We start from the raw sequence: 55768 nt of genomic DNA, 5'->3' as shown, positions 1-55768 counted from the left end.
CATGGCGACGACGGCGTGGGCGCCCTCGTGCGCGATCGTCACCACGTGCCGGGCCACCCGCCAGACGGGACCCACCACCACGACGGCGAGCGCCACCAGGGCGACGGCGAGCACGACCGTCTGGTCCGGCGGGTCCACCGGGGTGGTGGCCGCGGTCCAGATCTGCCCGAGCACGTCACCGACGGTCGCGAAGAAGTCGTCCACGCCGCACATTGCACCATGCCCGTCTGGGAGCCCGTCGGGTCCCGGCCCAGGTGCCTGTGGGGTGTGTCATAGGGGAGTTCACCGTCCGGCGTGCCACAATGTCGTCGAGAGGGCGGCGCGATCCCGCGCGCCCCACGTCGTGGAGATCCCCCCGGATTGCGTGCGGCGGACCCCGACCCGGGCGTCGTCCGACGCCCCAGAGAGGCATCTTCCTTGACTTCCTTTGCCGATTTCGGCCTGCCGACCCCTGTCGTGAAGCACCTGACGGACGCCGGCATCACCACCCCCTTCCCCATCCAGGCGGCATCCCTGCCGGACACGCTCGCCGGCAAGGACGTGCTCGGCCGCGGCCGGACCGGTTCCGGCAAGACGCTCGCCTTCTCGCTGCCGGCCGTGACCGAGATCGCCCGGCAGAAGGCCGCGGCGAAGGCCGCCGGCCGCCGCGCCCTGCGCAGTGCCGCACCGATGGCGCTGGTGCTGTGCCCCACCCGTGAGCTCGCCAACCAGATCGACGCCGTGATGAAGCCGATCGCCGAGGCGCTCGGCCTGCGCACGACGACGATCTTCGGCGGTGTCGCCCAGTCGCGGCAGGTGACGGCACTCAACCAGGGGGTGGACATCGTCATCGCCTGCCCGGGTCGTCTCGAGGACCTGCTCAACCAGCGGCTCCTCACGCTCGACGACGTCGCGATCACGATCCTCGACGAGGCCGACCACATGGCCGACCTCGGGTTCCTGCCGGGCGTGAAGCGGATCATGGACCGCACCCCCCGCCAGGGTCAGCGGCTGCTGTTCTCGGCGACGCTGGACAACGGCGTGGACGTGCTCGTCAAGCGCTACCTGAAGAACCCGGTGACGCACTCGGTGGACGACGCCGCCGCCCCGCCGCCGCAGATGACGCACCACATCCTCGCCGTGGCCGACAAGGAGGCGAAGAAGCAGGTCGTGCACCAGCTCGCCCAGGGCACCGGCCGCCGGGTGCTGTTCATGCGGACCAAGCACCAGGCGAAGAAGCTCGCCAAGCAGCTCACGGCCGCCGGTGTGCCCGCGGTGGACCTGCACGGCAACCTCGGCCAGGGCGCGCGCGAGCGCAACCTCGCGGCCTTCTCCTCCGGCGACGTCCGGGTCATGGTCGCCACGGACATCGCGGCGCGCGGCATCCACGTCGACGAGGTCGAGCTCGTGGTGCACGTCGACCCGCCCGCCGAGCACAAGGCCTACCTGCACCGCTCCGGCCGCACGGCCCGCGCCGGTTCCGTGGGCGACGTCGTGACGGTCATGCTCCCCGAGGAGCGCGGCGACGTCCGTGACCTGACCCGCAAGGCCCGCATCACCGCCCGCCCGCAGCCGGTCGCCCCGGGCGACCCCGTCGTCGCGGCGCTCGTCGGCGAGGTGGCCGCGTACGTCAAGCCGGCCCCGCCGGTCGAGCAGCAGCAGCCTCGCAAGAAGCCGCAGGGGCAGGGCTCGGGCGGTCGCCAGGGCGGCGGTCGTGCCGGCCAGGGCGCCGGGTCCGCCGGATCCGCCGGGTCCTCTGGAGGCGGCCGCAGCCGTCGTCGCCGCCGCGGTGGCCAGGGCGGCGGCGGCCGCGCCGGTCAGGGCGTCGCGCAGGGCGCCGGCTCGGCCGGGTCGTCCGGTGGCCGTCCCCGCGGTCGCCGCTGAGGCGATCCCCGGACGGGAACACCGCTCGCGTGACCGTTGTTGACCGGGACATGACGTATGAGGTGTCCAAGAGCGAGGACGAGTGGCGCGTCGAGCTGTCGCCGCAGGAGTTCACGGTGCTGCGCCAGGCGGGCACCGAACGGGCCTGGACGGGTGAGCTGCTCGACGAGCAGCGCGAGGGTGTCTACCGGTGTCGCGCGTGCGACAACGAGCTGTTCCGCAGCGAGTCGAAGTTCGACTCGCACTGCGGGTGGCCGTCGTTCTACACGCCGCTGGCAGGGGACCGGGTCGAGCTGATCGAGGACCGGTCGCTCGGCATGGTGCGCACCGAGGTCCGGTGCGCCCGCTGCGGCTCGCACCTGGGCCACGTGTTCGACGACGCGCCCCAGACGCCGACCGGCGACCGGTTCTGCATGAACTCGGTCAGCCTGACCTTCGAGCCCGGCACGACCTGAGCACCCGGAGGTCACACCGGCAGGGGAGAGCCGGTCTCACGTCCTGAGGGCGGTGGGACCGGCTACCGTCGTGCCATGAGCGTCGAGACCACCGCCGTCCCCGACCGGCTCGTGAACGTGCGCGACGTCGGTGCCGCCTCGCCGCTGCTGCGCACCGCCGTGCTGCTGCGGTCGGACGCGCCACGCGCCGGTGACGTCGCGCCCGCCGACGTGGCGTGGCCACCACGCACCGTGCTCGACCTGCGGGACGTCGACGAGTCGTCCGAGACGCACCCGCTCCGCGGCGTCGCGGACGTCGTGGCCCTGCCCGTCCTGACCGGGGCGACCACCCGGGCCGGGAGCGGGACGCAGCCCGCCCCCTTCGAACTGGGCCGGCTGTACCTCGAGATGCTCGACGGCCCCGGGGCCGCGCACCTGGTCGCCGGGGTGCGGGCCGTCGCCGAGGACCCGTCCCCCGTGCTGGTGCACTGCACCGCGGGCAAGGACCGGACCGGCGTCCTGGTGGCGCTCGTCCTGGACCTCGTGGGTGTGGACCGGGCGAGCATCGTGGCGGACTACGTCCGGACCGACGCGAGCATGCCGCAGGTGCTGCTCCGCGCCCGGGCGACGGCCCGGGCGCCGCGTCGGGACACGCACGTGGTCGCGGCACTGCCGCCCGAGCTCCTCACGGCACCGGCGCACGCCGTCGAGGCGGTGCTCGACGTCCTGGCTGCCCACGACGACGGAGCCGTCGGATGGTTCACCGCGCACGGCGGCGACGTGGCGACGGTCAGTGCGCTGCGCGAGCGTCTGCGGCGCTGAGGTGAGCCGTGCCCTGCTGGCTGCCGAGCCAGGCCACGACGTCGGCGGAGTAGCTGTTCAGCAGCCGGGCGAGCTCGGCGACGTCGTCCTTCTCCCACCCCGACAGCGCTGACTCGAGCATCGTGAGGCGGGCGTCACGGGCGTGCCGGAAGCGGCGGGCCCCGTCGTCGGTCAGGGTGATCTGCTGCCCGCGCGTGTCCTCGGGGTCGGTCTCACGGTGGACGAGGCCGAGCTCGGCGAGCCGGCTGAGCTGCCGCGAGACGGTGGCGCGCCCGACGCCGAAGTGGGCGGCGAGGTCCGAGCCGCGGGTGCCGGGGTACATGGCGATGTGCGCGAGCAACGGGTAGGCCGACGCCTCCAGCTCGGGGTGGATCAGGCGAGCGGTCTGCGCCGAGGTGGACTGTGCCCGCCGGATCAGGACGCGCACCTCACGCTCGAGGGCGCCGAACGGGTCGGTCTGCGGCTCCGGCGGTGCGGTGAGAGGGGCGGCGTCGTGCATGGCCCCATCATGGCCCTCCCCGGAAGCGTCCGGGAGCCTCTGCGGGTCACGATTTGGTCAGAGGGCCCTCCCAGGCGGGTGAAATAGCCCCGTAGGCTCGGTCCATGACCGCGTCAGCGCTGCACCGTGTCCCTGAACCCGCCCCCGTCCCGGCCCCCGGCACGCCGGGCTGGACGCGTCCGCTCCCCGGGACGGGCCTGGCCGTCAGCGCGGTCTGCGCCGGCGGCAGCCCTCTCGGGTCGATGCCCGGGGTCTTCGGGTACGAGGTCGCCGCCGAGCGCGCCGTGGAGACCGTGCTCGCGGTGCTGGAGTCCCCGGTGCGGTTCCTCGACACGGCCAACGGGTACTCCGACGGCGAGAGCGAGCGGCGGATCGGCCGCGGTCTGGCCGCGTACCGCGAGCGCCACGGTGCGCTGCCCGACGACGTCGTGGTCGCGACCAAGGTGGACCCGCGCGACGGCGACTACTCGGCCGACCGGGTGCGCCGTTCGGTGGACGAGTCCCGCGAGCGGCTGGGCCTGGACCGCCTGCCGCTGGTTCACCTGCACGACCCGGAGAACTTCGACTTCGCGGACCTCACCGCTCGGGGTGGTGCGCTGGACGCGCTGCTCGCGCTGCGCGAGTCCGGGGAGGTCGGGTCCGTCGGGCTCGCCGGCGGGCCGGTCCCCGAGATGCGGCGGTACCTGGACCTCGGCGTCTTCGACGTGCTGCTGGTCCACAACCGGTGGACGCTCGTGGACCGTTCGGCAGGTTCGTTGATCGCCGCGGCGGCGGCGCGCGGCACGGGCGTGCTGAACGCCGCGGTCTACGGCGGCGGCATCCTGGCGCAGCAGACGCCGTCGGCGGACCGGCCGAGCGCGACGCGCTACGGCTACCGCGAGGCGCCGCCCGAGACCCTCGCCGCCGTCGACGGGCTGCGAGCGCTGTGCGCCCGACACGGGACCACGCTGGCGACGGCGGCGCTGCAGTTCTCGGCACGCGACCCGCGGGTGGTGTCGACGATCGTGGGCGTCTCCCGTCCGGACCGGGTCGCCCAGACGCTGGAGGCGTTCCGGCACGAGCTCCCCGCCTCGTTCTGGCAGGAGGCGGGCGAGCTCGTCCCGTCGGCTCAGGCCTGGCTCGACCCGACCGCCTGAGGGCGGGCGGTCCCGCCGTCGTCGCTGTCGCCGCGGCCGGTGTGGCCGGCGTCGTCGTCGGTGAGACCCAGGTCGCGGGCCTGCTCGATCCCGGAGCTCCGCCCGAGCGGCACCTCGCGGATGAAGAGCACGGCGACCAGCGAGACGACCGCCATCGGCACCGCGTAGAGGAAGATCTCGGTGATCCCGTTCGAGTACGCCTGCTCGACGACGGACCGCACCGCGTCGGGTGCCTGCGACAGGTCCGGGACGGCACCGGTGCTCTCGCCCACCGCGGAGGCCGGGACGCCGAGGTCCGCGAGACCGTCGGCCATGTCGGTGCGCACCCGCGCGGCCATGATCGCGCCGAGCACGGAGACGCCGATCGCCCCGCCGAGCGACCGGAAGAAGGCGACGCCGGAGGTGCCGGCGCCCATCTCGCGGACGTCCAGTGTGTTCTGCGTGGCGAGCACCAGGTTCTGCATGAGAGCACCGACGGACAGGCCGAGGCCGAACAGGTAGACGGAGATCACCACGAAGCTGGTGTCGACGGCGATCGTCGAGAGCCCGAACAGGGACAGCGAGAGCACCGACGCGCCACCCACCATGATGGCCTTGTAGCGGCCGGTGGCGGTGATGAGGCGGCCCAGGACGATGCCGGCGAGCATGGTGCCCACCACCATCGGGATGGTCAGCAGGCCCGACTCGGTCGGCGTCTTGCCGCGGGCGAGCTGGAAGTACTGGGCGAGGAACACCGCGGTGCCGAACATCGCCACGCCCACGGAGGCGGAGGCCACGACCGCCAGCACGAACGTCCGGTTGCGGAACAGGTGCAGCGGGAGGATGGGCTCCGGGACGGCACGCTCGACGAAGACGAGGGCGAGGAGCGCGAGGACGGCCCCGCCGACCATCGCGGTCGTCTGCCACGACGCCCAGTCGAACTGGTCGCCGGCGAAGGTCACCCACAGCAGCAGCAGGGCGACGGCGAGGGCGACGAGGGTCGCGCCCCAGTAGTCGATCCGCACGTCGCGGCGCTCGCGGCGCGGCAGGTGCAGGGTGCGCTGCAGGGTGACGAGCGCGGCGACGCCGAATGGCACGCCGACGAAGAAGGTCCAGCGCCAGGAGGCGGCGTCGGTGATGATGCCGCCGAGCAGGGGGCCGCCGATCTGCGCGACGGCCATGACCGCGCCCATCAGACCCATGTACTTGCCGCGTTCGCGGGGGCTGATGATGTCGGACATCAGGACGGTGGCGAGGGACATCACGCCACCGGCGCCGATGCCCTGGAACGCCCGGCAGGTGATGAGCCAGCCGATGTCCTGCGACAGCCCGGCCGCGGCGGCCGAGACCACGGTGATGACGAGCGCGATCTGCATGAGGACCTTGCGGTCGGTCAGGTCGGCGAGCTTGCCCCACAGCGGGGTGGAGATCGTCATCGTCAGCAGCATGGCCGTGACGACCCAGGTGTAGGAGTGCTGGGACCCGTCGAGGTCCGCGACGATGCGGGGCAGCGACGTGGAGACGATGGTCGTGGCCAGCAGCGAGACGAGGACGCCGAGCAGGATGCCGGAGAGCGCCTCGAGCGTCTCGCGCCGGTTCATGGCCGGGTTGCCGTCGGCCAGCGCGTCGACGAGCGGGGCGTCCGGCTCGTTCGCCGCGGTGGAGCGGGTGGTGTCTGTCATCGGGGCGGGGCCTCCTGGGAAACGGTGCTGATGGCGGCCGCGACGTTGCGGATCTGCGTGATGGCGTCGTCGAGGTCGTCGGCGGACCAGTCCGCGAAGGCCTCGTCGACGAAGGCGTCGAAGTAGCGGTCCGACTCGGCGGCGAACGCGAGCCCGGCGTCGGTGAGCCCGAGGGTCCGGGCCCTGCGGTCGGCGGTGTCGACCGTGCGTCGGACGTGTCCGGCGTCGACGAGCGCGCCGACCTGGCGGCTGGCGACGGAGGCGTCGACGCGCAGGATCTCCGCGACCTCGCAGAGCTGCATCTCGCCGCGGGCTCGCAGGATGCGCACGACGGCGAGGCCGGAGCGTGGCCAGTCGAGATCGCGCGCGACGCGTGCGGCGGCCTCGCGCTGGGCGCGCCCCAGCGACTCCAGGGCGGCGACGAGCGCGGTCGAGGAACCTGCGGTCACGGGGACTCCTTTCGTTGCCGCGAGAAACAATATGATGGATGCTTGCGTCAAGCAAGTAGTTCGCCCGATCATTCCCGCACGCGACGGCGGCCCGCCTCCGGGAAGGAAGCGGGCCGCCGTCGTGGTCGCGGGCTCAGACGCGCTGGCGCACGTCCTCGGTCATGTCCTCCAGCTCCTTGCCCTTGGTCTCGGAGACCTTGAACCAGATGAAGAAGAAGGACAGCACCGCGAAGAGCCCGTACATGCCGTACGGCACGGCCGGCCCGAAGGCCGAGAGCATCGGTGGGAACGTCAGCGTGATCGTGAAGTTCGCCAGCCAGTTCGCCGCCGCGCCGACGCCGAGCGCCGCGGCGCGGATCCGGTTGGGGAACATCTCACCGAGCATCACCCACATCAGCGGGCCCCACGTGGCGCCGAAGAAGACGACGAACGCGTTCGCCGCGACCAGCGCGATCGTCCCCCACGGGTCGCCCAGGGACAGCGTCGACTCGCCCGCGGCGTCGACCGTGGTCGTGCCCTGCGTGAAGACCGCGGCCATGGTCAGCAGCGACACCGCCATGCCCGCCGAACCGATGAGCAGCATCGGGCGGCGGCCCACCTTGTCGATGAGGGCGATCGCGATGAACGTCACGGCGATGTTCGTGATCGCGGTGATGGTCGAGACGAGGAACGCCTGCGACTCGTCGAACCCGACCGCCTGCCACAGCGTCGTCGAGTAGTAGAAGATGATGTTGATCCCCACGAACTGCTGGAAGATCGCCAGCAGGATGCCGACCCAGACGATCGACTTCAGCCCCAGGAAACCCTGGCCGCGCAGCGTGCTCCGCTCGGCGTTCTTCTCGTCGCCGGCGATCGAGCGCTTGATCTCGGAGATCCGGTCGTCGACGTCCTCGTCCGGCCCGAGGACCGAGGCGAGCACGCTGCGCGCCTCGCCCACGTCGCCCTTGGCGACCAGGTAGCGCGGCGACTCCGGCATGCGCAGCGCCAGCAACCCGTAGACGACGGCCGGGACCGCCTCGACGAAGAACATCCACCGCCAGGCCTCCCAGCCCAGCCACAGCTCCTCCGACGCGCCGCCCGCCGTGTTCGCGAGGATCTGGTCGCTGAGCAGCGCGCCGAAGATGCCCACCGTGATGGCGAGCTGCTGCAGCGACGCCAGGCTGCCGCGGATCGACGCCGGGGAGATCTCGGCGATGTACGCCGGCGCGATGACCGACGCGATGCCGATACCGATGCCCCCGAGGAACCGCCAGAGCGACAGGTCCAGCGCGGTCCACGCCAAGGCCGACATCACCGCGGAGAACAGGAACAGCGCGGAGCCCAGGAGCATCACCTTGACGCGACCGATGCGGTCCGCCAGGCGGCCCGCGCCCCAGGCGCCGAGCGCGCAGCCGAGCAGCGCGACCGCCACCACCAGCCCGGTCACCGTCGCCTCGAGCTCGAACTCTCCCTCGATCGCCGACACGGCGCCGTTGATGACGGACGAGTCGAAGCCGAACAGGAAGCCGCCGACGGCGGCGGCGACCGACAGGCCGATCGCCTTGCGGTGCGCCGAGCGCGCTCCGTCGCTGGTCGGTGCAGATGAGGTCATCGCAGGTCTCCTCCCGGGTCCCGGTCCTGGGGCCGTCCCTGGTGATGCTAAGAGCGATGGCGTGAGCGGGCACGGCGAACGGCGCGCCGCACCTGCGAGACTGGGCGGGTGACCGACCGACCCAGGTTCCGCCGCCCCGCGATGCTCGACCCGCGCGACGCCGACGCCCTGCCCGGAGCTCTCGACCCGGCCCGGCGTGACGAGGTCGCGCACACCACCGCCCGCGCCGTCGTCCACCAGGCACGCGCCGCCGAGGACCCCGAGGTGGTCGCCCGCCTCGTCCGGCTCGTCGAGCGTGAGGGGCTGGACGTCGTCGCCGAGCTCTGGTCCGACGCGGCGCCCGCCACCCTCCCCGGTGCCCTGTGGCGGCTGTACGCCCTGCGCGAGTGGGTCCGCCGCGACCCGAGGACCGTCGGGCTGCGCTACCGGCTCGGCGTGGACGCCGCGCCCGTGCGCGAGGTCGTCGCCGGCGTCCCGCGCCCGCCCACGCCGTCGGACCTGCGCGAGCTCGCGGACACCGTGCTGTCCGGGGTCTACGCAGGAGACCTCGCCGTCGCCCTCGAACGGGCCGCGGCGTTCTGCCACATCCTGGCGACCGGAGCGGCCTACGACGCGGACGCCCGGGAGGTCGCCGACCCCGACGCGGCCGCCCGCATGACGAGGGGCGCCGCCGACCTGGTGGGCACCGCCGGGGAGCTCGAGCACGCGGCGGCGCTCTGGCGTGCAGGTTCGCTCGACTGAGGGTGAGGCCCTTACGATGGACGGGCGGCGTCGGGCCGCGGTAGCCCCGGGCTCCATCTTCAGCCGCTACGAGCGGCCACGCGCCGAGAGGCGCTCCCGGTCCGGCGTCGCACTCTTCTCCCGTCACGGTGCCGTGCCACTCCGCAGACGGATTTAGCCCGGCCGCGAGGCGGGATCTACTCTGTGACTGACCGAGCGTCCTTCCTCACCGGGAGCCCCCCGTGCGCCTGCGCCTCACCCCGCGCGACACCACCTTCTTCGACCTGCTGGCCGTGCTCGCCGGCCACACCGTCACCGGTGCCACGCTGCTCGCCGAGCTCCTCGGTGCGTCCCGCACCGAGCGCGAGGCGATCGTCGAACGCCTCACCGAGGCGGAGCACGAGGCCGACGAGGCGACGCACTCGATCATGCGGCGGCTCAACAAGACGTTCGTGACCCCGTTCGGCCGTGACGAGATCTACAGCCTCGCCTCCGCGCTGGACGACTGCATGGACGCCATGGACGAGGCCGGGCACCTCATCGTCCTGTACAAGATCGACGAGCTGCCGATGGCGGTCTCCGAGCAGATCCAGGTGCTGCTGCGCTGCGCCGAGCTCACGGCCGACGCGATGCCGCGCCTGCGCAAGCTCGACCAGCTCCCCGAGTACTGGGTCGAGATCAACCGGCTCGAGAACCAGGGTGACAAGCTGCACCGCACGCTGCTCGCCCACCTGTTCGACCGGGTGACCGACCCGATCCTGCTGATCAAGCTCAAGGAGGTCGTCGACATCCTGGAGGAGGCCACCGACGCCTTCGAGAGGGTGGCGAACCTGGTCGAGACGATCGTGCTCAAGGAGTCGTGAGCGTGGAGCTCGCCCTCGTCGTCGTCGTGATCGTCGTCGCCCTCGGCTTCGCGTACACGAACGGGTTCCTCGACGCGGCGAACTCCGTGGCGACCTCCATCTCCACCCGGGCGCTGACCCCGCGGATCGCCGTCGCGATGGCCGCCGCGATGAACTTCGTCGGAGCCCTGCTGGGCACCGCGGTCGCCGAGACCATCGCGACCTCGATCGTGGACCTCGACGGCGCCACGCCGGTCGACGCGCTCGTCGTGCTGCTCAGCGCCCTGCTCGGGGCGGTGGCGTGGAACCTCGTGGCCTGGTGGTTCGGGATGCCGACCTCGTCGACGCACGCGCTGGTGGGAGGTCTCCTGGGCGCCGGGCTCGCCGGCGGGATGGTGGTCCACGCCGAGCAGGTGCTCGACCGGATCGTCCTGCCTCTGCTGGTCTCCCCGGTGGTCGGGTTCGTCGGGGCGTTCGGCCTCATGATCGCGGTGCTGTGGATCTTCCGGCACGCCGCGCCGTCGCGGGTGAACCGACGCTTCCGGATCGCCCAGACGGCGTCCGCCGCGGCGGTGGCGCTCGGGCACGGGCTGCAGTCGGCCCAGAAGACGATGGGTGTCATCTGGCTGGCGCTGCTGACCGTCGGTGCCGTCACGCCGGTGGCCGAGATCCCGCTGTGGGTCAAGCTGCTGGCGGCCACCGCCATGGCGGCGGGCACCTACGCGGGTGGCTGGCGCATCATGCGCACCCTCGGCCGGCGCATCATCGAGATCGACCCGGCGCGGGGCTTCGTGGCGGAGTCCGTCTCCGCGATCGTGCTGTACATCAGCTCGATCGTCCTGCACGCCCCGGTGTCCACCACACACACGATCACGGCGGCGATCGTCGGCGTGGGGTCCACGCGACGACTCTCGGCCGTGCGGTGGGGCGTGGCGCGCACCATCGCCGTCTTCTGGCTCCTCACGGCACCGGCCGCCGGCCTCCTCGCCGCGCTGATCGCCGTGGGTGTGCTCGGCGCCGTCGGCTAGAACACCGGCGGCGCGACCCGCTCGGCCGCGACCACCCGCGGCCCCTTGCCCGTCGTGGCGACGTGGGCGACCAGCGCCTCGCCCGGCTCCAGGTAGGGGTCGCGGCGTGGCAGGGCGTTCGCCACCACCCGGCGCGAGTGCTGCCCGAGGACGTCCAGGACCGTGGGCAGCACCGGACGGTGGGTGCACAGCACCGCCGACCGTCCGGCCTCGAGCAGGTCGCGGACTGCCGCCGCGACCCGCGCGGGGGAGCGCTCGTGCTGCGCCTCGCCCAGGTTGTCGCTGTACTCCGGCCGGACCCCGGACGCCCGGACGTACGGGTCGATCGTCGTCGCGCACCGTTCCCAGCGGCTGGAGACCACGGAGTCCACCCCGTACGCCGCCAGGACCGGTACCAGCGCGGCGGCCTCGGCGTGCCCGACGGGTGTCAGCGGCCGCTCCTGCTCCTGGCCGTACCAGGCGGCGCGGGGCAACGCCCGGCCGTGCCGCACGATCACCACGGCGTGCGTGGCGAGGTGGCCGTCCCGGGCGGCCTCCAGGAGGGCCTCGAGCGGTCCGCGGTCGGTGGGGCGGGTGAGCCGCTCGGCGGCTTCGTCGGCGTGGACCCACTCGGTCCGGTCGATCTCGTGCTTGTCGACGGGCGCCACGGGGTTCCGGGCGGCGAGCGGGTGCGCGTCGTGGGTGGCGCTCGCGCGTCGTGCCGCCCAGTAGTGCACCCGCTTCACGCGGCCCTCCGGCGTGAGGTACTGCAGCCCGGGCAGGGGCAGCCCGAGGACCACGGGGCGACCGGTCTCCTCGGTGACCTCGCGCACCGCCGTCGTGGCCAGGGACTCGCCCTCCTCGTGCTTGCCCTTGGGCCAGGACCAGTCGTCATAGCGGGGCCGGTGGACGAGCTGGACCTGGATCCTCGCGTGCCGCGTCCGCCACACGAGCGCGCCGGCCGTCTCGATGACAGGGGCGTGCTGGACCGAGGTGGCGCCGAGCGGGTCGACGAACGGTGTCGCGGTACGGAGCGGACGGGGGGACTGCGCGGCGGAGCTCATCGCGTCGGCGTCAGCGGGTCATGCTGGGACGACGGCGGTGGCGCCGGACGAGCCGCGACTGCAGGTCGATTAGGGGCTCGCCCTCGGGCCCCGTGGCCCGGACCCACGTCCCGTCGGGCTGCAGTTGCCAGGAGGCGGTCTGGTCGGACATCGACTCGTTCATCAGCTCCAGCAGCTCGAGGACCTGGTTCTCGTCGCTGATGCGCACGAGGGCCTCGACGCGGCGGTCCAGGTTGCGGTGCATGAGGTCGGCCGACCCGATGAAGACCTCCGGCCCGGTCTCGGGGCCCTCCCCGATGGCCGGGCCCGCCGAGTTCGCGAAGGCGAAGATCCGGGAGTGCTCCAGGAACCGGCCCAGGATGGACCGCACCCGGATGTTCTCGCTGAGCCCGGGCACCCCCGGGCGCAGGGCGCAGATGCCCCGCACGACGAGGTCGACCTTCGCCCCGGCCTGCGACGCGCGGTACAGCGCGTCGATCGTCTCCTCGTCGACGGCGGAGTTGACCTTGATCCGCACCCACGCCTCGTGCCCGGCGCGGGCTGCGGCCGCCTCCCGGTCGATGCGCTCGACGAGACCCGAGCGGACGGTGCGCGGCGCCACCAGCAGCCGGTGGAACTTCGACCGTGGGGCGTAGCCGGACAGCTGGTTGAACAGCCGCGTCAGGTCCTGCCCGACGTCGGGGTCGCAGGTGAGCAGCCCGTGGTCGGTGTACAGCCGGGCGGTCTTGGGGTGGTAGTTGCCGGTGCCGACGTGGCAGTAGCGCCGCAGGCCGTCCGACTCCTGGCGGACCACCAGCGACAGCTTGCAGTGGGTCTTCAGGCCCACGATGCCGTAGACCACGTGCACGCCGGCCTGCTCCAGCTTGCGGGCCCAGGAGATGTTCGCCTGCTCGTCGAACCGCGCCTTGATCTCGACCAGCGCGAGCACCTGCTTGCCGGCCTCGGCGGCGTCGATGAGCGCGTCCACGATGGGGGAGTCGCCCGAGGTGCGGTAGAGCGTCTGCTTGATCGCCAGCACCTTCGGGTCGGCGGCCGCCTGCTCGAGGAAGGTCTGCACCGACGTGGAGAACGAGTCGTACGGGTGGTGCAGCAGCACGTCGCGCTCGCGGATCGCGCCGAAGACGTCGCCGGGCATCGCGGACTCGACCTCCGCGAGCTGGCGGTGGGTGGTCGGGATGAACGGCGGGTAGTGCAGCTCCGCACGGTCGATGTCCGCGATGACGTTGAGCCCGGTGAGGTCCAGGGGGCCGTGCAGCTCGTAGACCTCCTCCTCGACGACGCCGAGCTCGCGGACCAGCAGCTCGCGGATCCGCGGCGAGATGCCCTCGGCCAGCTCCAGGCGGACCGGCGGCCCGAACCGGCGACGCAGCAGCTCCTTCTCCATCGCCTGCAGGAGGTTCTCGGCGTCGTCCTCCTCGACCTCGACGTCCTCGTTGCGGGTCACGCGGAAGGTGTGGTGCTCGCGCACCTCCATGCCCGGGAACAGGTGGTCCAGGTGCTGGGCGATGACCTCTTCCAGGGGCACGAAGGACTTCTGCGTGCCACCCGCCTGGGTCGGTGTCGGCGCGCTGGGGCGGCCGCGGTCGTCGACGGCGATGAACCGGGGCAGCAGCGGCGGCACCTTGACGCGGGCGAAGTGCTCCTTGCCGGTCAGCGGGTTCTCCACGACCACGGCGAGGTTGAGCGACAGCCCCGAGATGTACGGGAACGGGTGCGCCGGGTCCACGGCCAACGGCGTGAGGACCGGGAAGATGTGCTTGCGGAAGAACTTGTGCAACCGCTGCTGCTCCTTGTCGAGCAGCTCGTCCCAGTGCACGATCGTGATGCCCTCGTCGGCGAGCGCCGGCTGGACGTCGGTGCGGAACACCACGGCGTGGCGCTCCATCAGCCGGTGGGCGTTCTCCCCGATGCCTTCGAGCACCTCGCGGGGGTTCAGGCCCGACGCGGCGGTGACGGCGATGCCGGTGGCGATGCGGCGCTTGAGCCCGGCCACCCGCACCATGAAGAACTCGTCGAGGTTCGACGCGAAGATCGCCAGGAACCGGACCCGCTCCAGCAGCGGCATGGAGGAGTCCTCGGCCAGCTCCAGCACCCGCTCGTTGAACGCGAGCCAGCTCAGCTCCCGGTCGGCGAACCGGTCCGCGGGCAGCTCGGCCGGCTCCGCCGCGACGACGTCGGCCCGGAGCGCGCCGTCGGTCGCGTCCTCGGCGATGTGCTCGGCGATGTGGGCGGCGAGCTGGGGGTCCATGCGGCGTGGGCCTGCCTTCGCGGTGGTTCGGGTCTCGGTCGGGCCGGTGGTCGCCGCGGCGACGAACCGGCCGCGGGAGTCACGCCACCGGGTGGTGCGCGGGCTGGACGCAGTCATGAGGCCATGTTGGCACCGATTGATGAACGACGGGTGACGTGCCCGGGATCCCCGTGCCGTGCCGCGGTCTCAGGAGACGGGGCCCGGTGCGTACTGGACGTCGATCGCGGCCCGCTCGAACCCCGCTCGGTCGTAGGTCGCCAGGGCGGCCGCGTTGTCGCCGTCGACGTAGAGCACCGCACGGGTGCAGCCGACGGTCGCGAGGTGGTGGAGCCCGGCGTCGGTCAGCAGCGCCCCGAGGCCTCGTCCCCGGGCGGCCGGGTCGATGCCGACGGCGTAGATCTCACCGTCGCGCACGCCGTCCGGCTGGTCGGTGGGGACCTTGGTCCACACGGACCCGGCGAGCCGGCCGTCCGGTCCCTCCAGCAGCAGGAACCCGTCGGCGTCGAACCACGGTTCGGCCGTGCGGGCGTGCAGGTCGTGGACGGTGAGGCGGCCCTGCTCGGGGTGGTCCGCGAAGGCCTGCGCGTTGAGCGCGACCCAGGCCTCGTCGTCGGACCCGGGTCGGAAGGGGCGGACCCGGTAGCCGGGCCGGGGGACGGGGGCGGCCGACGCCTGGTCCACCGAACCGTCGAGTGGGAAGGCGAGGAAGAGCAGCTCGCGGACGCTCTCGTAGCCGCGGGCCGCGGCGAGCCCCTGGGCGGCGGGCAGGTCGCCGTGCGCCCACACGCGCAGGGGGACGCCACGCTGGCCGGGGGCGCCGGACCGGCCGGGCAGGCGGGCGTCACGCTCGGCGGTGCGCAGCAGCAGGGTGCCGATCCCGGTGCGCCGGTGGTCGGGGTGGACGACGAGCTCGGCGCTCGCGACGTCCCCGCCGCGGTCCACCTGCAGGTAGCCGGTGGTGGCGCCGGTCTTGGTCTGCACCCGCACGTGGGTGAGGTCGTGCGCGTCCTCGCCGAGGCGGAGCAGCGGCTGCTCCGACAGCGGGGCGACGCCGTCGTGGACGGAGGCCGCCGTGGCGAGCTCTCGCACGGCGTCCTGGGCGGCGGGGGTCAGGGGGCCGATCTCGATCGGGGCAGGGAAGCGCACCCGACCATCGAACCACGACGTGGCGCGCCCCCGCCGGGACGCGCCACCTCGTCGTGCGGGCGGGCTCGGGTCAGTCCTGGGACGACCCGCCGGCGAGCCCCGCCTGGATCAGGCCCATCACCGACGAGTCGGCCAGCGTCGTGGCGTCCCCGACCTCGCGGTTCTCGGCGACGTCGCGCAGCAGGCGGCGCATGATCTTGCCGGAGCGGGTCTTGGGCAGCTCGGCGACCACGAGGATGCGCTTCGGCTTGGCGATCGGCCCGATCTCCTTGGCGACGTGGTCGCGCAGGGTCTTCTCGATGCGGGCCGAGCCCTCGTCGGTGGCGGCCTCGTCGGCGTGCTCGCCGCGCAGGATGACGAACGCGACCACCGCCTGCCCGGAGACCTCGTCCGCGGCGCCGACGACGGCGGCCTCCGCGACGAGCTCGTTGGACACCAGGGCCGACTCGATCTCGGTGGTGGACAGGCGGTGCCCGGAGACGTTCATGACGTCGTCGACCCGGCCGAGCAGCCAGATGTCGCCGTCCTCGTCCTTCTTGGCGCCGTCGCCCGCGAAGTAGATGCCGGGGAACCGGGACCAGTAGGTGTCCTTGAACCGCTGCAGGTCGCCCCAGATGCCGCGCAGCATCGACGGCCACGGCTCGGCGAGCACGAGGTACCCACCGCCGCCGTCGGGCACGGGGTGCGCCTCGTCGTCGACCACGGTGGCGGCGATCCCGGGCAGCGGCACCTGCGCCGAGCCGGGCTTGGCCGCGGTGACGCCGGGCAGCGGGGAGATCATGATGGCGCCGGTCTCCGTCTGCCACCAGGTGTCGACGATCGGCGTGCGGTCGGAGCCGATGACGCGGCGGTACCACATCCAGGCCTCGGGGTTGATGGGCTCGCCCACGGACCCGAGCACGCGCAGCGAGGACAGGTCGAACTCGGCCGGGATCTCCTCGCCCCACTTCATGCACGCGCGGATCGCCGTCGGCGCGGTGTAGAAGATGGACACGCCGTACTTCTGGACGATCTCCCACCAGCGGCCCCGGTGCGGGGTGTCCGGGGTGCCCTCGTAGATCACCTGGGTGGCGCCGTTGAGCAGCGGGCCGTAGACGATGTACGAGTGGCCGGTGACCCAGCCGATGTCGGCGGTGCACCAGTAGACGTCGGACTCGGCCTTGAGGTCGAACACGTTCTTGTGCGTGAACGCGGTCTGGGTGAGGTAGCCGCCGGTGGTGTGCAGGATGCCCTTCGGCTTCCCGGTGGTTCCCGACGTGTACAGGATGAACAGCGGGTGCTCGGCGCCGACCCAGGCGGGCTCGTGGAACGTGTCGGCGGCCTCGACGGCCTCGTGCCACCAGACGTCGCGGCCCTCGGTCCACTCGACGTCCTGCTCGGTGCGCCGCACGACGAGCACGTGCTCGACGGTGGTGGCCGGCTCGCCGTCCTTCGGTGCGAGGGCCTCGTCGACGGCCGGCTTCAGCGCGCTCGGTGCGCCGCGCCGGTACCCGCCGTCGGCCGTGATGACCAGCTTGGCACCGGCGTCGGAGATGCGGCTGCGCAGGGCGTCGGCGCTGAACCCGCCGAAGACGACGGAGTGCGCGGCGCCGAGGCGGGCGCAGGCGAGCATCGCGACGACCGACTCGACGAGCATCGGCAGGTAGATGACCACGCGGTCGCCGGACTCCACGCCGAGGGTGGCGAGCGCGTTGGCGGCGCGGGACACCTCGCGCTGCAGGTCGGCGTAGGTGACGGTGCGGGTGTCGCCGGGCTCGCCCTCGAAGTGGATGGCGACGCGGTCGCCGAGCCCCGCCTCGACGTGGCGGTCGACGGCGTTGTAGGCAGCGTTGAGGGTGCCGTCGGCGAACCACTTCGCCACGGGGGCCTCGGACCAGTCGAGCGTCTCGGTGAAGGGCGTCTTCCAGGAGACGAGCTCGCGGGCCTGCCGGGCCCAGAACTCCACGCGGTCGGCGGCGGCCTCGTCGTACATCGACGCCTGGGCGTTGGCCTGGGCGGCGAACTCCGGACTCGGCGGGAACGCGCGGGTCTCGTGGAGCAGGTTCTCCAGGCTCGGGCTGGTGGACTGGCTGTCGGTCACTGGGTTCCTCCGCGTCGTCGCGTTCCGTCCGTGGGGCGCCCGAGGGCCGCCCTCTGGGGAGTGTAGACCCGCGTCGTGGTGCAGATCACGCCCCCTGGCCCACCATAGTAAGGGGAGTTGACTTATCGGCCGCACCGCCCGGCGGCGACGCTCTCGGGCGAGCGGTATTCCTCGTCCCGCGAGCGGTCCGGACGGACTCCCGAGCGGTCCCGCGCACGAGGGCGGCGCCCGGGACCGTTCCACCGAGCGCCGCTCTCGCCGGACGGTCCGCGGGTAGCAGGCGCGTGGTCCTCGCGTCGTCGTACCGGGTCAAGCCCGTTCGACGAGTCCTCAGTGGACTGTCTGTGCGTGGGTCCCGTGCCCCGTCCTGAGGTCTCCATGGAACGCCCGCAGGGGCCGGAGCGCAAGTGCGCCGAGAATGCGGCGAGACCGTGCCGGCCGGCGCTGCGTGCGAATGCTGTGCACGATCAATCGCTCTATGATCAGCCGTGAGGGGGATGTCCCGAGTTGACTGTTAGGTGCAGAATGGGCCTTATACACCTCCTTGCCTTCGTGGCGGTCGCGCACTACGAATCGGTGTCGGGCGCAGCCGAGGCGCTCGGGTACAGCACGTCGGCCGTGAGCCGGCAGATCGGCGCCCTCGAACAAGTCCTCGGAGTCACTCTGTTCGACCGGGGCAGCAGCTCCATGCGGCTGACCTCACGAGGAGGTGCTCTGCTCCCCGCAGCCGAACAGGTCTTGGATGCGCTGCGGAGCATGAGCCTGCACTGCGGCGCGGCCACGACGGTCCGGACCGGCTCTGCTCGGCCGTGCGGCAAGAGCGCCGGCCAAGGCCCGATTCGCAAGCAATGACACCGACGAGGGGTCAGCGGGTCGGTGTCGGCTGGAGCGGCGGAACTCGGAGGCCGAAGACGTCGCGCGCCGCTCGACGCGCCGCGTGCCACCCAGACATCCCGTGCACGCCGGGACCCGGCGGCGTCGACGCCGAGCAGAGGTAGACCCCGCCGCTCTGCCGGTACGGGTTCGGGTGAGCGCTGGGTCGGGCAAGCATGCGCCACAACGTCACCCGCCCGCCCGCGATGTCGCCGTCGGTCAGGTTCGCGTTGTGCTCCGCCAGACGGGCAGCCGGGACACATCGTGATGCGACGACGACGTCGCGCACACCGGGCGCGAACCGCTCGAGCTGATCCAGCACGTCCTCCGTGACGTCGCGCGGCGACCCCGCAGGGACGTGCGCATAGGTCCACAGCGGGCGCAGGTCGCCGGACGCCCTCGACCGGTCGACGACGGTCGGGTCGCTGACCAAGCACATCGGCCTGTCGGCGTGATGCCCTGCCGCGACGGCTGCTTCGGCACGCGCCATGTCGGTTCGCGTCCCGCCGACGTGGACGGTGCCCGCTCGGCCGACCTCCGGCACACTCCATGGGACCGGCCCCGAGAGCACCAGGTCGACCTTCGCGGCGGCGTTGCCACGGCTGAACGCGGCGAGCGAACGCCGTCTCGCGGGCGGAAGGAGGTCACCGAGCACGGTCGACAACGTGAAGACCGAGGTGTCGAAGAGGTAGGCGGTGGCAGATGGCAGGTCCGCACGGGACCGCACGGCGTGGTCGGTGACGATCTCGCCGCCATGTGCCTCGAGCTCGTTCAGCAGGGCCGCGACGATGGATCCTGAGCCTCCCCGCGGGATCGGCCAACCGCCGGCGGTGCGGGGCGGGCCGGGCCGTGGGTCCGTGTTGCCCGCCGGTGTCGCGTGCGCCAGCGCTCCCAGGAGCAGTGCCGTCCCGGCTGCTCCGAGTGACGGCATCGGGGCGATGGCATGCGCGGCCACGCCACTGAGAAGGGCCCGGGCCTCCTCGGTGCGGAACCTCGCTCCCCACATTCCTGTGCCTTGCTCGAGCACCGCGAGTCCGAATCGTGTCGCTGCGACCAGGTCACCGAGGCCGGACAGCCCTCGGGGAAGCGAGCGCTTGTCGCTCATCGCAACCTCGACCACCGACTCCCAGTGCTCGGAGAGCGGGCCGAACAGGGCGTGCCAGGCCCGTCCGTCGGTGCCGAGCCGATCCGCCGTCCGGTCGAGGTCGTGATACGCGATGCCGGCGCGCCGATCGGGCAACGGCTGGGCGTAGGAAATCTCAGGCGTCAGCAGCTTGAGCCCACGGGTCGACAGGTCGAACGAGCGCAGGACCGGCGACGCCCAGGCCATCGGGTGAACCGCTGAGCACACGTCATGGACGATCCCGTCCGCCATCGCCAGGTCGAGTGTGCGTGCGCCGCCGCCGATGGTGGGCTGTGCCTCGAGCACTGTCACGGACAGTCCGAGGCGAGCCAGGGTGACGGCCGCGACAAGGCCGTTTGGCCCCGACCCGACGACGATGGCATCCCTACTCATTCAGCCTCCCCCGATTGTCAGGATGAGTCACGCTCCCAGCGCCGCCGGCTGGGTTGCGCGGAACGGTCGAGAGGTGGCCGACCGGCACGTTCCGAGTCACGGTCGAACGCAGGTTACACGTGCGGGCACTGCTCTGCTCGAGCCGACATGTTCACAGGTCATGTGTTGCAGGTTCGGAATACAACCTGGTCTCGTCGGCGCCTTCGTATGAGGCTCGGTGTGGAAGCCGACAGTGGCGGGGACTGCTGGTGGCCGGCGCGCCGTGCTGGAGATCGCGGCGGCTTGGTCTTCAGCGTTGTCGCGGCCTCCGCCCGGTGCTCGTCTATCAGTCGACGCGTCCGTGGCACGCCGCACGGAAGGAACCAGTCAGCATCAAACTAGGAGCGCTCTGTGAAACTTCGCACCGTCATCAGTGCTGCCCTCGCACTCGTTGTCGTGACGTCAGCCGTTCCGGCGACGGCGTCGGCAGCTCCGGCGGGCCTGCCCCTGAGTACCGTCAGTGCCAAGCCGGACAGCCCCGAGATCGAGCGGATCGACAACCACTACTCGGACGAGGAGGTGCTCGAGTTCCTCTTCGCCGGCGTCGGCCCCATCGCCGAGGCGCACCCGGAGGCTGTCGACGCGCTTGGGTTCGCCGAAGTGCGGCCCGAGGTCGACCGGGAAGAGCTCGATCGGCTGATCGAGGACTACTTGGAGTTCTACCCGCAGTTCAGCAAGCAGGTCCGCCCAGCGGTGCTTTCCGGAGACCCGCTGCGCGTCGAGCAGGGTCTGCGGCTGCTTTCGAAGAAGTTCGCGAGCCTCGTCGAAGAGCGCACTGCAGGCGAGGCGAAGGACCAGTTCGACGAGTCGGGCAGCGTCTCGCTCCAGTCTGTTTGCAGCGGCCCGGGCGGCTGGGCATGCACGATTGCCTACGTCGTCGCCGTCGTGAACGGTGCGGTGTATGCAAACGTCGCCGGGGCCACGATGGCCGTGGCCGCTCTCGCTGTCCTCTGGGTCTATCTCGAGGACGGAGAGTCCATGGCCATGGGCGACGCGACGGCCTTCGAGATCCAGCACCGCACCGCAATTCTCACCGACGCCCTCGCGAATGAGTGAAGATCGCTCGGTGAGTGTGGCCCCGGCCTTCGTGGCCGGGGCCGCGCTCGCGCTGGTGCTCCTGTTCCTCGGGACGACGATCTTCTTCTCCTTGCCGAGCAACGTCTTGGCAGTGCGGGAGGGAGAACCGGTCCGCCGGCTAGCCGTCGCCCTCGCTCCGCAGTCATGGGGGTTCTTTACGAAGGACCCAGCCGAGGAGGAGCTCGAGCCGTACCTCGTGACGGACGAGGGCCTTGAGCATGTCCTCGCGTTTCCTCAGGCGAGTCCCGGCAATCCGTTCGGAATCTCGCGCAAGCACCGGGCTCAGGGGGTGGAGTTGGGGCTGCTGGCATCGCAGGTGGAGAACTGGTTTGAGTGCACCACTTCTACCGGCTCCGAATGCAGGGAATCCGTCCTGGCCGATCCTGCTGTCACGATCACGAACGCCTCGCCCGTAGCAACGGTGTGTGGTGCGGCCGTCCTTGTGAAAAGTGTTGCTGTCCCGTGGGCATACCGAGATAGTTACGACGCTACTCGATATGATGTTGAAGCTGCCGTTGTGGAGGTCGAATGCGTGAGTTAGTCAATCGACTGAGCTTGGCGGTCTCGACATTCAATCCGCAATCTCTTCCTATCGCGCTCGGTCGGTCCCTCCTAGCGATAGCGCAGGCGATAACGCTAGCGGCCGCACCCGCCCTATCCTTCTTTGCGCCTGGAGTGGGGCGAGAGGGAGGGCCGCAGTGCGGGTCAGCACTAGGCAGTGTGTCGGCGTACTGCCTCGGCGGTGACGTCGTCAGTCTGGATGTCAGGCACTGGCTCATTGTGGTCGGACTCGTCGTCGTAGCGAGTGGCGTGGTTCCTCGCTGGACTGCGCCACTACATTTCTGGCTCACGCTCTCCTTCAGCAGTGCCATCACGCTGCCCGATGGCGGCGAGTACGTTGCCCAGATCGTGACGATGTTCCTGGTGCTGGTGTGTGTGGGGGACCGGCGCTGGTGGCACTGGCGCACGACGCCCCAGGGTGCGAGTCCGTACGCTCGAGCCGTCGGGTGGGCCGGGCACTGGGGAATCCGCATTCAGATGGCCTTCATCTACATCTACAGCGCGCTGGCGAAGCTTCCGACGGACCACTGGACGGACGGCACGGCAATGTACTACGTTGCCCGCGGCGCTTACTTCGGCAACAAGAATTTCCTCGAGCCGATCGTCTTGTGGGCGACGTCGGTCCCGGTCATGGCGCTCTGTCTCGCGTGGGGTACTTTGGCCGCCGAGGTGCTGCTCGGCGTATGCATCCTTTCCGGGTCGCGTCGCCTTCAGCGCGTGGGGCTCGTGGTCTGCGTGAGCTTGCACGTGGCGATCATCGCCGTCATTGGCCTGTTCAGCTTCGGCATGGTCATGATGGCTTCGGTCCTGATCGCGACGTCCCGTTCGCAGCCGCTCATGGGACTCGCCCGAAGGGCGGTCGTGGTGAGGGACAGGATGGCGGCCGTGCCCTCGCCGGCACCGCGCCCGGTCGTCGGTGCTGGGAGGGGACGCCCGTGAGCGGTTTCGCGGTGTCAGCGCGGAGCGGCGCGCACGCGGTGTCGAGAGCCCCTGAGTACAGGGTGATGCGTGAGGCGATGCCGCCGCAACGTTGCGCTCGTGGGAGCCAGCCCTGCGGGTGCTTTCACGAGGGCCTCCTGCCCCTGGACGTGAAGGGGGTCCGCGCGTTCGTCGAGGTCGCCTCGATGGGATCGGTCACGTCGGCCGCTGAATCGCTCGGGTGGGCCCAGTCGACGGTGAGCAAGCAGCTGCAGAACTTCGAGTACGTCCTCGGGCGCCAGCTTTTCCACAGGACTGGTCGGGGGATGGAGCTGACGCGTGCTGGTGATATCGCGTTGCCGTATGCTGTGAAGATCGTGCGGAGTCTCGAAGCGTTGACCAACGGGCCGACGGATGCCTTGACGGGCGACGGTCGATTTTCGTCAAGGTCGATCCCCGAGCGGCGCGTCGTGATGGGTTGAATGACCGGATGAGAAACCAACAATCTCTCGACATGTGAAGGAGAAACGGTGGATTCCTTGCCAGTCGCAACGGGACTATCGATAGGGTTGTTCTTGCTCGCCGCACTGCTGGTCTACATCGCCCGCTCTGGGGAGCGCCTGGGCGTCAACTCCGAGATCGGCATTCGAACAAGCGCGACGAAGGCGTCTGCGGAGGCATGGGTGGCCGGTCACCGGGCCGCAGCCGCCTCGTTGACGGCCGGTGGTTGGGTGGCGGCGGGTGCGGCGGTTCTCACCGTCGTGGTCGCCGTCGTGGTGGATGACGCCACTGTCGTCGGGATCGTGGGCGTGCTGGGTTATGCGGCAACGATCTACTGCCTGGTAGTGGCGACACTCCGTGCGAACGGGGCCGCCCGACAGGCTGCGGCGAAGCCGTAGCCGGGGCGCGACCCGGGTCCTACTACGCCCGACGTCGACGGTGCCACCACCAGATGGCGAGGCCGAGGGCGAGCGTCCCGACGACGGCGAGCACCGGCGTCGGGCGGATCGTGGGACGCAGCGCGACGGGCCGCGTGAACGTGAGCGTCCCCCAGCCGTTCTGCGCGGCGAGGCGGCGCAGGCCGCGGTCCGGGTTGACGGCGAACCCGTGCCCGACCGCCGCGAGCATCGGGGCGTCCGTGACGGAGTCGGAGTAGGCGTAGCAGCGCTGCAGGTCGTAGCCGCGCGCGGCGGCCAGCTCCCGGATCGCGGTGGCCTTGTTCTCGCCGTAGGCGTAGAAGTCGATCTCGCCGGTGAACCGGCCGTCGGCGACGGCCATGCGGGTCGCCACCACGTGGTCCGCGCCGAGCATCGCCGCGATCGGCTCCACCAGCTCGGTGCCCGACGCCGAGACCACCACCACGTCGTGGCCCATCGCGTGGTGCTCCGCGATGAGGTCCACCGCCTCCGCGTAGACGTAGGGGTCGATGTGCTCGTGGAGCGTCTCGGCGACGATCTGCTCGACCTTGGCCACGTCCCAGCCGGTCGCCAGCTCGGACAGGTGCTGGCGCATCCGCTCCGTCTGGTCGGCGTCGGCACTGCTCGCCATGTACAGGAAGTGCGCGTAGGCGCTGCGCAGCACGTCGCCGCGGGTGATGAGGCCGCCCGCGAAGAACGACCGGGAGAAGGCTGCCGTCGAGCTGGTCGCGATGATCGTCTTGTCGAGGTCGAAGAACGCCGCCACCCGGTGCCCCGCCCGTGGCCGCGCCCGGCCGTGCGGCGGCGGGGGCGTTCCCGGCGACGAGGTGATCACCCGACAGAGCCTATGGCCTTCTGTGCCGATCTCCACAGGTGTCCCGTGGTGAGGGTGGGCGGGCGCGGGACGTGCAGGGATGTGGTCCAGGTCACCCGCTATGCTCCCGGCCATGATTCGCCTCCTCCTCCCGCTGTGCTACCTCGCGCTGGTCGTCTATGCCCTGGTGGGCGTGATCCAGGCGGACGAGGAGGAGACCGGCGGGCTCCCCAAGGCGCTGTGGGTGCTGGCCATCCTGTTCCTGCCGCTGGCCGGGTCGATCGCGTGGATCGTGGTGAGCCGGGGCGCCCGACGGCGCAGGGCGGCCGGCAGCTACCGCACCGGCTTCCCGGCGAGTCCTCCGCCCCCCCGTGCAGTACCCGCGGCGGGGCCGCACGTGGGAGGGCGGCGGACGGTCCGGCGGGGACGCCGGGCCGGCGGGGCCGACGGGGCCGGCGGAGGCCGCGGGCTCGACCGAGGACGACGCCGAGTACCGCTGGCTCATGGAGCAGGCGCGCAAGAAGCGCGAGCGGGAGGCGCGAGCGGCGGGGCCGCAGGAGGCCGAGGTCGACGAGGCGCGCGAGGACCGCGCGGCGGACGACGGCCCCGAGGAGCGCGAGGCGGGCCCCGCCCCGGCCTGAGTCGCATCGCGCCGGCGCGGAGGCTGGTGTCGCAGAGCGAGGCGGGCGTGCACAACTCTTGTGCAAAAGAAGCGTGCATGATTATTCTGCACGCATGGACGCGAACCCCGAGCAGCCCTGGACCCGCCTCGACCTCACCGCCGAGTCGGTCAAGGTCCTGGCCCACCCGCTGCGCTCACGGCTGCTGAGCGCCCTGCGGCGAGGCGGGCCGGCGTCGGCCACGGCGCTCGCCGCCGAGCTCTCGACCAACACGGGCGCCACCAGCTACCACCTGCGCAAGCTCGAGTCCGTCGGCCTCGTGGAGGACACGGGCGGCGGCCGCGGCAAGGAACGCATCTGGCGGGCCGCGACCGAGAGCCACGCCTGGTCCCACGCCGACCTCGCCGACGACGAGGACGCCCGCACCGCGCTCGGCTGGCTGGTGCGCGACTACCACCGGCAGTTCGACGTCGCGTACTCCCGCTGGCTCGACGTCGCCGAGTCCTGGCCGATGCCCTGGCAGGAGGTGTCCGGGATGGGGGACGCCTGGGTCGAGGTGACGCCCGACCAGGCGCGCCGGATGCAGGCCGAGCTGGACGCCGTCGTCGCCCGGTACGCCCACGCGGGCGCCGGCGACCCGGACGCGCGGCGGCTGCACCTCTACATGACGTCGTTCCCGCTGGACGTCGACGACGTCCCGGACGCCGACGACGCCGACAGCGCCGAGGCCCTTGGGGCCGACGCATGACCGTGCTCGACCCCGCCGCCGCGCGCCGGGTCTTCCTGCTGCTGAGCGCCACCCGTTGGTTTCCCGTGGGCCTGGTCGTCGCCGTGACGACCCTGCTGCCGGTCGAGCGCGGGCTCTCGGTGACGCAGACCCTGACCCTCGCGTCGGTCACGGGGATCGTCGTGTTCGCGCTCGAGCTGCCGACGGGTGGCACCGCCGACGCGTTCGGCCGCAAGCCCGTGCTCGTCGCCGCCGCAGCGACCCAGGTCCTCGCGGCGACCGTGTTCGCCGTGGCGGGCAGCTTCTGGCAGTTCGCCGTCGCGGCCGCCGCCATGGGCGCGTTCCGGGCGCTGGACTCCGGCCCTCTCGAGGCCTGGTTCGTCGACACCGTCCACGCGACCAGCCCGGGCGCCGACGTCGACCGCACGCTGGCGCGGCACGGCGGCGTCGTCGGCCTGTCCGTCGCGTCCGGCGCGCTCGTCTCGGGCGGCCTCGTGTGGTGGCACCCCGTGACGGCCTGGTCGGCGCTCACCCTGCCGTACGTCGTCTACGCCGGGCTCGCCGTCGTGCACCTCGTCGCGGTGTGCCTGCTGCTCACCGAGGTCCGGCTGGTGCCCGACGGCGGCACCCGCCACGGGGGAGCGGTCCGGCGCGCGCTCGCCTCGGCCCGCCGGACGCCCGCCGTCGTCGCCGACGGGCTGCGGCTCGCCGCCACCAACCGCGTGCTGCTGGGACTGCTCCTGGTCGAGGTGTTCTGGTCGACGGCGATGGTCGTGTTCGAGTCGCTGCAGCCGATCCGCCTGGCCGAGCTCGTCGGCAGCGAGGCGCGGGCCGGCGCGATCATGGGTCCGGTGGCGTCCGTCGGGTGGGGCGTGTTCGCGCTCGGTTCGGCGCTGGCGGGCATGGCCGCCCGGCGCATCGGGGTGGTGCGCGCGGCGATGGTGGCGCGCGTCCTCAACGGGCTCGGCGCCGTGTGGATGGGGCTGGTCGCGGGACCGGCGGCGCTCGTGGTGGCCTACCTGGCCACCTATGCCATGCACGGCGCGGCCGGGCCCCTGTACAACGCGCTGCTGCACCGCGAGGCCGAGTCGCGCAACCGCTCGACCGTCCTCTCGCTGGCCTCGATGGTCGCGTTCGCCACCTACGCGGTGGCCTCGCCGGCCCTCGGCTGGACCGCGGACCTGCTGTCCACCCCGGTGGCGATGGTCATCGGCGGTGCGGTGAGCGTGCTCGGGGTCTTCTGCTTCGTGCCCGCCCTGCGTCGCGAGCGCGAGCTGCGCCGCGCGGGACAGGTCGCCGTGAGCGTCTGACGTCGCCCGAAGCCGTCCCCAGCCCGGGGCCGTCCACCGACGGGTGCGTCCGCCCGACGACGGTGCCCCGCCCCGCTGCAGGGTGGCGCCATGGACCACGCCAGCGCCCCGCCGCAACCCAGCTCACCACCTGCTGCGCCGCCGGTCTCGTCGCAGCCCGTGTCGCCGGGCCGGGTGTCACGGGGAAACGCACCGTCCGCTCCAGCGAGGCCGGGACCGCCCCGCCTGGTCGCCGTCGTGGGGGCGTGCGGAGGGGCGGGTGCCAGCGTGCTGGCCGCCGCCGTCGCCCGGACCCTGCGGCGCCGTGCCGGCGCGACCGCGCTCGTCGACCTCGACGTGCCCGGTGGCGGCCTGGACGTGCTGCTCGGCGTCGAGGACCAGACCGGCGCCCGGTGGCCCGACCTGGTGGACGCGCGGGGGACGGTCGACGGCGACGGGCTGGTGGGGGCGCTGCCCCGCTGGGGTGCCGTGCCGCTGCTGTCCGGCTCCCGGCACGACGCCGCCGAGCAGCCGCTCGACGACGGGGTGGTGCTCGACGTCGTCACGGCGTTGCTGCGGTCCGGCCACCGCGCCGTCCTGGACGTGGGGCGGCCGGCCGCGTGGCGCAGCTCGACCCGCTCCCTGGTGGCGGCCGCCGACGCCGTGGTCCTCGTGGTGCCGCTGACCGCCCCGGCCGTGGCCGGTGCCGTCGCCACCACTGCGGTCCTCGAACGATGGGGTGCCGGACCGGTCCACCTGGCGGCTCGCCGTCCGGCGCCCGGGCGCATCGACGCCGCCGGGCTCCAACGAGCCGTCGACCGGCCGGCCGCCGCCACGCTCGGCTGGGACGGACGCCTCGCGGCCGCGCTCGAGCGCGGCGACGGACCTCGCACCGGGCGCCGCACCCCGCTGGGCGCAGCCGCCGAACGGATCGTGGGCGTGCTCGAGCACCAGCCGTCCGTCACCGTGACCGGGGTCCGCCCGTGACCGGCCGGGGCACGTCGGGCACCGGCACGCCCGGTCTCAGCACTGCCCGCGTCGCCGCCTCGGCCCCCGAGCCCCGGTCCGGCATCGCTCCCGGGCTCCTCGCGGACGTGCGGACCCGGCTCGGAACAGGACCGGCCGGGCCGCCCGACGACGCCGCGGTCGCGGCGGCGCTGCGGGCGAGCGGGCGCGTGCTCGGCTCGGACGCCCTGGTCGACCTCACCCGGGCCGCTCGTGCGGAGCTCACCGGCGCCGGCCCGCTGCAGCCGCTGCTGGAGGGGCCGGGCGTCACCGACGTGCTCGTCAACGGCCCCGACGACGTGTGGGTGGACCGCGGCGACGGGCTGCGACGCAGCGACGTCCGGCTGCCCGACGCCGATGCCGTGCGGGCGCTCGCGGTGCGCATGGCGGCCGTGGCCGGGGCACGTCTCGACGACGCCAGTCCGGTCGTGGACGCGCGCCTGCCCGACGGAACCCGGCTCCACGCCGCGGTCGAGCCCGTCGCACCGGCCGGGGCCGTGATCGCTCTGCGCGTCCTGCGCCAGGCCGTGCTCGACCTCCCGACGCTCGTCGCCGGCGGCGCCGTGCCGCCCGACTGGGAGGCCCTCCTGACCGGACTCGTGCGGGGCCGCGCGAACCTGCTCGTCACCGGCGGCACCGGGACCGGCAAGACGACCTTGCTCGCCGCCCTGCTCGGCGTCGTGCCGCCGGACGAGCGGCTCCTCACCGTCGAGGAGGCGCGTGAGCTGGCACCGGTCCACCCGCACGTCGTGGCGCTCGCCGCCCGCCGGCCCAACGTCGAGGGCGTCGGCGAGGTCACCCTGACCGACCTGGTGCGGGGCGCGCTGCGGATGCGCCCCGACCGCATCGTGCTCGGCGAGTGCCGAGGTGCCGAGGTCCGCGAGCTGTTGCTCGCCCTCAACACCGGCCACGACGGCGGCATGGCGACGGTGCACGCGAACGCGGCCGAGCACGTCCCGGCGCGCCTCGAGGCGCTCGCCGCGCTCGCCGGGATGCCGCGACCCGCCGTCGCCGCGCAGGCGGCGGCCGCCCTGGACGTGGTGCTGCACCTGCGGCGCCGTGCCGGGGCGCGGTATCTGGCGCAGGTCGCCGCGGTGCGCCTCGCGGACACCGGCGAGCTCGAGGTCCACCCGGCGGCGACCTGGGACGGACCAGGGTCCGGCGGCCCCCGGGCCGAGGACGGCTGGCAGTCGATGGTCCGGCGGTGGTCGGCGTGCTGACCTCCGTGGCGCTGTCCGTGGGCTGCGCGGTGTGGTGCGTCCTGGCTCGGGCAGGTCGTCGGCCGGCGGTGCTCGCGCTCCCCGTCGGCCGCCGGGACCGGTCGCACACGGGCTGGTGGCGCCGGTCCGGGCGCGCCCGGCACGGCACCACCGACCAAGTCCGGCTGGCACTGGCACAGGTCGAGGCCCTGCTCCGGTCCGGGGCGGCCCCGACGACGGCGTGGTCGCGGGCGCTCGGGGTGCCCGTCGACGCCGACGGCGTCCCCGACCCCGGTGCGTTGGCGCGCGCCGTCGGCGGCGTCCGCCCGGCCGGCGCCGTGATCGCTGCCGCCCGGCTGGCCCGGGACGTCGGGGCTCCGCTCGGCGGTGTCCTGGAGGCGGTCGGGGCCGCGCTGGTCGAGCGAGCCGAGGCCGATGCCGAGCGGGAGGCCTCGCTCGCCGGGCCGCAGACCACCGCGCGCGTCCTGCTCTGGCTGCCCGTGCTCGGCGCGGGGCTCGGGTGGGCGCTGGGAGCCGACCCGGTCGCCACCGCCACCGACGGTGGTGCCGGCACCGCCGCCGTGCTGCTCGGGGTGCTCGCGCTGCTCGCGGGGCGGGCCTGGACCCGGCGGCTCGTCGCCGCCGCACGTGCGGCGGGAGGCGAGCCATGAGCGCTCTGGTGGTCGCCGTCGTCGTCGGGACGCTGGTGCTCGCGGGGACGACGCCGTGGCGGACGTCGGCACGCGCTGCGGACCGCCGCGTGTCCGCGTTCCGCGACGACCGCCGCGCTCGCACCGACGTCCGGGCGGCGCCGGAGCATGCGGACCCGGTCGACGTCACCTGCCTCCTGGAGCTGGTCGGCGCGGCGGTCCGTTCGGGGGCCGGCGTGCCCCGGGCGCTCGAGGCGGTGGGGACAGCCGTCGGCGGGCCCGACGGGCGGTCCCTGGGCCGGGCGGCCGCCGCGCTGCGGCTCGGCGCCGGGTGGGAGAGCGCCTGGGCGGCCGCCGGCGCCACCCCCGCGGACCGTGACGGGCAGTCGCGGTGCCCCCCACGCCTCGACCTGCTGCGCCGTGCGCTGCGCGGGGCGTGGGACGAAGGCGCCGCCCCCGGCGAGGCGTTGCGTGCCGCGGCGGCCGAGCACCGGCACGAGCGCCGGGCCGCCGCGCGTACGGCCGCCGCCCGGCTGGCCGTCCGGCTCGTGCTGCCCCTCGGGATCTGCTATCTGCCGGCGTTCGTCCTCGTCGGGCTCGTGCCCGTTCTGCTCGCGCTCGGACTGGACCTGCTGTCCGGCTGAGCGTGCCCGTCTCGCCCTCGAGGGCGAGACGGACCCCGGGCCGACCGGCCGCGGGGACCACGAACCGGGCTGCCGCCCGGTCGAGAGAAGGAGAGACCATGACTGTCGAGACCATGTGCCCGGCCGACGCGGAGGACGCGCCGGCGATCGACCCCGAGCCGACGCCTCCTGAGGGAGCGGACCCCGAGGCGGGGCTGGCCACCGCCGAGTACGCCATCGCGACGATCGCCGCCGTCGGGTTCGCCGGGCTGCTCATCGCGGTGCTCCAGAGCGACACCGTCCGCGGGATGCTCGAGTCGATCATCGCCTCGGCGCTCTCGGTGTGAGCGCCCGCGACCGGGCGGAGCGTGGGTCGGTGACCGCCGAGCTCGCGGTCGGCATGCCCGTGATCGTCCTGCTCCTGGTCGCGGTGCTCACGCTCGCGGCCGCGTCCACCGCACAGATGCGTGCATCGGACGCGGCCCGGGCCGGGGCCCGCCAGGTCGCCGTCGGGGAGGACGCGGCCGTCGTCCGGACGACCGCCGCCCGGGTCGCCGGGCAGGATGCGGACGTCAGCGTGACCCGGGACGGCGAGTGGGTCCGCGTCGTGGTCACCCGCCCCGTGGTGGGCGGGTGGTTCGCGACCGGACCGCTCCGAGCCACCGGGGAGGCCGTGGCGTGGGCCGAACCCTGAGCCGCGCGCACGGTGAACGAGGCGCCGGCACCGTGCTCGTCCTCGGCGTGGCGGCCGTCGTCCTGCTGGCCTGCACGGCGCTCGCCGTGCTCGGCGCGGCCCAGCAAGCGCGGTCCGTCGCGCGGTCGGCCGCCGACCTCGGGGCGCTCGCCGGCGCCACCGCGCTGCGCTGGGGTCTGGACCCGTGCACGACGGCGAGCGCGGCGGTGGAACGGAACGGTGCGCGGACCGTGGCCTGCCAGGTGCACGACGGCGGGATCGTCGCCGTCACGGCGGCACGGCCCGTGCTCGGAGCGGCGTCCTGGGCCGGCGCGGGAACGGCCGAGGCCGGTGCACGGGCCGGGCCGCGACCCTCAGCTCGGGGTGATGCCGAACAGCTCGGCGCGCTGGTTGATGAGCCGGGCGCGGGCGAGCCGCGGCTTGTCGGACCCGTCGCGGATGACCGACCCGGCGGCCTCGAACTCCGCGAGGAAGTCGATGGCCCAGGCGACGTCGGCCGGGGCGGGGGAGAGCACCTCGTTGACCACCGCGGGCTGCTCCAGGTCGAGGCACAGCCGGCCGGTCATCCCCATCGCGACGGCGTCGCCCGACTGCTCGCGCAGCAGCGGGTGGCTGGAGCCCACCGTCGGGCCGTCCACCGGCCCCGGCAGGTGGCCGATGCGGCTGGCGGTGACCAGTCGCGAGCGCGGGTAGGCCATCGCCAGCGGCTCGTTGGCGGCGCCGGTGTCGCGCCGGTAGTCGCCCGAGCCGAACGCGAGGCGGAACGTCCCGGGTGCCCGGGCGATGCTCACCGCGTCCTCGATACCCAGGGCCGACTCCACCAGCGGCACCACGGGCACGTGACCGCCGAGCCGCTGCGCCGTGTCGACCACCTGGTCGGGGCTCTCGGTCTTCGCGAGCATCACGCCGCACAGGCCGACGACGTCCCGGAAGGCGCGCACGTCGTCGCCCCAGGCGTCCGAGCCGCGCTCGTTGATGCGCACCCATGCCCGTCCGCCACCGGCGAACCAGCCCAGGACGCCGTCCCGGGCCTCGTCCTTGCGGGACTCGTCCACGGCGTCCTCGCAGTCGAGGACCAGCTGGTCGGCCCGGGAGAGCTGGGCAGCGTCGAAGTCCTCGCTGCGCAACGCGTTGAGCAGCAGCCACGAGCGGGCGTTGGCGGCGTCCACACGCCGCGACTCGCGGGTGTGGCGCAGGGCGGTGAGATCGTCGGTGGTCACGCGTCGATCGTAGCCACCGAGCGCCGGGACCGGGCGCCCCGCCGGGGGACTCGTGCCGTCCCGTCAGACGAGGACGGGGAAGGTCGCGACCAGGACGATCCCCACCGATGCCACCAGGATGCCGGCCCCCAGCAGGAACCACCCGGCCCACGCCACGCGGTTGCGCTCGGACACCGCCACGAAGAACAGCACCAGGGCGAAGAGCACCGTGAGCAGCTGGTAGTTGTCGCCGCGCTGGTTGCTCTCCAGCGCGGCGGCGAACTTCTGCGACGCCTCGTCGGACGCCGCCGCCGCCTCGGCCCGTCCCTCCGGCACGTAGGAGGGCTCGGCGAAGGGAGAGCGCAGCTCCTCGCCGTGGTCCTGCCAGTCCTCGAACGCGACCGCGAACTCGGGGGTGAAACGGGCGGAGACGTAGTCGGCGAGGTCCTCGTCGCCGGACGCCCGGGCCTGGATCCACTGGGTGTAGATCGCCAGGTCCACGGCCTGGACGTCCCGTGCCTCGCTCGCGAGGTCGATCGAGTGGATCCGGACGCTCGACGCCGCGCTGAACTGGATGGACATCTGCCCGCTCCACTTCGACGCCTGGAAGCCGCACCAGGCCGTCAGGATGGCCGTCAGCGAGAGCATGACGACGGCGACCACCTCGCGGACGCGCTCGAGGCGACCGGTCCGGGTGCCGGCGCTCCCGCCGTCCTCCGTCATCTGCCGGCCCCTGCCGGGGGCAAAGCTCGGGTGCTCGGGTGCCGCGAGCCAGCGCTCATCTTCTTCTCCTCGGGACGCAGACCGACCTGAGACGACGGTAGGCCCGTTCGGCACCGTCGGCATCAGCACCGCGATCTCGCTACACGGGAGCGGGGGCGTGGCGCAGCAGGGCGTCCAGCACCCGCACCGCGGCGTCCTTGTCCAGCGGGGAGTTGTCGTTGCCGCACTTGGGGGACTGGACGCAGGCAGGACAGCCGGCGGCGCACGGGCAGGCCGCGACGGCGTCCCGGGTGGCGCGGAGCCATCGTTCGCCGAGCTCGTAGCCCCGCTCGGCGAACCCCGCACCACCGGGGTAGGCGTCGTAGACGAACACCGTCGCCTCGCCCGTGTCCGGGTGCTGCGCCGTGGAGACCCCGCCGAGGTCCCACCGGTCGCACGTGGCGAGCAGGGGCAGCAGACCGATGGCCGCGTGCTCCGCCGCGTGCAGGGCGCCCGGAGTCGCGTCGGCGTCGACCTCCGCGGCGCGGAGCACGTGGTCCGGCACGGACCACCACACGGCCGTCGTCCCGAGCGTCCGGGAGGGCAGGTCGAGGGGTTCGGTGTCGAGCACCTGCATGTCCGGGACGCGGCGCCGCTGGAAGCTGACGACCTGGCTGGTCACCTCCACCGGTCCCAGCCCCCAGGTGACCGGACCCCACTCGCGTCGCTGCGCGGGCCGCGCGCCCTCGGGAGCGGGGTGGTCGGGGTCGCCCGGCTCCTCGAGGCTGATCTCCATGACGTCGCGGGACCAGGTCGCGTGGTCGACGTCCCGGCGCACCACGAGCGCCACGTGGTCGGCCAGGTCGAGGCGGTCGACCACGTACGTGGCGCCCTGGTGGACGTACACGGCGCCGTCGTGCACCTGCCCGTCCGCCGAGGACGCGTCCACCGTGCCGAGCAGCCGACCGGTCGTCGCCTCGACGACCCGCACCGGCTGTCCGCCGGAACCTCGCAGGTCCGCCATGCCGGCCGCGGGCTGGGCGTGCGTCCAGTACCAGCCGGAGGGCCGCCGGCGGAGCAGCCGGCGCCGGACCAGCACGTCGAGGACCTCGAGCACCCGCTCGGGCTCCCCGAACCGGGCGAGGTCCTCGGAGCGGACCGGGACCTCCTGCGCGGCGGCGCAGAGCTGCGGGGCGAGGACGTACGGGTTGCCGGGGTCGAACACGGTGGCCTCGAGCGGGGCGTCGAAGACGGCCTCGGGGTGGGTGACCAGGTATGTGTCGAGGGGGTCCTCCCGGGCCACGAACGCCACGAGCCCGTCGGCGCCGGCCCGGCCCGCTCGTCCGGCCTGCTGCCACAGCGACATCCGGGTGCCGGGCCACCCGGCCACCAGCACCGCGTCGAGCCCCGAGATGTCGACGCCGAGCTCGAGGGCGTTCGTCGTCGCCAGGCCGAGCAGCTCCCCGGTACGCAGGGCGTGCTCGAGCTCGCGGCGTTCCTCGGGCAGGTAGCCGCCGCGGTAGGCGGCCACCCGGCCGGCGAGCTCGGGCGAGACGGGTCGCAGGTGGTCCCGGACCTGCTGGGCGACGGACTCCGCGCCGCGGCGGGACCGGGTGAAAGCCAGCGTGCGGGCCCCGTGGGCGGCGAGATCGGCGAGCAGGTCCGCGACCTCGGCGGTCGCCGACCGACGGGGGTGCTCGGCCTGCCCGTCGGTGGTGAGCACGGCATCGGCCTCGTTCGCCGCGGGGTCGAGCGGGTCGGGCAGTGCCCAGGGGTCGGCGACCCCGCCGCCGGCCGCCGTGCCGCCCGAGCGCTCGAACGCGGGACCGGTGATCTCGGGAGGCTGCCACAGGACGACGGTGCGGCGGCCGGCGGGCGAGCCGTCGTCGACGACCTCGGTGACGTCGTCGGGCGACGTGCCGAGCAGCCGGGCGACGCTCGCGGCGGGCTCCGCCGTCGTCGCGCTCGCCACCACGAAGCTGGGCGCAGAGCCGCCGTAGTGCTCGGCGAGGCGCGTGAGACGCCGCAGCACGAGGGCGACGTGCGCACCGAAGACGCCCCGGTAGGCGTGCCCCTCGTCGACGACGACGTAGCGCAGCCCGCGCAGCAGCCGCGACCAGCGTCGGTGGCCCGGAAGCATCGCGAAGTGCAGGAAGTCGGGGTTGGTGAGCACGACGTCGGCGTGCTCCTGCACCCAGCGTCGCTCCTCGGGCGGGGTGTCGCCGTCGCAGGTCGTGGCGCGGACGTCGCCGGTGCCGGCGGCGTCGAGCAGGCGGGTCAGGGCGGTGAGCTGGTCGGCGGCCAGGGCCTTCGTGGGCGACAGGTACAGCACCGTGCCGGGGCGGGTGCTCGCCTCGATCCGGTGCCGGCCCTGGCGGGCGGCCGAGCGGGCGGCTCGGACGGCGGTCAGGGCCGGCAGCCAGAACGCGAGCGACTTGCCCGAGCCGGTCGAGCTGGCCAGCGCGACGTGCTCGCCGCGCCAGGCGGCGTCGGCGGCGGTGACCTGGTGCGTCCAGGGACGTTCCACCCCGAGCGAGCGGTACCCGGCCACGATCTGGTCGTCGGCCCAGGACGGCCAGTCGGCGTGACGGGCGACGCGGGCCGGGAACGTCCGGGCGTGCAGCAGCCGGTCGGCGCGGGACCCGCGGGCGGTGAGCACGTCCAGCAGCGGGTGGCCCGCCTCGGGGAGAGGGGTCGCACGGGGCACGCCGCTCAGTGTGGCACCCGGTGCGGACCTCAGGTTTGCCGCGTGACGCTCAGGGCTTGCTCACGCCCGCATCTCTTCTCGCTCAAGGATCCCGTAGGAGGTGCTGGTCCGACGTATTTCCGGGGTCTGAGCAGGGAACACTCCGGGTCGTACCTGATCGCGGCCACCACCACGGAGAAGCACCTTGATGAAGAAGACACTCGCCGCCGTCGGCGCCACGGCGCTGGTCCTTGCACCGGTCGGGGCCGCCTGGGCCGCAGGATCGGACGACCCCACTCCGTACACCGTGACAGCGCAGGGTCTGACGCTGCCGGCACCCGAAGCGTTTCCCGACCGCGGTCACGTGAACATCCGCTACACCGTGGACGGGCAGGAGCGCGGCGCAGGGATCCACTTCGAGTCTCTGAACGACCAGCCCTCGGGCGCCTGGATCGGGCAGTCGTTCCTGCCCTGGTCGGCGTTGATCGACGAGACCGACTACTGCATCACGTGGGTCCAGGTGTCCCTCTACAACGAGCACTTCGGTGAGGGAGGCCAGGACCCGGTCTGCACGACCGAGGAGCCCACCACCGAGCCTTCCGAGGAGCCGTCCACGGACCCGACCGAGGAGCCGTCCGACGAGCCTTCGGAGGAGCCGTCCACGGACCCGACCGAGGAGCCGTCCGACGAGCCTTCGGAGGAGCCCACGACCGAGGGCCCGTCCGAGGAACCGACCGAGACGGTCGAGACCCCTGCGCCCACGGAGCCCGTCGAGACGTCGGTGCCGGCGGAGACCCCGGAGGTCAGCAGCCCGGCGGAGGCCACGGACACGGGCGGCACCGGGACGCTCGGCCGCCCCCAGGAGGTCGTGGTCTCGCCCGACGCCGTGACGACGGGTGCCGGCCCGCAGGCCGAGGTGGTGACGCCCCCCGGCGAGCTGCCGCAGACCGGCGGCACCACCGCCGGGGCGCTCCTGGCCGCGGTGGCGCTCGTGCTGGGCGGTGCCGGCCTCGTGATGGTGCGTCGCCGTCGCACCTCCTGACACGGATCACCCCGACAGGCTCGCCGCTGCCCTCGCGGCAGCGACCGCGGTCGCTCTCGCCCCTCTCGTGGTCGCCCCGGCGCAGGCCCTCCCGGCGCAGGCCGCCCCAGCATCGGCGTCGAGCGCGTCGGCCGCCGCGACCCCGACGACCGCCGCCGGCTCGCTCGCCACCGCCCCGCAGCGCACCGTCCGCTGGGTCAAGGTGGACCGTGCGAAGGTCACGTCGAAGCGGCACCGCGCCAGCCGGGTCGTGGCCCGGCCGGATGACGGCACCCGGCTCGTGGTGCTGGACCGCAGCGCCCGGCTCCTGAAGGTGCGGCTGCCCGGCGGCAAGGCCGGCTGGATCGGCAAGCCGTGCGGTGACGACGACGCCGCTGAGGGACGTCCGCGGCCAGCGGTTCACCACGCACCGGGTGGCCGTGACCAAGCAGGTCCGGCCCGCCTCGCGCACCGTGGAGCGGGTGGCGCTGGGCACGAAGGTCGTCAAGCTCGCTCGGACGACGGGCCGCGACGTGAACCGCGTCAAGGTCCGGCTGTCCGGCGGGCGCACCGGCTGGGTCTCCGCGACGACGCTCCGCCAGCAGGACGTGTGGGGCGAGCTCGCACGGTGCGAGTCCGGGAACCGGCCCCGCATCACCACGGGGAACGGCTACTACGGCATGTACCAGTTCACCGCCCGCTCCTGGCGCTCGGTCGGCGGCTCCGGGCGGCCGCACCGGCACAGCGCGAAGGAGCAGACGAAGCGCGCGCAGATCCTGCAGGACCGCGCCGGCTGGGGCCAGTGGCCGCACTGCACCCGCAAGCTCGGGCTGCGCTGACGTCGCGACGTCCCGTCACCGGACCAGCACGGCACCCATCGCTCGCGCCAGGTACCAGGGGTCGACGACGGCGGTCAGCTCGCGCGCGGAGTGCATCGACAGGATCGGCACGCCGACGTCCACGACCCGGATGCCGAGCCGCGTCGCGGTGATCGGCCCGATGGTCGACCCGCACGGGATCGCGTTGTTCGAGACGAACTCCTGGGTGGGCACGGCCGCGGCCTCGCAGGCCGCCTGCCACGTCGCCGCGCCGTGCGCGTCCGTCGTGTAGCGCTGGTTGGCGTTGATCTTGAGGATCGGGCCGCCGCCGGCGTGCGGCTGGTTGGCGGGGTCGTGCCGCTCGGGATAGTTGGGGTGGACGGCGTGCCCGACGTCGGAGGAGACGCACAGCGAGGCGGCGAGCGCCCGACGGCGGTCCTCGTCGTGCGCTCCCAGCCCGTCGGCGACGCGGCCGAGCACGTCCTCGAGGAACGGCCCCGCCGCACCGGAGCGGGACGCCGAGCCGATCTCCTCGTGGTCGAAGGCAGCCACCACGGCGATGCCCGCGAGGGCGTCGGCGTCGGCGTCGAGCAGTGCCGTCAGCGCGGCGTGCGTGGAGAGCAGGTTGTCCAGGCGTCCCGAGGCCCACAGCTCCTCGCGGGCACCGAACGCGCGGGGTGCCTGGGTGTCTGCCACGACGACGTCGTAGCCGACCACGTCCGCCGGGTCGATCTCGTGCCCGCCCGTCGAGGCGCGTGCCGCGAGCTCGGCGAGCACGTCGGCGTCGCTGACCTCGCCGAGCGCGAGCACCGGCTGGGTGTGCCGCTGCTTGTCGAGGGTGAGGCCCTCGTTGACCTGGCGGTCGAGGTGGATCGCGAGCTGCGGGATGCGGGCGAACGGCCCGGTGCGCACCAGGTGCTCGACGCCGTCGCGGGTGACGAGGCGGCCGGCGAGCTCGAGCTCGCGGTCGAGCCACGAGTTGAGCAGCGGCCCGCCGTACACCTCGACCCCGGCCTGCACCCAGCCGTCGCGGCCGGTCGTGGGCCGCGGCTTGAGCTTGAAGCCGGGGGAGTCCGTGTGGGTGCCGAGCACCGTGAACGGGGTGGTGGGCCCGGCGGACGGCGGGACGACGACGGCGATCGCCGAGCCGTCCCGCACGACGACGTAGCGGCCGCCGGGCACGATCTCCCACGCGTCGGTCTCGGTCAGCCGGGCGAACCCGGCCTCCTCGGCGCGCCGGACCATCTCCGCGGCGGCGTGGTAGGACGACGGCGAGGCGGTGACGAACGCACCGAGGTCCTCGGTGTGCGTGCGGGCCGCGGCGGGGACGTCGGGCAGGGCGGTGACGGGGGTGTGCTCCGGCATGGGGGAATCCTCGCACGAGGTGTCCCCCGGGCACGGCGGTGCGCCGCCTGCGTCGCCGATGGAAAGAGGCTCACCCGTCGATCGTCACGTCGAGCGGGTCGGAGAGGATCAGCTCGCTCGTCCCGGCCGGGTCGAACAGGTCGTAGAAGGCGTACACCTGGTAGTCCCCGGCGGGCAGCTCGGTGCGGAACTCGACCGGGTCGGTCGACGTGTCCGGCGCGCACGTCGTGCGGGTCCAGTCCTCGGCGACCGCGTCGGCCGCGAGCCCGCCGGTGACGACCTCGTGCGCCTCCTCGGTCATGTTCGTCCCCACGTCGACGATCCGACCGTCCTGGACCCAGACCAGCGTGGGCCCGACGAGCCGGGCGCCGTCCGCTGCGCCGGCAGGCAGGGTGAGCCGGGTGGGCACCTGCCAGATCGGCTCGGTGTCCCCGAGCACTCCGGCCTCTTCCCGGGTCAGGTCCCCGGTCACCTCGAGGTCGAACCCGTCCACCCCGGCTTCGAGGTCGTCGATCGGCATCCCGCACACCAGGCCGGTGCCCTCGAGCCAGCTCGGCTGGAACCCGTCGGTGACGACCGAGACCGCGGGCGTCTCCGGGGCGGGTCGCTCCGGTTCGGAGCTCTTGGTCGGCAGCTCCGACGGCGGGCCGGCGGGCGGCGGGGTCACCACCAGCGGGTCCTCGGGCATCAGGGCCACGCCCCCCACGGCGAGCCCCGCCACCAGGGCGAGCGTGGTGGCACCGAGACCGGCGTGCTTGGCCGCGCGCCGCCGTCGGACCCTGCTCCGCACGCCGGCCAGCGTGCCGTCGAGGGCGGAGGCCGTGGCGCCCACCCCGGCCAGCGCGTCCAGCTCGCGGCCCAGCGCCTCGCCGGTCCGGGGGGCCGTCCAGTCGTCACGGGCGGGGTTCGTGCTCATCGTCCGGCCCTCCGGTCGGTGGGGGTCGGTCCGGCCGGCTGGTCCAGCGGGACCTGCAGGAGGTTGCGCAGTGCCGCGGTCGCGTCGGACAGGTAGCGCTTGACGGTGCCCTGGGCGAGGCCCAGCTCCTCGGCGATGCGAGGCACCGTGAGGTCCTCGAAGTAGCGCAGCACCACGCAGGCGCGCTCCCGCGGGGTGAGCCGCGCGAGCGCGGCGGCGACGTCGGCACGCGCCGTGGCCCCCGACGCCGGCCCCCGCGCGCGGTCCTCGGAGGCGACGAGGTGGCGCACCCCGCGCCACCGCCGTCGTCGTCGGTACTCGTCGAGGTAGAGCGTCAGGATCGCCCGGCGCACGTACGCCTCGCTCGTGCCCGACCGTTCGCCGTCGAGCGGGTGCAGGCCCGGCGCGGGGGCGGCCGGCCCACGGTGCCGGCGCAGGCGGGAGAACACCTTGACCAGGGCGTCCTGGACGAGGTCCTCCGCCTGGCGCTGCTCCCCGCACAGCACGTAGGCGTACCCGACCAGGGCTCGGCCCCGGCGGTGCGCGAGCTCGGCGAGCTCGTCCTCCCAGTGGGTCATGGTTCCTCCGCTGTCCATCGTCCTGCAGCCCTGGACGTCCGACGAGCGGATTTCGTCGGGCCGTGGTGCGACCGTGCGGCCGCCTCCGTAGCGTGGGGCACGGAGCGCGACGGCGAGGCCGGGCTCCGGGGAGGGGACGTCCCGTGATGCGTGAACCCGTGCACGGCGTCGACGTCGCCTACCGCCGTGCCGGCGTCGGCCCGCCGCTCGTGCTGGTGCACGGGGCGGGGGAGGACGGCCGGCTGTGGACGCCGCAGCTGCGCACGCTGTCCGACGAGCTCACGGTCGTGGCGTGGGACGAGCCGGGAGCGGGAGCGTCGGGCGACCTCCCCGAGGGCTTCACGCTCGCCGACTACGCCGACGCGCTGGCGGGCCTCATCGAGGCCCTGGGACTCGCCCCGGCCCCCGTGTGCGGGCTCTCCTGGGGCTCGACGGTCACCCTCGAGCTGGTCCGGCGGCACCCGGAGCTCGTGTCCGGGCTGGTCCTGACCGGTGCCTACGCCGGATGGAAGGGGTCGTTGCCGGCGGAGGAGGTCGCCGCCCGCGTCGCCGGCGTCGACCGGCTGCTCGCCGCACCCGGGGACGACGTCGACCTGGTGCTGCCCGACCTGTTCGCCGCCGGGCCGCCCGCACCGTACGCGGACCTGGTGGGCACGATGGCGGCGGGCGTGCGCCGCGAGAGCCTGCGGACGCAGCTGTCGATCATGGCGGCGACGGACCTGAGCGTCTCCCTGCCCGAGATCACGGTGCCGACGCTGCTGCTCTGGGGCGAGCTGGACGCCCGGTCGCCGCTCCGGGTGGCGCACGAGATGGCGCGGGCGATCCCACGGTCGAGGCTCGTGATCATCCCGGGGTGCGGCCACGTGACGAACCTCGAGCGTCCGGCCGCGTTCGACCGGGAGGTCCGTGCGTTCTGCCGACGGCTGCTCGCGACCTGAGGCTCACGCCAGCCAGGTCGCCAGGTGGTCCAGGGCGTCCGCCCCGACGGGTTCGGCCGCGAGCAGCGGCACCTCGCGGGTGGGGACGTCGGGCAGCCCGGCCCGCAGCGTGGCGAGGTGCGCCGACTCCGCCGCGTGCCGTGCCGCCAGCAGGTCCCCGGCGTCCGCGGGCGAACGCTTGTTGACCACGAGTCCGCCCACGTCCACCCCGAGCGTGCGCAGCTGGTCGGCCAGCTCGACCGTCTCCAGCACGGGCAGCCGCTCCGCGGCGAGCACGATGACGAACGAGCAGGCCTCGTGGTCGGTGAGCACGTCGCGCAGGCGCGCGAACCGCTCGCGACGGCGGGTCAGCACCGCGCGGATCTCGGCGTCCCGGCGCGCGGTGGCCTCGCCGCGGCCGCCGAGCATCTGGGCGGCCGCGCCCAGGCGGTCCGACCGGTCACGACGGCGCAGCAGCCCGTCCGTCCAGGCGCCCATCGTCTCGGGCAGGGACAGCAGCCGGGCGGTGTGCCCGGACGGCGCGGTGTCGAGCACCACCAGGTCGTAGTCGGCGGTGCCCGTCGCGACCAGGTCGGCCACCCGCTCCATGATCGCCGCCTCGTGCATGCCGGGGGCGTCCCGCGCGAGGTCGAGGTGCCGGTCGACCTCGCCGCCGAGATGCTCGGGCACGAGCCGGCGCAGCGTGGCGCGGACCGCGGCCAGGTGCGCCGCCGTCGTGCGCTCGGGGTCGACCTCGACACCGTCGAGGTGGCCGCCGCCCTCGAGCCCGCCGGCACCGTCGGCGAGCCGGACGACGTCGTCCCCCACGGGGCGCTGCCACAGGTGGCCCAGGTTGTGGGCGGGGTCGGTGGAGACCACCAGCACCCGTCGCCCGGCCCGAGCCTGGGCGAGCGCCACCGCGGAGGCGATCGACGTCTTGCCGACGCCGCCCTTGCCGCCCAGGAAGAGCACACGGCGTCGGGCTGCCAGGCCCTGGAGGTCTAGCAGCACGACACGTGCTCCAGCGGCGAGCGGTCGAGGCCCATGCGGGTGTGCCACTCGTGGACACGGTCGGCCACCAGCGGCAGCATCTCGACGGTGTAGTAGGACGCCGGGTTCGGCACCCCGAGCGCCTCGGCGAGCACGACGAGGGTGAACAGGTCGTCCTCGTCCCGCCGGGCGCGGGCCATCGTGCGCCGGTAGGGCGCCTCGTAGAGCTCGCGCAGCCCGGCCGACAGGGAGGCCAGGGCGCTCGGGGTGCGGGCCATCAGCGCTCCGTCGAGGAGCCCGTGGTGCGGTCCGCGCCGGGGGCCGCGGAGCCGGTGGGCAGCGGCTCGTCGGCCTCCGGGTCGAACGCGCCCTTGCGGGCCGCGTTCATCGCGACGGTGGCCTCGACGGCGACCCACGCGGAGGCCACGAGGATCACCAGGTCGAGGGCCAGCAGGAACCAGTTCTGGTCGGCGTAGAAGGTGCCGAGCTGCACGACGAGCGCGTAGACGCTCATCACCAGCACGAAGACCAGCGGGACGAGCACGACGACGGGGTTGCGCCGGCGTCGCAGCAGCATCACCGCGACGATCGACAGCGTGAGCGACGCCAGGAGCTGGTTCGTGGTGCCGAACAGCGGCCAGATGAGCAGCCCGCCCGCGCCGTCGCCGCCCGCGCTGAACGTCAGGCCCACCGCGACGACGAGCACGACGATCGTGGCGATCCCCTTGCGGACGGTGAAGCCCATGATCTCGCCGGCCTCCTGCACGACGAACCGTTGCAGGCGCACCCCGGTGTCCATGGTGGTGGCGGCGAACAGCACCGCCATGGTGGCGAGGATGGTGGCGGACAGGGACGCGGGGATGCCCAGCCCGTCGTTGACGATGGTGGCGCCGCCCGTGATGAACGCGGAGACCCCGCCCTCGTTGAAGGCCGAGTACACGGCCTCCCAGTCGGCGAGCGTGCGGAAGCCGGCCGTCGCGGCGATGATCGCGCCGAGGGCGAGCATGCCCTCGCCGACCGCACCGAAGTAGCCGACGAACCGCGCGTCGGTCTCCTTGTCGAGCTGCTTCGCGGAGGTGCCGGAGGCGACCATGCCGTGGAACCCGGAGATGGCACCGCACGCGATCGTGACGAACAGCAGGGGCACCATGCTGGGCGTGCCCTCGGGCACGTCCTGGTTGACGGCGGGAGCGACGACGGCGGGGCTGGCCAGGAGCACGGACACGTACAAGATGCCCAGTCCGATGAAGAGCTGGACGCCGTTGATGTAGTCGCGGGGCTGCAGCAGCACCCAGACCGGCAGCAGCGAGGCGATGCCCGCGTACGCGAACAGGGCGACGATCCAGAACGTCGCGGGGGACATCCCCAGGATCGGGTCCGGCAGCACGACGGGGAACTGGTCGCCGACCACGATGAGCGCGTACAGGGCGACCACGCCGATGACCGTGGTGACCAGCAGGTTGATCTTCCAGCGGTAGATCATCTGCCCGATGACCAGCGCCACGAGGATGGCGCCCCACACCGGGACGACGGCGGACGGGGTGGAGATGAGCAGGTTCTTGATGACGGTGGCGAACGCCGCGATGACCATGAGCAGCAGCAGGAAGATCACGACGAGGAACAGCGCCCGGCCGCGCGCGCCGATGTACCGGCCGGACAGCATGCCCATCGAGCGGCCCTTGTTGCGCACGGACGCCCACAGCGCGCCGAGGTCGTGCATCCCGGCGAAGAACACCGTGCCGAGCGTGACCCAGAGGAAGGCGGGCAGCCAGCCCCAGATGACGGCGACGGCCGGTCCGACGATCGGCGCGGCCCCGGCCACGGAGGTGAAGTGGTGGCCCCACAGCACGAACTTGTTCGTCGGGACGTAGTCCACGCCGTCGCGCATCTCGTGGGACGGCGTGCTGAAGCTCTCGTCGAGCTTGTAGATGCGGGTGGCCAGGAACTTCGAGTAGAGGAAGTACCCGGCGAGGACCATCGCCAGGCCCACCACCATCAGCACCAAGGAGTTCACGGTGTGCTCCGATCCAGTCGTCGTTGACCTTGTGGCGGGGAGTCTACGACCCGCCGCGGATGCCCAGGGCACCTGTCGGTTCGTGACAGCCGTCACACATGAGTAGACTCACGCGCATCCCGCCGTCAACGGCGACGGCGGGGTCTCAGCAGACGCTCCGCCCAGGTCCACGGCGACCCGGGACACGGTGCGCGGCACACGTCGAGGAGGACGGATGCTCACACTCGGGTCCGACAGCATCACCATCGTGGCGGTCATCGCCGTCATCGCCCTGGCCGCGCTGGTCTGCGCCGGCACGTTGCGCCGGCAGGTGCTCGCCGCCGACGAGGGAACCGACAAGATGCAGGACATCGCGCAGGCGGTGCAGGAGGGCGCGTCGGCGTACCTCAGCCGGCAGTTCCGCACCCTCGCGCTGTTCGCGATCGTCGTCTTCGCGCTGCTCTTCCTGCTGCCGGGGGACGGCGGGGTCCGCATCGGGAGGTCGATCGCGTTCCTCGTCGGCGCCGGGTTCTCCGCCGCGATCGGCTACCTCGGCATGTGGCTGGCCGTGCGCGCCAACGTCCGTGTCGCGGCAGCGGCGACCCGGCCCGACGGGCGACGGGTCGGTGCCCGCATCGCGTTCCGCACCGGCGGCGTCGTCGGCATGTCGGTCGTGGGACTCGGCCTGCTCGGTGCGGCGGGCGTGGTCCTCGTCTACCGCGGCGACGCCCCCGTCGTCCTGGAAGGGTTCGGGTTCGGGGCCGCGCTGCTGGCGATGTTCATGCGCGTCGGCGGCGGGATCTTCACCAAGGCCGCCGACGTCGGCGCCGACCTGGTCGGCAAGGTCGAGCAGGGCATCCCCGAGGACGACCCCCGCAACGCCGCCACCATCGCCGACAACGTGGGCGACAACGTCGGCGACTGCGCCGGCATGGCCGCCGACCTCTTCGAGTCCTACGCCGTCACCCTCGTGGCGGCACTCATCCTCGGCAAGGCCGTCATGGGCGAGCAGGGCCTCGTGTTCCCGCTCGTCGTGACCGCCGTCGGGGCGTTCGTCGCGCTGCTCGGGGTGATCATCACCCGCACCCGCGAGAATGAGTCCGGCCTGACGGCGATCAACCGGGGCTTCTACGTGTCCGCCGTCGTCGGCGCCCTCCTCGCCGCCGTCGCCGCCTTCGTGTACCTGCCCAGCTCCTTCGCGGGGATGGGCGGGACCGCCGACCTCGGCGGCGTGACGTCCGACCCGCGGGTGGTCGCCTCCCTGGCCGTGCTCATCGGCATCGTGCTGGCCGGCATCATCCTGTGGATCACCGGCTACTTCACCGGCACCGACTCCAAGCCGACCAAGCACGTCGCGGCGACCTCGCGCACCGGGGCCGCCACCGTGGTGCTGTCCGGCATCGGTGTGGGCTTCGAGTCCGCCGTCTACACCGCCGGGGTGATCGCCGCCGCCATCTGCGGGGTGTTCCTCCTCGCCGGTGGGTCGATCTGGCTGTCGCTGTTCCTCGTGGCGCTCGCGGGCTGCGGTCTGCTCACGACGGTCGGCGTCATCGTCGCCATGGACACGTTCGGGCCGGTGAGCGACAACGCGCAGGGCATCTACGAGATGTCTCGTGACGTCGACGGCGGCGAGGAGGGCGAGGCCGCGCAGATCCTCACCGACCTCGACGCCGTCGGCAACACCACCAAGGCCATCACCAAGGGCATCGCCATCGCGACGGCGGTGCTGGCGGCGACGGCGCTGTTCGGCTCGTACGCCGACGCGGTGGAGACGGCGGTCGCGGAGGTCGCCACGGTCGGCAGCGGCATGGTCGGGGCGATGCTCAGCTACGAGATCATCTCCCCGATCACGCTGGTCGGGGTGATCCTCGGCGCCGCGACCGTGTTCCTGTTCTCCGGGCTGGCGATCGACGCCGTCACGCGCGCCGCGGGTGCCATCGTGTACGAGGTGCGTCGCCAGTTCCGCGAGCACCCGGGGATCATGACGTACGACGAGCGGCCCGAGTACGGCAAGGTCGTGGACATCTGCACCAAGGACTCGCTGCGCGAGCTCGCCACCCCCGGGCTCCTCGCGGCGTTCGCCCCGATCGCGGTGGGCTTCGGGCTCGGCGTCGGTCCGCTGGCCGGGTTCCTCGCCGGGACCATCGGCGCCGGCGTGCTCATGGCGATCTTCCTCGCGAACTCCGGCGGCGCCTGGGACAATGCGAAGAAGATCGTCGAGGACGGCGCGCACGGTGGCAAGGGCTCCGAGGCGCACGAGGCCACGATCATCGGTGACACGGTGGGCGACCCCTTCAAGGACACGGCCGGCCCGGCGATCAACCCGCTGATCAAGGTGATGAACCTGGTCTCGCTCCTCATCGCGCCCGCCGTGGTCATGCTCTCGGTGCCCGCGGACGCCAACCACGTGCTGCGGATCGCCATCGCCGTGGTGGCTGCCGGGATCGCCCTGGGGGCCGTCGCGATGTCCCGCCTGCGCGCCGCGCGCGTCGACCGGGAGTCGGAGGAGGAGAACGAGCCCGCCATCGTCAACCGCTGACCGCTCGAACAGGCAGCCCACCTCACAGGAGGACGAGCGTCGCCACCACGGTCGCGACGGTCACCAGCAGCAGGGCGGCGTCGGCCCAGGTGAACCGTAGGTGTGCCAACCGGAGCCGACGGCCGGGGTCGTCCGTGCCCGTGGGTGAGAAGCCGCGGGTCTCGAGGGCCTCGACAGTCGTCCGGGTGCGCTGGGCGGTGTTGAGGATGAGCGGGTAGAACGCCTGGACGGCGATCCTGCCGATCCGCGCGGCCGTCTGCCATCCCAGGAAGCCGTGACCGCGAGGCGGCGCCCCGCGCAGCCGGTGCCCGTCGACGATCGTCTGGAACTCGTCGATGAGCAGCGGCACCATCCGGTAGCCGTAGCTGACGCCGAAGCCCAGCACGGCGGGTGCGCGCAGGGCCTGCAGCCCGTCGGACAGCTTCTCCGGGTCGAGGGACACGAAGGCTGCCATGGACGCCAGGGAGATCGCGCCGAGCTTGAGGGAGATCTGCACGAGCCCGTCGATCGCGGCAGCGTTCCCACCGAGCACGAAGACCAGCACCAGCACGTAGGCGGCCTGGCCGAGGATGCCGAGCGTGAACAGCCCCAGCAGGAGCGGCCCGATCCGCGCGGCCAGCGCGCACGCGAGCGCCAGCACGAAGAACACGGCCAGCGCGGGCGTGGAGTAGGTCAGCCAGGGCGCCAGGGCGCACACGAGGTACCAGCCCAGGACGGCGCGGGGATCGCGCCGGGCGAGGAACCCGCCCCGGGTGGCGTACGCGACGCGCATGAGCTCGAGCTTGACCCACTCGACCGTCACCCGGTCGAACCCGGAGCGCGTGGACGTCCTGCGGTCCGGGCGCCCGGCCTCGTGGGGTCGGCCGGTACCGGCCGACGGGGCCGGGGCGTCGGTGGCGACGGCGGTCATGCGAGCTCCTCGGTGGGTCGGGCGGAAGCCTGGCGCACCAGGTCGTCCACCGTCAGCGGCAGCTCCGGCAGCGCCAGAGCGGCGCCCACCTGGGTCACCTGCGGCGGGACGAGCCGGGCCTGGTCGAGCACGTCGGGGGACGAGAACAGCGTCCGCGGGTCGGTGTCGGCGATGACGCGACCGTGGTCGAGCACGACCACACGGTTCGCCCACTCCGCGACCAGGTGCATGTCGTGCGTGGCCACGACGGTGCAGCGGATGTGGTCGCTGAGGGCATCGAGCATCCCGACGACGTCGTCGCGCGAGCTGAGGTCGAGGCTGGACGTCGGCTCGTCGAGCAGCAGCAGCCGGGGACGCATCGCCAGGCCGATCGCGAGGGTGGCCCGCCGCTGCTGGCCCCCGGAGAGCAGACGGCCGTCCCGGTCCGCGAACCGGGTCAGGTCCACGCGGTCGAGCACCTGCTCGACGAGCGCGTCGGCGTCGGGCAGGCGGCGTCCCTGCGGGTGCATCGCGACGTCGGCCCGGACGGAGTCCTGCAGGAACATCTCCTCGGGGCGCTGCACCAGGTAGCAGACGGTGTCGGCGAGCGCGGCAGCGGAGACCGACCGGGTGTCGCGGCCGTCGACGTCGACCGTCCCGGCCCGGGGGACCGCCAGGCCGGACAGCACGGACAGCAGGGTCGACTTGCCGGCACCGTTCGAGCCGACGAGCGCCACCCGGTCGCCGTCGTGCAGGTCGAGGTCGAGGCCCTGGAGCACCGTGTGCCGGTCGCCGGAGACCGTGCGGTAGCCGTGCTCGACGCCCGCCATCCGCGCGACGAGCGGGCCACGGCGCTCGCGGGCGGACGCCACCGTGCCCGACGGCGGTGGCCCGGACCGCGCGGCGGCTCCTGGCACGGGTCGCACGACGGGGCGCAGCAGGTTCACGCACTCGTCGACGGTGATCGGCACCGGCCGTTCACCGCGGGCGACCTCCGGCACCAGGGCACGCCCCAGCGCGACCACCTGGGGGTCGGGGACGTGCGCGTCGGCGAGGTCGTCGCGGCGTGCGAGGGCCTCGCGCACCGGCAGGTGCCAGCGCACGCGTCCGTCCGCCATGAGCACGACGCTGCGCGCGTAACGGGCGATGAGCTCGGCGTGGTGCTCGATAACCACCACCGTGATCCCCTGCTCCTGGTTGAGCCGGGTCAGGTGGTCGTAGACGACGGCCGCCCGCCGGGGGTCGACCTCCGCGGCCGGCTCGTCCACGACGAGGACGGAGGGTGCCAGGGCCATGGCCCCCGCCAGCGCCGTCAGGTGCTGCTGCCCGCCGGAGAGCTGCCAGGTGTGGGTCCCCGCCACGTCTCCGAGCCCGAGGTCGGCGATCGCGCGCTCGGTCCGGTCCGCCCAGTCCTCGTGCCCGAAGTTCAGCGGGCCGAAGGACACGTCGTCGCGGACCGTGGGCCGCACGAGCTGGTTGCCGAAGTCCTGGAAGACGTACCCGACGTCGTGCGCGATCTCTCCCACGCCGCGCCGTGCGGTGCTGCGTCCCTGCACCCGGACCCGCCCGGTGATGTCACCGTTCCAGAAGTGGGGGATCAGACCGTTGAAGGTCTTGCACAGGGTGGTCTTGCCGGAGCCGTTGCCGCCGACCACGGCGACGAAGTCACCGGGTTCGACCGTCAGGTCGACGTCGTGCAGCGAGTCCTGCGCGGCGCCGGGGTAGCGGAAGGTGAGCCCGCGCACCTCGATCGCCGGGACGTCGGTCCGCCGGTCGGTAGGTGGGGTGGTCGCCACCGTGGTCGGCGCGGTCATCAGAAGCTCGCCTCGTCGTCCTCGGCGGACGTGCTCGCCGGGGTGCCGGCCGCACGTGCCCGGCGGGACCGGAGGACGGCGACGACGACGAAGACCCCGAAGCCGACGGTGAGGGCGACGGCGCCGGCCACCCACATCCAGGCCTCGCCGAACCGGTCGACGAAGTCCGGCTCGAACGCGCCGAGCGTGGACAGCCCGTCCTCCCGGCCGACGAACTCCTCCCAGGTGGCGAACAGGGCGATCGCGCCGGCGGCGAGCACGGCCAGGACGGCGATCGGCCAGAACCGCATCCCGGCGGGGCCGGTCAGCCGGGGCGGGTGCTCCGGGTCGCGGGGACGCAGCCCCATGATGGGCTCGATCTTCCCGTAGAGGCGCGGCGTCAGCCACAGGGCGGGCAGCGCGCCGAACAGGATGCCGGAGAACACGACGGTCACCACGATGTCGAGCCCCTCGGCGAGGAGGAACGCCCCCAGCAGACCGTCGGCCTCCTCGAGCGCCTCGGGGTCGATGCCGATGACGACCTTGAGGATGTCGACGATGCCGCCGCTGACCTTGTCGACCAGCACCATGACGATCGGTGCGAGGGCGACCTGCACCCGGTTGAGCGGGTTGCGCACGAGGCAGCCGGCGACGTAGATGGCCAGGGCGGTCTGGAGGAAGCCCTCGATCTCGCTGAGCCCGCCGAAGTCGCCGAGCAGCATGTCGGAGAAGACCAGCTCACCGAGCGGGGCGCCGAGCGCCACCCACAGCGGCGAGAGAAGGGCGGCGAGCACCACGGCGATGAACGCGAAGTAGGAGACGCCGAGCTCGAGAGGCCCGACCTGGACCTCGGGCACGACGTTGGCGACGATGTCGCCCACGCCGTACAGCGTCATGGACAGGACCAGGATCATGAGCTTCTGGGGGCCGGAGAGCTGCTCGGACCGCGGCAGGGTGCCGCGGACCTTGTCGACCGTGGCGGCGACGTTGCTGGGCATGGGTGCCTTCCTCGAAGGTTCGTCTCGGGTCTTCCGGGGCGACCGGCGGGTGCCGGCGATCAGGGGGTGGTTGCCGGGCCGTGTGCCCACGTGCGCAGCAGCCCGGCGACGGCGGTCATGTCGGGGAGGAGATGGTCGGGTCGGAGGGCGTCGTCGGCGTCGAGCGCGTCGAGCGCCGCGTCAGGCGTGGCGCCACCCCTGACCACGACGACGGTCCCGACGCCGGCAGCGCGGGCGGCGGCGACGTCGCGGTGCGGCTTGTCGCCGACGAACACGGCGCGGGCGCCGTCGGCGTCGAGCGCGGTCAGCGCGGTGCGGACGGTGGTGGGGTCGGGCTTGCGCAGCCCGAGCTCGTCGGAGTACACGTGCGCGCCGATGAGGTCGTCGAGGCCGTGCTCGACCAGCTCCTCGCGCACCGCCCGCCCGCACACCGTGTTCGACACGACCGCGACGGGGACGCCGGCGTCGCCGGCCGCGGTCAGCAGCTCGTGCACGCCCGGCCGCACCGTGGGGGTGGACTTGGTCCGGGCGTAGTCGACCATGAGGGCGTGCGCCTCGGCGCGCAGCCAGTGCCGCACCCCCGGTCCGTGGCGGTCGAGCAGGGGCCCGACGAGCTGGACCCAGAACGTCGGCGCGTCGATCTCCGGGACCGTGGTGCCGCCGTCGTGGTCGTTCTTCCAGGCCCGGTGCGCCGCGCGGGCCCGGTCGAGCACGTCGACGGCCTCGTCGGTGGCCGTCGGGTAACCCGCCGCGCTCAGGCCCGCCGCGAGGCGGGCCGCGAACCCGCGCCGGACCGCGTCGTCGGGCCGCGAGACCGCGATGACGCCGCCGTGGTCGAGCAGCAGCGCGCTCACCTGGCTGCCGCCCGAGCTGTCAGACTCTCGTGGCCGGATACCGCCACGAGAGTCTGACAACTCGGGGGAGGTGAGGGCGGGGGCGGCGTCACGCAGCAGGGTCACCAGTCCGGTGGGGTCCTCCAGGACGAGGTCGGGGCGTTCCGTGACCGGGAACGGCGGCCGGTCGGTGTGGTGGTCGCGGGTCAGGACCAGCCCGGCGACGGCGGCGCGGCGTCCGGCGACGACGTCGCGGTCGAGCGTGTCGCCGACGTACCAGCAGCGTTCCGGCGTCGTGCCCAGGCCGCGGGCGGCGAGCTCGATCATCCCGGGGTGGGGCTTGCGGATGCCGACCTCGTCGGAGTACACCTGCACGGCGAACGAACCGCCGAGGCCCTGCTCGGCGAGGATGGCGCGGTGCGCGCGGCCCGAGTGGGCGTTCGACACGATCCCGACCGGGATGCCGAGGTCCCGGGCGGAGCGCAACAGCTGACGCACGCCGGGGCGGACCGTGTGGTCGGTCAGGGTGCGGGTCATCGTCTCCTGGAGCTGCCCGGCCGACCCGGCGAGCACCTCACGCTCCGCCGCGGTGAGCGGCGAGCCGTAGAACTCCCGCCAGATCGTGCGATGGTCCAGCTCTTCGGGCGCGAGGCGGCGGGAGGCGGCGTTCTTCCAGTCCTTGAGCGCCTTCTTGCCGCCGCGCAGCACCGGCAGCAGCTCGGCGGGCGTGCGGTGGTGCCCGGCCCGGCCGAGGACCGCCGCGACGTGCTCGGCCATCGCCTCGGGGCCGCCCGGCCGCTTGCTCGTCGTGAGGACGACACCGCCGAAGTCGAGCAGCAGAGCGGCTGGGCGGGTGCGCAGCGCCGCGGGCACCGCCGGGTCGGTGTCCGGTGCGGTCTCGGGGCGGGGAGCGTCGGGGCTGGGGGCGATCGTCACGACGGCGACGCTAGGGACGGGCGGCGACTCCCCGGCGTCCGTCCGGTGGCGCGCCGGTGAACGACGCCGGAACATCTGGAACGTTCCAGTCGCCTCGTGTCCGCCGCTCCGCGCGCCCGTTTCGCGTCGCCGCCGTCGCGTGGGCAGGATGAGCGCGTGCCCGCCGCCTCTGCCCGTCCCCGGCCCACCCTGCTCGACGTCGCCGCCGCGGCCGGAGTGTCGAAGTCGCTCGTCTCGCTGGCCCTGCGCGGGGACGCCGGCGTCTCCGCACGCACCCGCGAGCGCATCCTCGTCGTCGCCGACCAGGTCGGCTACCGTCCGTCGCTGACCGCCCGCACCCTCAAGCAGGGAAGGTCCATGCTGCTCGGCGCGGTCATCTCCAGCCTCGACAACCCGTACCACACCGAGATCGTGGCCTCCGTGGAGGCCGCCGCCGAGGACTCCGGCCTCTCGGTGCTGCTCGCCCACGGCTCGCGAGACCGAGGGCGCCTCGCCGACCGGGTCCACCAGCTGTTGGACCTCGGCGTCGACGGGATCGTCGTCGTCTCGTCCTGGGTCCCCGAGGAGGTGCTCGCCGCGGCGGCGCGGCGTGCGCCGGTGGTCATGGTCGGGCGCACGGCCGCCCCCGTGGCCGGCATCGACTCGGTCAACAACGACGACGAGCACGGTGCGGCGCTCGTCGTCGACCACCTGGTCGCCCGCGGGCACCGGTCGATCACGCACGTCACCTCGTCGACCCGCCCCGCCGGGATCGCCCGTCGCCGCGGCTACGAGACGGCCATGCGCGCCGCCGGCCTGGCCGAGGAGGTGCGGGTCGTCGCCCCCGGGCCGACGGCGCTCGACGCCCTGGTGCACGACGCCACCACCGCGGTCTTCGCGCGCAACGACGTCGAGGCGGTCGACGTGCTCGACCATGCGCTCGACGCCGGGCTGCGCGTCCCCGCCGAGCTCGCCGTCGTCGGCTACGACGACACGGTGCTCGCGCGACGCGCACGACCCGCGCTGACCACCGTGCAGCAGCAGCGAGACCTCATGGGTGCGCGAGCCGTGGCGCTCCTGCGCGAGCGGCTCGACGGCCGGGCCGACGACGTCCACGAGGTCCTGGTGCCGCGGCTCGTGGTGCGGTCCTCGAGCTGACGACGGATCCCCGCCTCCGGGGCACCGCGGGGGGCGGGGAACCCGGAGACGGGGATCGTCGGTTCCGCGCGGTCGGTCGACCGCGGGAAGCCGTCAGGCCGTCGTGCAGGTCGCCGTCGGCAGCGCCGTCGACCCGTTCGAGTAGAGCGTGATCCCGAACGTGTCGCCGTTGCCGTTCGGCGTGGCGGTGAGCGTGCCCGTGGTGCCCGCGACGGACGCGTTCCACGAGTTCTGCAGGCTCTGCGATCCGTCGAGCGCGATCGCGACCTGCCAGTCCGAGCTGCCGGACACGGCGAGGTCCACGTTGAACCGGTCGCCCCACTCGTCGGCCTTGGTCACCGTCACGGCGCAGTCGCCGGTCGGGTCGCCACCGGAGCCCGACGAGCAGGTGGCCGTCGGGGCCGTGGTGTTGCCGTTGGAGTACAGCGTGATCCCGAAGCTGTCGCCGTTGCCGTTGGGTGTGGCGGTCAGGGTGCCGCTGGTGCCGGACACGTCGGCGTTCCACGAGCTCTGGACGCTCTGCCCGCTGCCGGTGCTGATGGTCACGACCCAGTCGTCGGCGCCGTTGACGTCGAAGGTGGTGTTGAAGCGGTCGCCCCAGGAGTCGGTCTTCGTCACCGTGACCGAGCAGGTGCCGTCGCCACCGGGATCGGTGGGTCCGCCGCCGTCGTCGCCGCCGTCGTCGTTGCCGTCACCGCTGTTGAGCTGGTCGAGCACGTAGTTGTAGGCGGCCTTCTTGTTGCCGTTGCCGTCGAACAGCAGCGGCGTGCCGGAGGCGCGCCACGAGTCGGTGTCCCGCACGCCCCAGACGGTGATGCCCTGGCAGCGGGAGACGGCCAGGCAGGCCTGGACCACGCCGCGGTACTGCTCGGCCTGCGAGGTGCCGGAACCCTCGATGTCGAGCTCGGTGATCTGCACGTCCACGCCCAGGTCGGCGAAGTTCTGCAGCGTCTCGTGGTAGTTGCTCGGCACCGGGTTGCCCGAGTTGAAGTGGGCCTGGAACCCGACACAGTCGATCGGCACGCCGCGGGCCTTGAAGTCCGCGACCATGTTGTAGACGCCCTGCGTCTTGGCGTGGTCCCAGTTGTCGGTGTTGTAGTCGTTGTAGCAGAGCTGGGCGTTCGGGTCCGCGGCGCGGGCGGCGCGGAAGGCCGCCTCGATCCAGTCGTTGCCGGTGCGCTGCAGGTTGGAGTCGCGGCGGGCGCCGGACGAGCCGTCGGCGAACGCCTCGTTGACCACGTCCCAGGAGTGGATCTTGCCGCGGTAGTGGGTGGCGACCTCGGTGACGTGGTTGAGCATCGCCTGGCGGAGCTGCTGCCCCTCCATGTTCTGCATCCAGCCCGGCTGCTGCGAGTGCCAGGCCAGCGTGTGACCGCGCACCTGCTTGCCGTTGCTGATCGCCCAGTCCACCATCTGGTCGGCGGTGCCGAAGCTGAACTGGCCCTGCTGCGGCTCGAGGGCGTCGAGCTTCATCTCGTTCTCGGCCGTGATCATGTCGAACTCACGGTTCGCGATGGTCGTGTACTGCTGGTCGTTCATCCGGCTCGCCGCGATCGCCGTGCCGAAGTACCGGCCGGACTCGTCGGCCGCCTCGTGCAGGGTGGAGCCGTCGGCCTGGGCCGATCCGACGCCGACGCCGGCGGTGATCACCAGCGCGGCGAGGGTGGAGAGCGCGGCGGTGCGCCGCCTCGTCGTGCTTCTCGAGAGTGGTGCTCGGGTCATCGTTGATCCTGCCTCCCTGGACGGACCCACGCTGGCCCGCCCTGTCGAAAAGGATTTCGAGACTCGACCGTAGTGGCCATGGTCGAAGTTCGCAATCGTTTTCGAGAACTCTGGCCGAGAAAGCTCCTCGTCCGGTTGCCTCGGACGTACCGCCTGATCACGGCCGAGGAGCTCCCTCGTCAGGGCGCCTCCGGCTCAGAGGCCGGTGCGCCCGTCGATGCACTCGCGCAGCAGGTCGGCGTGGCCCATGTGGCGGGCGTACTCCTCGACCATGTGGATGATGACGTCGCGCACCTCGACGGTGCCGCCGTCGAACGGGACCTCCCGGTCCAGCTCCTCGTGGACCATCTGCTCGTCGGCGGCCTCCACGGCGTCGTGCCACGCCTGCCAGGCCTCGTCGGCACACTCCTCGGTGGGGTAGACCTCGTCGAAGTCCACGTCCACGGCGCGCGCCCGCTCGAAGGGTCCGGGGGCGACGGTGCCCTGGAGCACTCGCGTGAACCAGTGGTGCTCCGCGTTCGCGAGGTGGCGCACGAGACCGATCAACGACAGGTTCGACGGGGGCACGCTGCGACGCGAGAGCTGCTCGGCGTCCAGGCCCTCGCACTTCATGACGAGCGTCATCCGGTACCGGCACAGGTACTCCCAGAGG

Annotated in this window: 53 protein-coding genes and 2 pseudogenes (2 of these 55 only partly in view); 29 read left to right on the top strand and 26 right to left on the bottom strand. The window is 73.2% G+C overall.

From position 1 onward, the window contains the following. Window positions 1-213, bottom strand: the start of a protein-coding gene (locus UQW22_RS02650) for a M50 family metallopeptidase (protein WP_407319295.1). Its footprint begins 537 nt before the window's first position; 213 of the gene's 750 nt are visible here — the first part of the coding sequence; it begins with the start codon at window positions 211-213; its stop codon lies off the left edge, out of view. 243 nt (window positions 214-456) lie between these two features. Between UQW22_RS02650 and UQW22_RS02645 the strand changes: the two genes are divergently transcribed. The 3 genes from UQW22_RS02645 (at window position 457) to UQW22_RS02635 (ending at window position 3119) form a co-directional block, all read left to right on the top strand. Beyond that, complete coding sequence (locus tag UQW22_RS02645; RefSeq protein ID WP_407319294.1) at window positions 457-1863, top strand: DEAD/DEAH box helicase; 1407 nt, start codon at window positions 457-459, stop codon at window positions 1861-1863. A gap of 50 nt (window positions 1864-1913) precedes the next feature. After that, on the top strand, window positions 1914-2318 hold the full coding sequence (gene msrB / locus UQW22_RS02640) for a peptide-methionine (R)-S-oxide reductase MsrB (protein ID WP_407319293.1): 405 nt from the start codon (window positions 1914-1916) through the stop codon (window positions 2316-2318). Between the two features lie 75 nt (window positions 2319-2393). Beyond that, window positions 2394-3119 carry a tyrosine-protein phosphatase gene (locus UQW22_RS02635; protein ID WP_407319292.1) on the top strand — a complete coding sequence of 242 codons (726 nt, stop codon included), beginning with the start codon at window positions 2394-2396 and terminating at the stop codon, window positions 3117-3119. On the opposite strand, the gene UQW22_RS02630 is transcribed toward UQW22_RS02635, so the two are convergent. Next, on the bottom strand, window positions 3088-3618 hold the full coding sequence (locus UQW22_RS02630) for a MarR family winged helix-turn-helix transcriptional regulator (protein ID WP_407319291.1): 531 nt from the start codon (window positions 3616-3618) through the stop codon (window positions 3088-3090). The genes UQW22_RS02635 and UQW22_RS02630 overlap by 32 nt on opposite strands. A gap of 104 nt (window positions 3619-3722) precedes the next feature. Here UQW22_RS02630 and UQW22_RS02625 point away from each other — a divergent pair, with 104 nt between their 5' ends. Next, complete coding sequence (locus tag UQW22_RS02625; RefSeq protein WP_407319290.1) at window positions 3723-4754, top strand: aldo/keto reductase; 1032 nt, start codon at window positions 3723-3725, stop codon at window positions 4752-4754. On the opposite strand, the gene UQW22_RS02620 is transcribed toward UQW22_RS02625, so the two are convergent. From UQW22_RS02620 to UQW22_RS02610, 3 genes are all read right to left on the bottom strand, one after another. Continuing rightward, window positions 4727-6415, bottom strand: a complete 1689-nt coding sequence (locus UQW22_RS02620; protein ID WP_407319289.1) for an MDR family MFS transporter — start codon at window positions 6413-6415, stop codon at window positions 4727-4729. The two genes, UQW22_RS02625 and UQW22_RS02620, sit on opposite strands and share 28 nt — an antisense overlap. Continuing rightward, the gene (locus UQW22_RS02615; protein ID WP_407319288.1) at window positions 6412-6864 is read right to left on the bottom strand and encodes a MarR family winged helix-turn-helix transcriptional regulator; all 453 of its coding nucleotides are present in this window, start codon (window positions 6862-6864) and stop codon (window positions 6412-6414) included. Before UQW22_RS02615 ends, UQW22_RS02620 begins: the two co-directional genes overlap by 4 nt. A 133-nt stretch (window positions 6865-6997) precedes the next feature. Then, window positions 6998-8455: a sugar porter family MFS transporter gene (locus UQW22_RS02610; RefSeq protein WP_407319287.1), complete on the bottom strand. Its 1458-nt coding sequence runs from the start codon at window positions 8453-8455 to the stop codon at window positions 6998-7000. A 141-nt stretch (window positions 8456-8596) separates the two neighbouring features. On the opposite strand from UQW22_RS02610, the gene UQW22_RS02605 reads away from it, so the two are divergent. The 3 genes from UQW22_RS02605 to UQW22_RS02595 all read left to right on the top strand — a co-directional run bounded on the left by UQW22_RS02605 (window position 8597) and on the right by UQW22_RS02595 (window position 11045). Continuing rightward, entirely contained in the window at window positions 8597-9196 is a 600-nt protein-coding gene (locus UQW22_RS02605) for a hypothetical protein (RefSeq protein ID WP_407320709.1), read from the top strand. A gap of 221 nt (window positions 9197-9417) precedes the next feature. Next, the gene (locus UQW22_RS02600; RefSeq protein ID WP_407319286.1) at window positions 9418-10038 is read left to right on the top strand and encodes a DUF47 domain-containing protein; all 621 of its coding nucleotides are present in this window, start codon (window positions 9418-9420) and stop codon (window positions 10036-10038) included. 2 nt (window positions 10039-10040) lie between these two features. Next, a complete protein-coding gene (locus UQW22_RS02595; RefSeq protein WP_407320708.1) occupies window positions 10041-11045 on the top strand; it encodes an inorganic phosphate transporter in 1005 nt (334 codons plus the stop codon). Here the strand turns inward: UQW22_RS02595 and UQW22_RS02590 are convergent. From UQW22_RS02590 to acs, 4 genes are all read right to left on the bottom strand, one after another. Then, window positions 11042-12088 (bottom strand): NUDIX hydrolase, encoded by a 1047-nt coding sequence (locus UQW22_RS02590; protein ID WP_407319285.1) that lies wholly within the window; start codon window positions 12086-12088, stop codon window positions 11042-11044. The two genes, UQW22_RS02595 and UQW22_RS02590, sit on opposite strands and share 4 nt — an antisense overlap. Before the next feature lie 10 nt (window positions 12089-12098). After that, window positions 12099-14336 carry an RNA degradosome polyphosphate kinase gene (locus UQW22_RS02585; RefSeq protein WP_407320706.1) on the bottom strand — a complete coding sequence of 746 codons (2238 nt, stop codon included), beginning with the start codon at window positions 14334-14336 and terminating at the stop codon, window positions 12099-12101. 186 nt (window positions 14337-14522) lie between these two features. Next, on the bottom strand, window positions 14523-15482 hold the full coding sequence (gene mshD, locus UQW22_RS02580; protein WP_407319284.1) for a mycothiol synthase: 960 nt from the start codon (window positions 15480-15482) through the stop codon (window positions 14523-14525). Between the two features lie 70 nt (window positions 15483-15552). Further along, entirely contained in the window at window positions 15553-17562 is a 2010-nt protein-coding gene (acs, locus tag UQW22_RS02575) for an acetate--CoA ligase (protein WP_407319283.1), read from the bottom strand. 525 nt (window positions 17563-18087) lie between these two features. Here acs and UQW22_RS02570 point away from each other — a divergent pair. Further along, a complete protein-coding gene (locus UQW22_RS02570; protein ID WP_407319282.1) occupies window positions 18088-18414 on the top strand; it encodes a LysR family transcriptional regulator in 327 nt (108 codons plus the stop codon). Window positions 18415-18427: 13 nt separating this feature from the next. On the opposite strand, the gene UQW22_RS02565 is transcribed toward UQW22_RS02570, so the two are convergent. Further along, the gene (locus UQW22_RS02565; protein ID WP_407319281.1) at window positions 18428-19951 is read right to left on the bottom strand and encodes a phytoene desaturase family protein; all 1524 of its coding nucleotides are present in this window, start codon (window positions 19949-19951) and stop codon (window positions 18428-18430) included. A 390-nt stretch (window positions 19952-20341) separates the two neighbouring features. Here UQW22_RS02565 and UQW22_RS02560 point away from each other — a divergent pair, with 390 nt between their 5' ends. The 5 genes from UQW22_RS02560 (at window position 20342) to UQW22_RS02540 (ending at window position 23445) form a co-directional block, all read left to right on the top strand. Then, entirely contained in the window at window positions 20342-21046 is a 705-nt protein-coding gene (locus UQW22_RS02560; protein WP_407319280.1) for a hypothetical protein, read from the top strand. Window positions 21047-21056: 10 nt separating this feature from the next. After that, the gene (locus UQW22_RS02555; protein ID WP_407319279.1) at window positions 21057-21608 is read left to right on the top strand and encodes an SdpA family antimicrobial peptide system protein; all 552 of its coding nucleotides are present in this window, start codon (window positions 21057-21059) and stop codon (window positions 21606-21608) included. A 269-nt stretch (window positions 21609-21877) separates the two neighbouring features. Then, window positions 21878-22567, top strand: a complete 690-nt coding sequence (locus UQW22_RS02550; protein WP_407319278.1) for an HTTM domain-containing protein — start codon at window positions 21878-21880, stop codon at window positions 22565-22567. Next, window positions 22564-23028 carry a LysR family transcriptional regulator gene (locus UQW22_RS02545; protein WP_407319277.1) on the top strand — a complete coding sequence of 155 codons (465 nt, stop codon included), beginning with the start codon at window positions 22564-22566 and terminating at the stop codon, window positions 23026-23028. The genes UQW22_RS02550 and UQW22_RS02545 overlap by 4 nt, the downstream gene beginning before the upstream one ends. A gap of 93 nt (window positions 23029-23121) precedes the next feature. Then, window positions 23122-23445 carry an SdpI family protein gene (locus UQW22_RS02540; protein WP_407319276.1) on the top strand — a complete coding sequence of 108 codons (324 nt, stop codon included), beginning with the start codon at window positions 23122-23124 and terminating at the stop codon, window positions 23443-23445. Between the two features lie 22 nt (window positions 23446-23467). Here the strand turns inward: UQW22_RS02540 and UQW22_RS02535 are convergent, their stop codons facing one another. Further along, window positions 23468-24295 carry an HAD family hydrolase gene (locus UQW22_RS02535; protein ID WP_407320705.1) on the bottom strand — a complete coding sequence of 276 codons (828 nt, stop codon included), beginning with the start codon at window positions 24293-24295 and terminating at the stop codon, window positions 23468-23470. 82 nt (window positions 24296-24377) lie between these two features. Between UQW22_RS02535 and UQW22_RS02530 the strand changes: the two are divergent. From UQW22_RS02530 to UQW22_RS02480, 11 genes and pseudogenes are all read left to right on the top strand, one after another. Further along, window positions 24378-24569, top strand: a pseudogene (locus tag UQW22_RS02530) (PLDc N-terminal domain-containing protein); the annotation flags it as partial. Between the two features lie 79 nt (window positions 24570-24648). Next, complete coding sequence (locus UQW22_RS02525; RefSeq protein WP_407320866.1) at window positions 24649-24918, top strand: hypothetical protein; 270 nt, start codon at window positions 24649-24651, stop codon at window positions 24916-24918. 94 nt (window positions 24919-25012) lie between these two features. Next, entirely contained in the window at window positions 25013-25645 is a 633-nt protein-coding gene (locus UQW22_RS02520; RefSeq protein ID WP_407319275.1) for an ArsR/SmtB family transcription factor, read from the top strand. After that, complete coding sequence (locus UQW22_RS02515) at window positions 25642-26934, top strand: MFS transporter (protein WP_407319274.1); 1293 nt, start codon at window positions 25642-25644, stop codon at window positions 26932-26934. Before UQW22_RS02520 ends, UQW22_RS02515 begins: the two co-directional genes overlap by 4 nt. Before the next feature lie 267 nt (window positions 26935-27201). After that, window positions 27202-27900 (top strand): pilus assembly protein FlpE, encoded by a 699-nt coding sequence (locus tag UQW22_RS02510; protein ID WP_407319273.1) that lies wholly within the window; start codon window positions 27202-27204, stop codon window positions 27898-27900. Next, on the top strand, window positions 27897-29138 hold the full coding sequence (locus UQW22_RS02505) for a TadA family conjugal transfer-associated ATPase (RefSeq protein WP_407319272.1): 1242 nt from the start codon (window positions 27897-27899) through the stop codon (window positions 29136-29138). The genes UQW22_RS02510 and UQW22_RS02505 overlap by 4 nt, the downstream gene beginning before the upstream one ends. Beyond that, a complete protein-coding gene (locus tag UQW22_RS02500) occupies window positions 29132-29788 on the top strand; it encodes a type II secretion system F family protein (protein ID WP_407319271.1) in 657 nt (218 codons plus the stop codon). The genes UQW22_RS02505 and UQW22_RS02500 overlap by 7 nt, the downstream gene beginning before the upstream one ends. Further along, complete coding sequence (locus UQW22_RS02495; RefSeq protein WP_407319270.1) at window positions 29785-30411, top strand: type II secretion system F family protein; 627 nt, start codon at window positions 29785-29787, stop codon at window positions 30409-30411. Before UQW22_RS02500 ends, UQW22_RS02495 begins: the two co-directional genes overlap by 4 nt. A gap of 98 nt (window positions 30412-30509) precedes the next feature. Then, the gene (locus UQW22_RS02490) at window positions 30510-30737 is read left to right on the top strand and encodes a DUF4244 domain-containing protein (protein ID WP_407319269.1); all 228 of its coding nucleotides are present in this window, start codon (window positions 30510-30512) and stop codon (window positions 30735-30737) included. Window positions 30738-30766: 29 nt separating this feature from the next. Next, entirely contained in the window at window positions 30767-31084 is a 318-nt protein-coding gene (locus UQW22_RS02485; RefSeq protein WP_407319268.1) for a TadE family type IV pilus minor pilin, read from the top strand. Then, a pseudogene (locus tag UQW22_RS02480) lies at window positions 30985-31419 on the top strand (Rv3654c family TadE-like protein); the annotation flags it as partial. The gene UQW22_RS02485 and the pseudogene UQW22_RS02480, both read left to right, overlap by 100 nt. 18 nt (window positions 31420-31437) lie before the next feature. On the opposite strand, the gene UQW22_RS02475 reads toward UQW22_RS02480, so the two are convergent. From UQW22_RS02475 to UQW22_RS02465, 3 genes are all read right to left on the bottom strand, one after another. Then, window positions 31438-32304 carry an HpcH/HpaI aldolase/citrate lyase family protein gene (locus tag UQW22_RS02475; protein WP_407319267.1) on the bottom strand — a complete coding sequence of 289 codons (867 nt, stop codon included), beginning with the start codon at window positions 32302-32304 and terminating at the stop codon, window positions 31438-31440. 63 nt (window positions 32305-32367) lie between these two features. Beyond that, window positions 32368-33006, bottom strand: coding sequence for a hypothetical protein (locus UQW22_RS02470; protein WP_407319266.1), 639 nt, complete (start codon window positions 33004-33006; stop codon window positions 32368-32370). Between the two features lie 139 nt (window positions 33007-33145). Further along, window positions 33146-35692 (bottom strand): DEAD/DEAH box helicase, encoded by a 2547-nt coding sequence (locus UQW22_RS02465; RefSeq protein WP_407319265.1) that lies wholly within the window; start codon window positions 35690-35692, stop codon window positions 33146-33148. Window positions 35693-35879: 187 nt separating this feature from the next. On the opposite strand from UQW22_RS02465, the gene UQW22_RS02460 reads away from it, so the two are divergent. Then, window positions 35880-36713, top strand: a complete 834-nt coding sequence (locus UQW22_RS02460) for an LPXTG cell wall anchor domain-containing protein (RefSeq protein ID WP_407319264.1) — start codon at window positions 35880-35882, stop codon at window positions 36711-36713. Window positions 36714-37072: 359 nt separating this feature from the next. Further along, the gene (locus tag UQW22_RS02455; protein WP_407319263.1) at window positions 37073-37531 is read left to right on the top strand and encodes a transglycosylase family protein; all 459 of its coding nucleotides are present in this window, start codon (window positions 37073-37075) and stop codon (window positions 37529-37531) included. Between the two features lie 15 nt (window positions 37532-37546). On the opposite strand, the gene UQW22_RS02450 is transcribed toward UQW22_RS02455, so the two are convergent. The 3 genes from UQW22_RS02450 to UQW22_RS02440 form a co-directional block, all read right to left on the bottom strand. After that, the gene (locus UQW22_RS02450; protein ID WP_407319262.1) at window positions 37547-38875 is read right to left on the bottom strand and encodes a M18 family aminopeptidase; all 1329 of its coding nucleotides are present in this window, start codon (window positions 38873-38875) and stop codon (window positions 37547-37549) included. Between the two features lie 70 nt (window positions 38876-38945). Beyond that, on the bottom strand, window positions 38946-39791 hold the full coding sequence (locus UQW22_RS02445) for a hypothetical protein (RefSeq protein WP_407319261.1): 846 nt from the start codon (window positions 39789-39791) through the stop codon (window positions 38946-38948). Further along, window positions 39788-40369: a sigma-70 family RNA polymerase sigma factor gene (locus UQW22_RS02440; protein WP_407319260.1), complete on the bottom strand. Its 582-nt coding sequence runs from the start codon at window positions 40367-40369 to the stop codon at window positions 39788-39790. Before UQW22_RS02440 ends, UQW22_RS02445 begins: the two co-directional genes overlap by 4 nt. A 146-nt stretch (window positions 40370-40515) precedes the next feature. On the opposite strand from UQW22_RS02440, the gene UQW22_RS02435 reads away from it, so the two are divergent. Beyond that, window positions 40516-41307, top strand: coding sequence for an alpha/beta fold hydrolase (locus UQW22_RS02435; protein WP_407320703.1), 792 nt, complete (start codon window positions 40516-40518; stop codon window positions 41305-41307). 3 nt (window positions 41308-41310) lie between these two features. On the opposite strand, the gene UQW22_RS02430 is transcribed toward UQW22_RS02435, so the two are convergent. From UQW22_RS02430 to UQW22_RS02420, 3 genes are read right to left on the bottom strand one after another with little or no spacing between them, the layout of a single operon-like run. After that, complete coding sequence (locus tag UQW22_RS02430; RefSeq protein ID WP_407319259.1) at window positions 41311-42297, bottom strand: ArsA family ATPase; 987 nt, start codon at window positions 42295-42297, stop codon at window positions 41311-41313. After that, window positions 42288-42554 carry a cory-CC-star protein gene (locus UQW22_RS02425; RefSeq protein WP_407319258.1) on the bottom strand — a complete coding sequence of 89 codons (267 nt, stop codon included), beginning with the start codon at window positions 42552-42554 and terminating at the stop codon, window positions 42288-42290. The genes UQW22_RS02430 and UQW22_RS02425 overlap by 10 nt, the downstream gene beginning before the upstream one ends. Beyond that, window positions 42554-44290, bottom strand: coding sequence for a carbon starvation protein A (locus tag UQW22_RS02420; RefSeq protein ID WP_407319257.1), 1737 nt, complete (start codon window positions 44288-44290; stop codon window positions 42554-42556). The genes UQW22_RS02425 and UQW22_RS02420 overlap by 1 nt, the downstream gene beginning before the upstream one ends. A gap of 214 nt (window positions 44291-44504) precedes the next feature. On the opposite strand from UQW22_RS02420, the gene UQW22_RS02415 reads away from it, so the two are divergent. Then, complete coding sequence (locus UQW22_RS02415) at window positions 44505-46808, top strand: sodium-translocating pyrophosphatase (RefSeq protein ID WP_407319256.1); 2304 nt, start codon at window positions 44505-44507, stop codon at window positions 46806-46808. A gap of 22 nt (window positions 46809-46830) precedes the next feature. On the opposite strand, the gene UQW22_RS02410 is transcribed toward UQW22_RS02415, so the two are convergent. Genes UQW22_RS02410 through UQW22_RS02395 form a run of 4 tightly spaced genes read right to left on the bottom strand, consistent with a single transcriptional unit; the run spans window position 46831 to window position 52257 of the window. Continuing rightward, entirely contained in the window at window positions 46831-47718 is an 888-nt protein-coding gene (locus UQW22_RS02410) for an energy-coupling factor transporter transmembrane component T family protein (protein WP_407319255.1), read from the bottom strand. Continuing rightward, on the bottom strand, window positions 47715-49511 hold the full coding sequence (locus tag UQW22_RS02405) for an ABC transporter ATP-binding protein (protein ID WP_407319254.1): 1797 nt from the start codon (window positions 49509-49511) through the stop codon (window positions 47715-47717). The genes UQW22_RS02410 and UQW22_RS02405 overlap by 4 nt, the downstream gene beginning before the upstream one ends. Further along, window positions 49511-50488, bottom strand: coding sequence for a cell division protein FtsQ (locus UQW22_RS02400; protein ID WP_407319253.1), 978 nt, complete (start codon window positions 50486-50488; stop codon window positions 49511-49513). Before UQW22_RS02400 ends, UQW22_RS02405 begins: the two co-directional genes overlap by 1 nt. Before the next feature lie 59 nt (window positions 50489-50547). Further along, window positions 50548-52257: an HAD family hydrolase gene (locus tag UQW22_RS02395; RefSeq protein ID WP_407319252.1), complete on the bottom strand. Its 1710-nt coding sequence runs from the start codon at window positions 52255-52257 to the stop codon at window positions 50548-50550. 156 nt (window positions 52258-52413) lie between these two features. On the opposite strand from UQW22_RS02395, the gene UQW22_RS02390 reads away from it, so the two are divergent. Then, window positions 52414-53394: a LacI family DNA-binding transcriptional regulator gene (locus tag UQW22_RS02390; protein WP_407319251.1), complete on the top strand. Its 981-nt coding sequence runs from the start codon at window positions 52414-52416 to the stop codon at window positions 53392-53394. 93 nt (window positions 53395-53487) lie between these two features. On the opposite strand, the gene UQW22_RS02385 is transcribed toward UQW22_RS02390, so the two are convergent. Both UQW22_RS02385 and UQW22_RS02380 read right to left on the bottom strand, forming a co-directional pair. After that, window positions 53488-55116 (bottom strand): endo-1,4-beta-xylanase, encoded by a 1629-nt coding sequence (locus UQW22_RS02385; RefSeq protein ID WP_407319250.1) that lies wholly within the window; start codon window positions 55114-55116, stop codon window positions 53488-53490. Window positions 55117-55311: 195 nt separating this feature from the next. Next, window positions 55312-55768 carry the 3' portion of a DinB family protein gene (locus tag UQW22_RS02380; RefSeq protein ID WP_407319249.1) on the bottom strand. The gene runs 65 nt beyond the window's last position, so 457 of the gene's 522 nt are visible here — the last part of the coding sequence; its start codon lies off the right edge, out of view; the stop codon is at window positions 55312-55314.

It is taken from the genome of Isoptericola halotolerans (assembly GCF_045689585.1).
Classification (GTDB): Bacteria; Actinomycetota; Actinomycetes; order Actinomycetales; family Cellulomonadaceae; genus Isoptericola; species Isoptericola halotolerans_B.
The sequence above is the reverse complement of the archived record's forward strand: the minus strand, read 5'-3'. Positions and strand labels throughout refer to the sequence as shown.

Excerpts from the sequence above, each read along its gene's own strand:
- UQW22_RS02625 (WP_407319290.1), top strand. The coding sequence starts at position 3,723 with ATGACCGCGTCAGCGCTGCACCGTGTCCCTGAACCCGCCCCCGTCCCG.
- UQW22_RS02460 (WP_407319264.1), top strand. The coding sequence starts at position 35,880 with ATGAAGAAGACACTCGCCGCCGTCGGCGCCACGGCGCTGGTCCTTGCA.
- UQW22_RS02435 (WP_407320703.1), top strand. The coding sequence starts at position 40,516 with ATGCGTGAACCCGTGCACGGCGTCGACGTCGCCTACCGCCGTGCCGGC.
- UQW22_RS02415 (WP_407319256.1), top strand. The coding sequence starts at position 44,505 with ATGCTCACACTCGGGTCCGACAGCATCACCATCGTGGCGGTCATCGCC.
- UQW22_RS02610 (WP_407319287.1), bottom strand. The coding sequence starts at position 8,455 with ATGACCTCATCTGCACCGACCAGCGACGGAGCGCGCTCGGCGCACCGC.
- UQW22_RS02445 (WP_407319261.1), bottom strand. The coding sequence starts at position 39,791 with ATGAGCACGAACCCCGCCCGTGACGACTGGACGGCCCCCCGGACCGGC.
- UQW22_RS02405 (WP_407319254.1), bottom strand. The coding sequence starts at position 49,511 with ATGACCGCGCCGACCACGGTGGCGACCACCCCACCTACCGACCGGCGG.
- UQW22_RS02490 (WP_407319269.1), top strand. The coding sequence starts at position 30,510 with ATGACTGTCGAGACCATGTGCCCGGCCGACGCGGAGGACGCGCCGGCG.
- UQW22_RS02585 (WP_407320706.1), bottom strand. The coding sequence starts at position 14,336 with ATGGACCCCCAGCTCGCCGCCCACATCGCCGAGCACATCGCCGAGGAC.
- UQW22_RS02385 (WP_407319250.1), bottom strand. The coding sequence starts at position 55,116 with ATGACCCGAGCACCACTCTCGAGAAGCACGACGAGGCGGCGCACCGCC.
- UQW22_RS02605 (WP_407320709.1), top strand. The coding sequence starts at position 8,597 with ATGCTCGACCCGCGCGACGCCGACGCCCTGCCCGGAGCTCTCGACCCG.
- UQW22_RS02515 (WP_407319274.1), top strand. The coding sequence starts at position 25,642 with ATGACCGTGCTCGACCCCGCCGCCGCGCGCCGGGTCTTCCTGCTGCTG.
- UQW22_RS02440 (WP_407319260.1), bottom strand. The coding sequence starts at position 40,369 with ATGACCCACTGGGAGGACGAGCTCGCCGAGCTCGCGCACCGCCGGGGC.
- UQW22_RS02630 (WP_407319291.1), bottom strand. The coding sequence starts at position 3,618 with ATGCACGACGCCGCCCCTCTCACCGCACCGCCGGAGCCGCAGACCGAC.
- UQW22_RS02470 (WP_407319266.1), bottom strand. The coding sequence starts at position 33,006 with ATGACGGAGGACGGCGGGAGCGCCGGCACCCGGACCGGTCGCCTCGAG.
- UQW22_RS02565 (WP_407319281.1), bottom strand. The coding sequence starts at position 19,951 with ATGAGTAGGGATGCCATCGTCGTCGGGTCGGGGCCAAACGGCCTTGTC.
- UQW22_RS02410 (WP_407319255.1), bottom strand. The coding sequence starts at position 47,718 with ATGACCGCCGTCGCCACCGACGCCCCGGCCCCGTCGGCCGGTACCGGC.
- UQW22_RS02495 (WP_407319270.1), top strand. The coding sequence starts at position 29,785 with ATGAGCGCTCTGGTGGTCGCCGTCGTCGTCGGGACGCTGGTGCTCGCG.
- UQW22_RS02620 (WP_407319289.1), bottom strand. The coding sequence starts at position 6,415 with ATGACAGACACCACCCGCTCCACCGCGGCGAACGAGCCGGACGCCCCG.
- UQW22_RS02520 (WP_407319275.1), top strand. The coding sequence starts at position 25,013 with ATGGACGCGAACCCCGAGCAGCCCTGGACCCGCCTCGACCTCACCGCC.
- msrB (WP_407319293.1), top strand. The coding sequence starts at position 1,914 with ATGACGTATGAGGTGTCCAAGAGCGAGGACGAGTGGCGCGTCGAGCTG.
- UQW22_RS02635 (WP_407319292.1), top strand. The coding sequence starts at position 2,394 with ATGAGCGTCGAGACCACCGCCGTCCCCGACCGGCTCGTGAACGTGCGC.
- UQW22_RS02570 (WP_407319282.1), top strand. The coding sequence starts at position 18,088 with ATGGGCCTTATACACCTCCTTGCCTTCGTGGCGGTCGCGCACTACGAA.
- UQW22_RS02590 (WP_407319285.1), bottom strand. The coding sequence starts at position 12,088 with ATGAGCTCCGCCGCGCAGTCCCCCCGTCCGCTCCGTACCGCGACACCG.
- UQW22_RS02400 (WP_407319253.1), bottom strand. The coding sequence starts at position 50,488 with ATGCCCAGCAACGTCGCCGCCACGGTCGACAAGGTCCGCGGCACCCTG.
- UQW22_RS02425 (WP_407319258.1), bottom strand. The coding sequence starts at position 42,554 with ATGGCCCGCACCCCGAGCGCCCTGGCCTCCCTGTCGGCCGGGCTGCGC.
- UQW22_RS02450 (WP_407319262.1), bottom strand. The coding sequence starts at position 38,875 with ATGCCGGAGCACACCCCCGTCACCGCCCTGCCCGACGTCCCCGCCGCG.